This is a genomic window from Vibrio marinisediminis (genome assembly GCF_014050145.1).
GTDB lineage: Bacteria > Pseudomonadota > Gammaproteobacteria > Enterobacterales > Vibrionaceae > Vibrio > Vibrio marinisediminis.
In genome coordinates, this window is record NZ_JACFYF010000010.1 from 57,672 (window position 1) to 115,202 (window position 57,531).

The window sequence follows — 57,531 nt, forward strand, 5'->3', positions numbered from 1 at the left end:
GCGCGATTGGTGCGAGCCTTATCGCTTCAGCACCGAGCTTTGCGAATGCAGAGAACGATTACTTTATTGATGTGTATCAGCAAGCTTACAGCCAGATAAATGAACGCGCTGAAGCGTTACGCCTATTGGCATCAGATGAAAGCAATGTCATCACCGAAGATGGTGTACGCTACATCATGGTTAACGATACTCGCTACCGATTGACCAAAGATAACTATATCTACTTTGACGCATCATTCCCGGATTTTTACGACGAAACGAATTATCGTAATGTGTTTGATTTCTTAGACTCGTCATGGGAATTAACTTGGGCTGATGGCGGTGTGGTCATCGTTAATAAGAACTTCGGTAACTATGACTGGGGGAAAGGCTGTCTATTAGAGTATTTACCACGTGGTTTTGTTGCTCAAAATGGTGAGTTTGAACATGTACAGATGGAGTTGGATAGCTGCTCACTTAACGACTTTGACAAAGAAGTCGCCTTCATTGCTAAGCCGGAAAAGATTGATTTGACGGAGTTCACTCAAAATGGCTTTGAAGTAACAGCAGCAGAAGCTTACCAAAATCGTGTTTACGTGACGCACTCAAAAGGCGGAGAAGGGACCGTTAGCATTTATGACATTGAGACTAAAGCGCTATTAGGCACCATCGATGGCTATGAGAAAGATGGCGTTCACCATGCTTACAATGTTATCACTGAACTGAATGTGCATGATGATAAACTGTATGTGTCATCGCTCTCTTCAAACCGTGTCGATATCTTTGATTTGACCAATGATCACGCCCATATCATGTCTCTGGGAACCGGTTCATGGACTGGTGAGAATGCCATTGTTCATGCTCAAGCTTCAGCAGCAAACCAAGACTATATTTTTGTTTCTGATGCAAAGGGCATTAATGTTTACCGCCAACAAGATGCGACGGCTGACAATCATGGTCAACTAGGTCGCTATGCTTCATTGCGTTTCGGGAATGGCATTGATACGTATCGTAAAGTGCAAATGCATGTAATTGGTGATTACTTGATTGCCAATGTGATGGGCAGAGAATACTACATCTACGATATCACCCAAATTGAACAGAGTGTTGAGACGCCACTTGAACCCCTAAAAGTGGTGAGTTCTGGTATTCAAAAAATCGACTTATTCAATGGCAACTTGATGGTCAGCGAGCGGACGAAGTTACGTTTCCAGACCGTTACGGACTTCGTAGCTAATGATTTTGAGTTAACGGACACCACGCAAACGATTGAGCAAATCAGCGGGATCGCTGTTGGTAATCACCGCGATATCGCATTGACTGAACAGCATATGGTGCTGGCGAACGACGAAGCGTTGACCATTGCTCGTCATCAAAATAAGGCGATTCAGTTTGTTGCAGATACCAGCGTAAAAACGACTAAGATCGCTTTTGACTCTCTGCCAACAATGTCGGTTAATAAAATTCTGCAAAATGATGAAAGCTACGAAACATTAATCAATGAAGATCAGCGTTCAGTAAGGGTTAACTCACTGGTGAAAACAGAGTTGCTCGACAACGAGATGATTAAAATTACCAGCTATGTGGCGCAAGACCTGACTGATATTAATATCGAGATGCGTTTTAATGGTCTGAATAAATGGTTTACCTTGGGTAACTTTGACCGAATTCCTGCCTTTACTCAAATCATCCTACCGCTATCAGCGTTTGGTGAGCAGCAGCAATTTAATAGTGCGAATCGAGATGGTGTGTTTGATTTAAGTGAGTTTGTTGATAGTGGCTTAGATCTGAAAGCGGCACTGACGACCCGTTTTTCATCTGACACCGATAAGTTCGCTCAAGTATTAATGACATTAAAACCTAATTGGAATTTAGTGTTTGCGCCGGATTGGGGCGGCAACTGGCTACCTATTAACGGTCTGTACGCACGTGAGTGGATGGTCATAATGACCAACTTTGCTTACATGATGTCGCAGGAAGAATTTAAGCATCTTTGGTTTAACTTCAACACCGTATTTGGTCATGATATGTCAGGGCCGAGAAGCCAAGAAGATGTGTTCACCGCTGAAGACTATCAGCATTATTACGATGGCATGCTCACGCGCGATAAGATTCAGTTAGGCGTGGTGAACTATGGTGGTTTAGGTGGCTTATCTGGCTACGGCGTATTTACGCCAACATTCTACTCTCACTACTATGGTGAATGGGAAATCGTTCCGCACGAATTTGGTCATGGTTCGGATGGCAAAACATCCTTCCCTGATGGTTCAAGTTTTGCGGCAAGCTGGTTTGGTTGGCAGCCGTTTATGCATGCGCTGGGCAATTACCATATTCGTAAAGGTGATTTGCCGTACATGGATGACAGTATTAACGGTTTCTACAAAACGGAAAATGCAGCAGCGCTTTATGAGCCTATTCAAGACTGGCGTCGTACCCACCGTGCCGATACGCACATGAATACGGTCGATACTTACTTTATGAGCTTCTCTACTATGCCTCAAGGTTGGTTTGCTAATAGCAGTGCATTTGATTTGGCAGAATTAAGCAAACAAGAGCGCTTAATCTTAGCTCGATTCAATGTTGAAGGTAAGAATGAATATGCTTGTCGCTTTGACTTTGTCGATGGTGAGGAAAGCGTATTGCTTTATGGTCATGTCAAACAAGAAGAAAATGGTGATCGCACTTGTATCGGTGGCGATGCGCTTTACTTCCAAAAATCAGATGGCAGCAAAGCGGAGATTGTTTCGCCTGTGAACCAGTTTGATTGGTTATCGCTACATAAACCTGACTCACATGGGGAGCCGGTAGTTGATGCTCAAGGTGCAACGCTGTGCAGCACTTATCACGCAGACTTCTATGGCATGGGTTTCCAGACTGATTTAGGTCAATGTGTTCAAGATGAACGAGTCCGAGTGCAAAATGGTAACCATTGGTTATTAGGCTCACACGTTCGCAGTTACGTCTACAATTAATAGCCTGTAGAATAACAAAAGCCCTCGGAAGAGGGCTTTTTCAATTTGCATGAGTGTTATTGCTCGCTGGGCGATTATTTGTCTAAGTAGTTGCGAATAGAGAGTTCAATCCCTTTCGCATCTAGACCAAGATCAGCATACAACTCTTCTTGTGTACCTTGTGCAATAAAGCGATCGGGTAAACCTAAGTTAAGTACAGGTTTAAGGATCTTCTCTTGCATCATAAACTCAATTACCCCGGCACCTGCACCGCCAGCAATCGCGTTTTCTTCAAGCGTCACCAGTACATCATGGTCAGCGGCAAGCTGTTTGATAAGTTGATGATCAAGTGGTTTAGCAAAACGCATATCTGCAACCGTAGCGTTAAGAGCTTCCGCCGCTTCAAGTGCACTTGGCATAAAGGTGCCGAAGTTTAGAATCGCCACTTTTTCGCCATGGCGGATCATACGACCTTTACCAATTTCTAACGCACTAAACTCTTGTTCAATGGCTGTCCCCATGCCGCTGCCTCGAGGGTAACGCACGGCGCTTGGACCAGAGTGAGTATGACCAGTGTAGAGCATTTGACGACATTCATTTTCGTCACTTGGTGTCATGATCACCATGTTTGGAATACAGCGCATAAAGCTAATATCAAATGCACCTTGGTGAGTTTGACCATCAGCGCCAACCAAACCTGCACGGTCGATGGCGAACATGACAGGCAGATCCATGATTGCGACATCGTGAATCAGTTGATCATAGCCACGCTGAAGGAAGGTCGAATAAATTGCGACGATAGGGCGGTTACCCGCAATTGCCATGCCTGTCGCTAGTGTGACAGCATGCTGCTCTGCAATCGCAACATCAAAATATTGATCAGGGAATTCTTTAGAAAAACGAACCATGCCAGAGCCTTCACGCATCGCTGGCGTAATCGCCATCAGTTTAGGATCTTGCGCTGCCATGTCACAAAGAAAATCACCGAAAATCTTTGAGAAAGTCGGTTTACTGCTGCTGCTCTTTGGTAAGCTTGAATGGCTTGGGTCGAACTTAGGCACACCATGGTAACCAATCGGATCTTTCTCCGCAGGTTCATAGCCTTTGCCTTTCTTCGTCATGATGTGTAAGAACTGCGGACCTTTAAGTTCTCGCATATTTTTGAGCGTTTTTACTAACTCATTAACATCATGGCCATCCACTGGACCAATATAGTTGAAACCAAGTTCTTCAAACAGAGTGCCTGGGATCACCATACCTTTCAGGTGCTCTTCTGTGCGTCTCACCAACTCTTTAATCGGTGGTACACCAGAAAGAACACGCTTGCCACCTTCGCGAATGGAAGTGTAGAAGTTGCCAGATAGCAGTTGTGCTAGGTGGTTATTTAAAGCGCCAACGTTTTCCGAGATAGACATCTCATTGTCGTTAAGAATCACCAACATGTCAGGGTGGATATCACCCGCATGGTTCATCGCTTCAAAAGCCATACCAGCAGTGATTGCGCCATCTCCGATAACACTCACTACTTTACGATTGTTGTTCTCTTTGTGCGCGCTGATCGCCATACCTAACGCGGCACTGATCGACGTTGATGAGTGACCAACGGAAAGCGTGTCGTACTCACTCTCTTCACGCCATGGGAATGGGTGTAAGCCGTCTTTTTGGCGAATGGTCGAGAGTTGTTCACGACGACCAGTCAGAATTTTATGTGGGTAAGCTTGATGACCTACGTCCCAAATGAGCTGGTCAAACGGGGTGTTATAGACGTAGTGAAGCGCCACAGTTAATTCAACTGTGCCCAAGCCAGAAGCCAAGTGACCACTAGATTGGCTAACAGAATTCAATAAGTAAGTGCGTAACTCATCACAGAGTTTTGGCAGTACATCTTTCGGTAGGCTGCGCAGCTCTACTGGTGTGTCTGCCAGTGCTAGTGTTGGGTACTTTGAAATATCAAGAGTCATAATTATGCGCGCTTATAGTGTTAGTTTTTGCGCTCGACGACGTATCGGGCGAACTCTTCCAATAACTCTGTATTGTATGGTATTGCATCGAGTGCTTGAAGTGCTTCTTGTAACAGCTTGTCGGCTTTATCGATTGCGCCTTGTAAACCGAGCAGCGCTGGATAAGTACTTTTATTCAATTCTTGATCGGAACCTTGAGGTTTACCTAAGGTTTCGGTGTCACTAACTATATCAAGAATGTCATCTTGTACTTGAAATGCCAAGCCAATCGCATCTGCGTATTTATCAAGCAATGGCATTACTTCTACACCTTTCTCGCCAGCCGCTAGCGCGCCCAAACGAATAGCACATTTCATTAATGCGCCAGTTTTATTGCGGTGTATTTCTTCCAGCTCTTCAAGGCTTATCAAGCGATTTTCCGCTTGAAGATCCAGAGCTTGTCCCATGCACATACCTGCAGCGCCAGACGCCTCTGCTAATGTCTTTACCATCTTAATACGCAGCGGCTCAGCATTTGGATTCAGTTTGCCGTCGGCAAGAATAGTAAACGCGAGTGTCTGCAGCGCGTCACCAGTTAGAATCGCGGTCGCTTCATCGAACTTGATGTGGCAGGTCATTTGCCCACGACGGAGTTCGTCGTCATCCATTGCCGGTAAATCATCATGAATTAAGGAATAAGCATGAATGCACTCAACGGCTGACGCCGGAGTATCCAGTTCGTCTACCTGACATCCGAGCATTTGTCCGGTGATATAGACAAGAAAAGGACGAGCACGCTTACCACCGAGCAATAGCCCGTAACGCATCGCCTCAACAAGAGGCTGGTTTTGGTAAGGAAGCTGGCTTAGCCATGATTCGAGTTGTTGGTTGTTTCGTTGCTGGAACGAGAGTAATGCCTCAAGCATAGAGCGATCTTCTAACAATATTATTCAGGCTGCTGGGAAAATTCAGAAAGTGGTGCGTTATCATCATTTTGCAATAAGATACTAACACGCTGCTCAGCGTCATTGAGCTTAGTCTGGCCTGCACGAGCTAAAGAGATGCCGCGTTCGAACTTTTTCAGTGCCTCATCGAGAACTAAGTCACCATTTTCAAGGTCTTCAACAATCGAATCCAACTCTTCAATGGTTGCTTCAAAGGTCATATTTTCGGGTTTCTTGCTCGCCATAATTTTTCTAGTTTTGGAAAGATGCACGAAAGTTACCTTAGCGGCTAATGATGGTCAAATTTAACCGATAATATTTGTCATAAAAATCGAGATTGCACGACGAGAATTGACCTCAATTAGATTTTCGTTGGTTGATAGGTGTCCATTTTATAGTGCAACACAATCATTAAGTAACAAGAATGGAAGCTGATTTAGGTATATTGTGAGTGTGGTACCAATAAAAAGCTAAAGATTCACCGAGCCTGCCGATATAATTCCAGAGATAGAGTAATAGGTTAGCATGAGGAGTGCTTTGTGGATTTAGCAACGCTAATAGGGCTCATTGGTGGTTTCGCTTTCGTTATCATGGCGATGTTACTAGGCGGCAGTATTATGATGTTCGTCGACGTTACGTCGATACTTATCGTAATTGGTGGTTCTGCATTCATAGTGTTGATGAAGTTCACGGCTGGGCAATTTTTTGGTGCGGCTAAGATTGCTGGTAAAGCCTTCATGTTTAAAGCGGATGAGCCAGAAGACCTGATTGCTAAAATTGTAGAAATGGCGGATGCAGCGCGTAAAGGTGGCTTCCTAGCATTGGAAGAGATGGAAATTTCTAACAGCTTTATGCAAAAAGGCATCGATTTACTGGTTGATGGTCACGATGCCGATGTGGTGCGCTCTGCATTACAAAAAGATATCTCTCTGACTGATGAGCGCCATGAAAAAGGCACCAGCGTATTTAAAGCATTTGGCGACGTAGCACCAGCGATGGGTATGATCGGTACCTTGGTTGGTTTGGTTGCGATGTTATCCAACATGGATGATCCGAAATCTATCGGTCCCGCAATGGCGGTAGCATTGTTAACAACCTTATACGGTGCCGTGCTATCCAACATGTTGTTTTTCCCTATCGCCGACAAACTGTCTTTACGCCGAGAGCAAGAAAAGCTCAATCGTCGCTTGATCATGGATGGCGTACTCGCTATTCAAGATGGTCAAAACCCACGTGTTATTGATAGTTACCTGAAAAACTACCTTAACGAAGGTAAGCGTGCCCTCGACGTAGATAACCAGTAAGGAAACGCTATGGATGATGATAACGACTGCAAATGTCCGCCGCCTGGCGCCCCATTGTGGATGACGACATTTTCAGACTTAATGACTCTTCTAATGTGTTTTTTCGTACTGCTGCTTTCATTTTCGGAAATGGATGTGCTGAAGTTTAAACAAATCGCTGGTTCGATGAAGTTTGCTTTTGGTGTACAAAACCGCTTAGAAGTTAAAGATATTCCCAAAGGGACCAGCATTATCGCGCAAGAGTTCCGTCCTGGGCGACCAGAGCCGACGCCTATTGATGTTATCATGCAGCAAACAATTGATATCACTCAGCAAACGTTAGAGTTTCATGAAGGTGAGTCGGACAGAGCGGGCGGCACACAAAGAGATAAAGGTAAGTTAACGGGGGGGCAATCACCAGAAACCTCTACTCAGGATAATCAAAACTCAGAAACAGATAAGCAGGAACAACAATCCGCACAAGCGTCTCAAGATATGGAGACATTGACAGAAAGCATTAAGAAAGCACTGGAGCGCGAGATTGACCAAGGAGCGATCGAAGTTGAAAATTTAGGTCAACAGATCGTGATTCGGATTCGAGAGCAAGGCGCTTTCCCTGCAGGTTCTGCTTTCTTACAGCCTAAATTCAGACCGCTCGTTCGCCAAGTGGCGGATTTAGTCAAAGATGTCCCCGGCATTGTTCGTGTATCCGGACATACCGACAATCAAAGACTAGACTCGGAGCTGTATCGCTCGAACTGGGATTTGTCCGCTCAGCGAGCGGTGTCCGTCGCGCAAGAGATGGAGAAAGTTCGTGGATTCTCTCATCAACGATTGCGCGTACGAGGTATGGCAGATACTGAGCCGCTTGGTCCGAATGATACGGAGTTGCAGCGTTCTCGGAACCGTCGAGTCGAAATCAGTGTTATGCAAGGTGAGCCACTTTATAGTGAAACTGTCCCTGCGACGCAGAATTAAGTGCTTAAAAAAGCAACACAAAAAAGACGAGCATCACGCTCGTCTTTTTTATGAACATTTCATCATGTATAATCTTGCGCCCTTAAGGTCCTATGTGCAATGGTAGCCAAATTAACCGGCACATTAGTGATGATTGCGAAAACTGTTAACCAGTGAAGTGAAGTATGAAATTTATTGTAAAGCCCCATCCAGAAATTTTTGTAAAAAGTGAGTCGGTGCGCAAGCGCTTCACAAAGATTCTTGAGTGTAACATTCGCAACATTATCAAGCTTCGTACCGAGTCTGTCGCGGTATTTAACCGTCGTGACCATATCGAAGTGACTTCAGAAAGCGACCAATACCACGCTGAGGTGTTAGAGATCCTAACGCACACGCCGGGTATTCATCATGTATTGGAAGTGAAGCAATCTGATTTTACGGATCTACACAATATTTATGAGCAAGTACTTGAGCTAAGCGGCTCATTGATCGTTGATAAAACGTTCGTAGTACGTGCTAAACGTCGTGGTAAGCATGACTTTACTTCTATTGAGCTAGAACGTTATGTTGGCGGCGGCTTGAACCAAGCGGTTGAAAGCGCACGCGTTAAACTGCATAAGCCTGATATTACAATTAACGTAGAAGTATCAAACGACAAACTAAACCAGGTGCTTGCTCGTCATAAAGGTCTTGGAGGCTTCCCTCTAGGCACTCAAGAAGACGTACTAAGCCTAATTTCTGGTGGTTTCGACTCTGGTGTTTCAAGCTACCTGCACATTAAACGTGGCTCTAAAGTCCATTACTGTTTCTTTAACCTTGGTGGTCCAGCGCACGAGATTGGTGTGAAGCAAGTTTCTCACTACCTATGGAACAAGTACGGCTCTTCAGCAAAAGTACGCTTTATCTCGGTTGATTTTGAGCCAGTTGTGGCAGAAATCTTAGAGAAAGTTGATGACGGCCAAATGGGCGTGGTGCTTAAGCGTATGTTTATGCGTGCGGCGGGTCAGATTGCTGAGAAATTTGGCATTCAAGCGCTTGTTACGGGTGAAGCATTAGGGCAGGTATCAAGCCAAACTCTAACTAACCTACGTCATATCGACAACGTGACAGATACATTGATTCTGCGTCCACTGATCAACTGGGACAAAGAAGACATCATCGATGTAGCGCGCAAGATTGGCACTGAAGATTTCGCGAAGACCATGCCAGAATACTGTGGTGTGATCTCTAAGAAGCCTACTGTTAAAGCGGTAAAAGGCAAACTAGAAGCGGAAGAAGCGAATTTTGACTTCTCTATCCTAGATCGTGTGGTTGAAGAAGCTCGTCAAATGGATATCCGTGATATTGCAAAAGAAACGGAAAAAGCAGCACCAGAAGTTGAGCAAGTTCAAGCGGTTGAAGAGCATGCTATCGTACTGGATATTCGCAGCCCAGATGAAGAAGATGAGAGCCCATTAGAGATTGAAGGCGTTGAAGTTAAACACCTACCTTTCTACAAACTGGCTACTCAATTTGGCGACTTAGACCAAAGCAAAACTTACCTACTGTACTGTGACCGTGGTGTAATGAGCCGTCTGCAAGCTCTTTACCTACAAGAGCAAGGATTTGCTAACGTGAAGGTTTACCGTCCGTAATAAGTAACCCACCTCGCTAAATTGAATAAAAACAGACTCTTCAGAGTCTGTTTTTTTATGTCTGTCATTGGGGAATGGGTGAAATTTTGATATAAAAAAACACCGCCATTAGGCGGTGCTAAAAAATTTGACAGACAGGTCAAAATAAATACAGGAAGTATACATTTTGCTTCTGGGATTGATGAAGCAAAATTATGGTAGAAAACTACCTAACTCGAAATACGAGTTTGCAAACACAACATCGCAACAACAAAGCCAATTGGTTAGAAACCAAGCCGTTCAGGCCTGTGCTGCGGAATGAAATATAGAATTTCTCTGGTCGTCAGGCAATGGACATTTTATAATGTTTCAGATAAAAAAAACTAATCCAATATATTGAGGGCTCCTTATGTCCAGAAGACTACCGCCTTTGAACTCATTAAAGGTGTTTGAAGCGGCCGCTCGACACCTGAGTTTCACCCGAGCAGCAGAAGAGTTATTTGTGACTCAGGCCGCAGTTAGCCATCAAATCAAAGCGTTAGAAGAATTCCTGGGTTTAAAACTGTTTCGTCGTCGCAACCGTTCTTTACTGTTAACAGAAGAAGGGCAAAGCTACTTCCTCGACATAAAAGACATTTTTACCTCTTTAGCTGAGGCGACCGATAAGGTGTTAGAGCGCAGCGAAAAAGGTGCACTAACGATTAGTTTATCGCCAAGTTTTGCTATTCAATGGCTCGTGCCACGTTTAGCTGACTTTAATCAGCAAGAGCCTGATATTGATGTGCGAATCAAAGCGGTGGATATTGAAGAAGGCTCATTGACTGATGATGTCGATGTTGCCATCTACTATGGTCGCGGGAATTGGCCCGGTCTTCGCGCAGATAAGTTATATCAAGAATTTCTAATCCCACTTTGTTCACCTTCATTGCTATTGGGCCCTAAGCCACTTGCTGAGCTTGGTGACTTAAAAAACCACACGCTACTGCACGATACTTCACGTAAAGATTGGAAGCATTTTGCCAAGTTCCATGGTGTGGATGGGGTTAACCTAAATCACGGCCCAATTTTTAGCCACTCAACGATGGTTCTGCAGGCTGCGGCTCATGGACAAGGGGTTGCCCTAGGTAACAATGTACTGGCGCAACCAGAGCTAGAAGCGGGGCGCTTAATCGCTCCTTTTGATGAAGTGCTGGTATCGAAGAATGCTTTTTATGTGGTTTGTCATGAAAAACAAGCTGACATGGGGCGTATTGCCACTTTCCGTGATTGGATGCTAGCCAAAGCGCAAAGTGAGCAAGAGGAATTGCTGGAAGATGACGAGTAGCGTCTTAATTGATGGCGAGAGTAATACGCCATTATTCATATTTGCACATGGTGCTGGTGCGGGCATGGATCATAGCTTCATGCAGCAGATTGCCATCGGTTTAGCCAATAATGGCATCAAAGTCGTACGCTTCAATTTTCCATATATGGTGAAGCGTGCGGAAGATGGCAAAAAACGTCCACCAGATAGAGCACCGAAATTGCTCGAAGCTTTTGAACAGGTGATTGCAGCGCACACCGATGCACCGATAGTAATTGGCGGTAAGTCGATGGGAGGGCGTATGGCAAGCTTATTGGGTGACCATTCATTGGTCTCTGGCATTGCTTGCTTAGGTTTTCCATTTCATCCGCCCGGTAAACCTGAGAAATACAAAGGCGAACAATTAGCGAGCTTGGCAAAGCCTTGCTTAATCTTACAGGGCGAACGAGATACATTTGGAAAACGGGAAGAATTTTCCGAGTTTACGTTTTCAAGTAGTGTACAAACGGTGTTTATACCGGATGGCGACCATAGCTTTAAGCCCCGCAAAAGTTCCGGTCATACTGAAGCGAGTAATATTGCATTAGTGATTGACGTGCTGACAAAGTTTATCTTTGAGGTGAGTAATGAGAGCAAATAATTTGATCGCCTTTGGCGGCGTACTCGCTGGTATTGGTGTGGCTTTGGGGGCGTTTGCCTCTCATGGATTGAAGAAGATGTTATCCCCTTATTTGTTGGATGTTTTTTCCATTGGGGTTCAATATCAGTTCATTCATGCCACTGCTATTATTATCTGTGGTCTGCTGCTGCTAATGAATCTTGGCGCAAAAGCGCAAAAGTATTTTTTCATCGCGGCAATTTGCTTTATCATCGGCATCTTTTGTTTTAGCGGCAGTCTCTACGCCTTAGCGCTGACGGGTGTGAAGTGGTTTGGACCTATCACTCCTCTCGGTGGCATAACCTTCATGTTTGGTTGGGCACTGTTCGTTTTTGCAGCACTACAGATCAAAAGAGGTAAGTAAGTGAAACAACTGATGCTTTATTGCCGTTCGGGCTTTGAAAAAGAGTGTGCGGGTGAAATTCAAGACCGTGCTACGGCGCTGGAAGTGTTTGGTTTTCCACGTTTACAAAAGAACTCTGGTTACGTGCTGTTTGAGTGCTACCAGCAAGGTGATGCACAAAAGCTAGTTAAAGAGCTAGATTTTAAATCGCTCATTTTTGCACGCCAAATGTTTGCCGTGGCAGCTGAAGTGACCGATCTACCACGTGAAGATCGTATTTCTCCAATTCTTTCTCAATTGAGTGAGAGTGAAAACATGCCGATGTGCGGCGATCTGCGTATTGAGACACCAGACACCAACGAAGCGAAAGAGCTATTAAAGTTCTGTCGTAAATTTACCGTACCAATGCGCCAAGCATTGCGTGGTAAAGGTGCTTTGATGCATAAAGAGAACGCGAAGAAGCCAGTTTTGCATATCTGCTTTGTCGCGCCAGGTCATTGTTTTATTGGTTACTCACTACCAAACAATAACTCACAGTTCTTTATGGGTATTCCGCGCCTTAAGTTCCCTGCGGATGCGCCAAGTCGTTCAACGCTGAAGCTTGAAGAAGCTTTTCACGTTTTTGTTCCTCGTCATGAGTGGGACGAACGTTTAGCGTCAGGCATGTGGTGTGTTGACCTCGGTGCTTGTCCAGGTGGTTGGACGTACCAATTGGTCAAGCGTTCAATGTTCGTTCATGCGGTTGATAACGGTATGATGGCACAGAGCCTAATGGATACCGGTCAGGTGAAACACCATCAAAAAGATGGTTTCAAGTTTGAGCCTGAACGTAAGAACGTGACTTGGATTGTGTGCGATATGATTGAGAAACCATCGCGCGTTGCACAGCTTATGGGCGAATGGATCATCAGTGGTTGGGCGAAAGAGGCTATCTTTAACCTTAAACTTCCGATGAAAGGTCGTTACGATGAAGTGCTTCAAGATATTGAAAACCTGAAGATCTTCCTAAAAGATAATAACGTGCATTTTAGGCTTCAAGCAAAACACCTCTATCATGACCGTGAAGAAATTACCGTGCATGTTCAGTGTTTGTCGAACATCTCTCCGCACTAATTTCTGCGCACTTAAACTGAAAAGCTCCCAATGGGAGCTTTTTTCGTGATGAGGATAATTTGAAGCTGAGGGGGCTTATTGATTCGGACCGCTATAGCGCAGATCTTGCAAATTAAAACCAAGTTCAATATCGGTTTTTAATGCAGCGACTTGTTTGCACTTTCTCGCCATTTCAATATGTTGATCAAGCTTCTTGCGGTACTTAGCAGGTAATTCATCACTGAGGTAGGCTTGCTCGATATCCGCAAACTGAGTCAATATTTCTTTCGCCGCTTTTGGTCCCACACCAGCCACTCCAGGCACCTGACTAGAGCTGATGCCGGTTAATCCCCAATAATCCGCCAACTGAGATGGTTTTACGCCAAACTCTTTATCAATAAAGGGTTCATCGAGCCAACGGTGTTGGAAATAGTCGCGGATCTGCAAGGTGGGCGAAAGCAGTTGGCAGTACCCTTTGTCGGTTGAAATGATCGTCGCCTTTTCATTGTGGCTCGCCACTTTTATTGCCAAAGTGGCCACTAAATCATCCGCTTCATCACCTTCTGAGAGTAATGAATCAATGCCCAGTTTCCACCAAGCATCTTGAATCGCATCTAAGCCATGGACCAGTGGCTCAGGCATCGGCTTACGGTTTTGTTTGTATTCCGGCAAGATATCAGCGCGCCAGCCACGATCTTGTAAATGGTGATCAAACACCGCGATGATATGGGTTGGTTCAGATTCGTTGATAATTCGCGTTAATGTGCGGCTCGTCGTGTCTATCGTCCTAGCGATATCATTAGGATCAGGCTGTACAGAATGCACGCGTCGAATCAAGTTTAGAGCATCGATAATGACAAGATGAATAGACATAAAGGTATAAAAAATAAGGGCCACAGGCCCTTATTGTAATGGAACTGAGTTAGAAAGTCTTATTTCGTCGAAGTGGCAATTTTATAACATGGTACATAGTCACTGCCCCCAGGGAGTTTCATCCGGTGCTGCTCAACAAAGTCTTTCAATAGTCGGTCCATTTTTTTCATTAGATCCGCGTCACCGTCTAAAATGAATGGTCCTTTACGCTCGATTTCACGAATGCCTTCTGCTTTCACATTACCCGCGACAATGCCCGAGAATGCTTGTCTAAGCGCTGCTGCCAAGTTTTCAGGGCGTTGGTTCAAGTGTAAGTCTAGGCTCGCCATCGCATCGTGGGTAGGGTCAAATGGCAACTGGAACTCAGGTTCAATTTTTAATGACCAGTTAAAGCTATACGCATCACCCGTATTTTTACGATGTTGACGGACTTGGTCCATGCTTTGCTTCATGATGCGCGCGACTTGCTCTGGATCATCAATGACGATTTGGTAATGCTTTTGCGCCGCTTCACCTAGAGTGTCACCAATAAACTGATCAATCGAACGGAAGTAAGCCTCGCTCTCTTTTGGTCCAGTTAGAACGATAGGCAGTGGCTGATCGGCATTTTCTGGGTGCATCATGATGCCAAGAATATAGAGCAGTTCTTCTGCGGTACCCGGACCTCCAGGGAAAATTACAATGCCGTGCGCCATACGAACAAACGCCTCTAAGCGTTTTTCGATGTCTGGCATGATCACCAGCTCGTTAACGATAGGGTTTGGCGGCTCGGCAGCAATAATTGAAGGTTCGGTTAACCCTAAGTAGCGTTGATCAGTGTAGCGCTGTTTAGCGTGACCGATGGCCGCCCCTTTCATTGGCCCTTCCATTGCACCTGGTCCACAACCCGTACAAATATTAAGTTCGCGTAAGCCAAGCTCGTTACCGACTAAGCGCGTATATTGATATTCGGTTTCATTGATGGAGTGTCCACCCCAGCAGACCACTAGATTCGGTTCAATGCCCGGTGTTAAGGCACTGGCGTTGCGTAGAATACCGAAAACCAAGTTGGTTATGTGGGTGGCATTGGTCAGGTTTAAACGTTGATTATCCGCTAAGTGCATATTGACGTAGACAATGTCGCGTAACACCGCAAATAGATGTTCTTGAATACCTTTGATGATCTGTCCATCGACGAATGCATGTTCAGGTGGATTTGCCAATTCTAGTTTGATACCACGTTCACGGCGCATGACGGTTACATCAAACGATTTATGTTTGTCTAACAGCTCTTTGGAGTTGTCAGTGTGGCTACCGGAATTCAATACTGCGAGGGTACAGTTACGGTAGAGTTGGTAAAGATCACTCGATGCGGTTTTCTTAAGGCGCTCAACTTCAAGTTGAGAGAGTAAATCCATACTACCCGCTGGACTGATGTGGGTGATCATGGTGACCTCCTTGACTATATCGTGGTCGCTTTCGTTGCTACGAAGAACTAACCATTATTGTTTTTATTGTTATAGCGCAGAACCGTTTTGCTATTTGCTTGATCGGTTTGCATTTCCCTATGAGGGGGTATCCTATCAATTGCTCAAATCCGTATTACTAAGCAATTGATATCTTTAAACCTATCACAAAATGGTAAAAATAAAAAAGCCGCTTAGATATTATCCTAAGCGGCTTATAAAATTGTACGGTCTAATTTGGCAAGAGGATGAAATTACTTCCAGAGCGTCTGCTCAGGGCCAATAGACTTCGCTTCTCTTAGCATAGCTCTTAAGCATTCTAAGATTTCTTCAGGAGTATCAGAATCTTTGAAACGAGTGCTGACAGCTGTTGCCGTAATAGAGATGCTTTGCTCACGGAACTTAAATGGCAGTCGTGAGATTTGTCTTTGAATGTTTTTTACCAACTCGAAGCTTTCTGGATCGGCTCTTTCAGGGAGTAGTACAATAAATTCCTCGCCAGTGAAACGGGCGAGGGTATCCATATCACTCAGTTCTGATTTGATATTTCGGGCGATAATCTTTAGTGCTTTATCACCAGCGGTATAACCAAAGCTATCATTGAGGGCTTTGAAGTTATCTATATCGAATTTTACTACTCGCAAGCTATGTTGGTTGCGGATCCAGCGGCGGTACTCTACTTCCAAACGCTCATTAAACGCCGAGCGGTTGTAAACCCGAGTCAATGGATCTTGCTGCATTCGCTCAGCTTGATCATCCAGCCTTCGGCGGTAATCCTGCGTGGTTTCATGTAGCGATTCTAGTTGGCAATGATTGAATTTCATTCGTTTAAGTAGCGCTTTTTCTCGTTCTTCCGCATGTTTCAGCCGCTCATTGAGTGAGTTAAGCTGCTCGAAAAGTGGAGAAAGGTTGTTTTGCACTTCTTCTAACGATTGAGATTGTGACAGAGTAGATTGCCCATTGATAAGCAATGTGCTGAGTTCTTTGCCGTGTTCAATACGTTGTTGGTAGTAGCTTTCGCTTTGATCCGTGAGTTGTGCTGAGCTTTTAAGTGAACCGGAAAGGGTGTCATTTACTTGAGCCAAAAACTGCTGTGATGTTTTACGCTCGTAGTGAGTGCCTTGAATCACTAATTTTAAAATGTGCAGTGTTTCTTCAAGTAAAGATTGGGTGTTCACTCCAAGCAACAGCTTGGCACGAATATCATTGAGTAGCTCACCAGACTCGCCAGTAAAGTCGAGCTCGGTAATGAGATGTTGCAATTCACTATTGAGTTGCTGCAGTAACTCTTTGTCAGCCTCATTCGATAAAATAACGCTAGTAGAATCAGGGTTTGAAATAAGAATTTTGACTGAGCGTTCATATATCGCGAGTAATTTCATCGCTTGCTCAGAACGAGAGCTTTGGTGACTGGCGCAAAAACTCAGCAAATCGCGAAGATCGCGTTTGATCTTTGAAGGTATGCCGGCAACGCGAAGCAGCGTTTCACCCGCATGTTTTACTTGCGAATCTAGCTGTTGTTTGTGCGAATCCATAGCCACTGTATGTTGTTTAATTAAACGTTCTAATACCAATAATTTCGGTATTAATGCACTAATGTCTTTCTGCTTCTCAATTGCAAATTTAAGCTCTTGAAGCTGTGATTGCAAATTTGGATCATCACTAATACACGCATTACTTAATGAAGTTACCACGCGCTGTAATACTTGCAGCTCTCGTTTGAACTTGAAAGATGTATCTCTTTGCGTCAATCGAGCCTGTTCCAATTGAGATTTCAGAGTGTGAAGCTGAGACTGAATATCTTTTTCGAGCACGCCCATGTAACTATATTCTTATTATAATTGGACCAGAATAGTCCTATTAATTAATTTATAGATAATAACAAATTAATTCGATTCGTCACGACATGTTGCCGAGGAATGCGTGTAAATTACTCATCTTTTAATATTTTTTTGAGGCTCTCCTCATTATTGAATGATGAATGAACTTTAATTAGCCCTTGGCTGATGGAGTGCTTACAGGCTTTACGTACATTGCCTGTTGCTAAGCTTGCTGCTGGTGCATTTTCTATTGCTTTCAAATACACCCAATGACTGGTGTGGTCATCTAGGCTTAATGTGCGTGCTGCACTTGTTGCCATCAACAATATATCGATCAGTTCTTTGTCGTTTAGCGCGGTATAGGCTCTAGGCAAAAATGGATAGTCCACCATTCCTATACGAACAATACGGTTTAGTTTTCTCTGTGGTTTGAATTCAGCGACCCATTGCTGAACTTTTTCCACCATCGCATTAGGATCACTATTGCGATCGCTATTGGGTTCAATGTAGAGCAAATTTGCGTCAGAAAAATGATAAATACGCGCAGGAGAGACCACTTTGCTCTTTAGGTATGTACCAAATTCTTTTTCTAAAGAGAGACCTTCTGAATATCCGTGCTGCATATGGAGGTTGCGCAAAAAGGGCACATCCACCATCACAAAGCGTAATCGGTCATTCAACGGTTCGTGGATCAGTTCACCGACCGACCATTTTTCAAATTGATCACTACTTGCTTCTAAAGACGCTGGAAGCTTAGATTTGAGCATTCGTAGGTTGCGTAATCCCGAGCGTGAGTGAGTAAATAAGTTCTTATTGAGTTTATCGATGTCTTCTTTTTGCAAACGCATAATGTGTCCGCGACGCAACAAGAAGATAAACAGCAGTGAGGCAATCAGGAACATCACAAAAGCGATTTTTTGAAACTTTTTATATTCCGTTTGCACATTGGCAAGCTCTTGCTGTTGTCCAGTTAAGTGAATATTTCGCTCAACAAAGTCTTTTTGCTGGCGAAAGGCGTCTTCACTAATCAGATCAAGCTGTTGTTGCTCTATTGTGGCAAGAGCACTGTAATGCTTAAAGTACTCTAGCGCAGTTTTGTAATCTTGTTTTAGCTCATAGCCACGGTTGATCAGACGATAAGCATGTTTTTGTATGCTGATGTCATCTATTTGTTTGGCGAGATCTAGCGCCTTTTTCGCTTCATCAATTGTTTTGTCCGCTAGACGCTTTTCCGCTGATAAGCCTGCGCATAACAGATGGGCATGGGCTCTTAACTTAGGCGCTTCGGCGTATTGCAGTAACTCTTCGGCTCGCTCTAAATACTGCTCGGCAAGTGGGAAGTTTACCAAGTGTAAGTATGTTGCGGAGAGTGCGATGCGAACTTCGATCTCATTGTTGATGTTGTTGATGGTGCGCTCGTGATCCATCGCATTGAAGTATTGAACTAGCGCGAGGTTGTACTTGCCTTGTAGGTAATAACTGTCACCCATGAGTTTCAACACCGCAGGTAGAAGCGGGGAATCGTCATAGTTGTCATAGAAATCGGCAGCTTGAGATAAATGGTTGTTGGCTTTGTCTAATACTTTTCGATCATAGAAGAGCTGCCCTAAGCGATAATTGACTTTACCCAGTAGTGCACGAGAATCCTCTTCAATGGCTTTCCAATAGGCAATAAGAAGTTCAGAGAGTGCTTTATTGAATTGTTTGTGCGCAAGTAAGTGTTCACCAACAATGATGTGATAGCTGATAATAATATAAGAGGATTTTACGTTGTCGATATAAGGCTTTACTTGTGCAAATAGCTGGTTGGCAACCTCTAGTTCACCTTCCTTTGATGCGATTTCAGCCTTCAACATTGTCATTTGGTACTTTAAACCTTGCGCTAACTGCTCAGGGTTCTTTATTTGTTTGTAGGCTTCATCTACTTTGTGTAACTGCTCGCGAGCTAAGATGCCATTACCACTAAATTGCCATTGCAAACGAATTTGATGTAATTGGATGTTTAAACCTAAATAGGGCAATTCATATATCTCAGTCAGCGTTTTTGCTTCTGCGAGATGTTTAAGAGCCGCTTTAGGGTTACCAAGGTTGAATTCTGCATCCGCTAAAATACTCAGAGCATCGATAGTTGCTCCGGGTGTGCGAATGCGACTGTCTGCTTCATCTCGTGATATAGCCGAAGGGCTTTTTTCTGAGCTGTTTGACAACTTGCGCTGAGACAGAAAGTCGCTCGCCAAACGGCGAGCTTGTTTGGGTACAATTTCGACTAGGCTGTTTGCTTCGTTAAGCGTTGGTGAAGTATAAACAGGGCTTGCCATCGAGTGACTCGACAGTAGTAGCACCAGTAAAAAGAGCCAACGCTCCCAGCGCAGTTTTAGCATCCTTAGCTTTTTCCTTATTGACGAGCCATGCGTTGATTGTGATTCGGTTGCACTTGTTCAGTTGAGCGATATGGGTTGATATCCAGTCCACCGCGACGAGTATAACGAGCGTAAACCGTTAAACTACTTGGTTCGCAGTATTTCATGATGTCAGTGAAGATACGTTCAACGCATTGCTCGTGGAACTCATTATGTTCACGGAACGAGACGATATAGCGTAACAGAGCTTCGCGATCGATTTTTTGACCTTGGTATTGAATCTCGACACTGCCCCAGTCTGGTTGGTTAGTTATCAAGCAGTTAGACTTGAGAAGATGGCTATGGAGTGCTTCTTCCACCACTTCATCTGTCGTTGCCCCCGCTAATAAACGGTGGTCAAATTCGTAGCTGGTTATCTCAATATCTTGGTCGTCAATACATTCGCCATGCATAGTCACAATCACTGAGTCGGTATAGTCTACCACCGAGCGTAAGGTCACTGAGACTTCTTCACCAGCACACGCAGATAAGTCTTTTATTAGAGTACGTTCAACCTCATCCCAAGTGGCAAAGCGAGTTTGGTTGAGGCTGTTTAAGTAGAGTTTAAACGACTTAGATTCGATTAAGTTGGCACTGGTCGCAGGGATGCTTACATCACCTACAGCGACTTGCGGTAAACCTTTTTCGTTCAACCAAGACAACTCATACAGTGTCCAAATGTCGCACCCTTTGAATGGTAAGCTGTCACCAAGTTCGAGATCATTGCGGTTTAGGCTGCGAGGCACAGGTTGAAGTAACGATGGTTGATATTGGCTAGCGTACTCAGTCTTTTGACCCAGTGTTAATCCCGCTAGCTCTTTAGCGTCTGAATATTTGCTCATACTTTGGATGGATTTCGATTAGAATATCGGGAATTTTACGCAATCTCACACTCAGTGTCATTAACACAACTACTCTGGAGACTCGAATGGCGGATAATGCCTTGCAAGCCCTACGCATATTTAGCGAAAAATATTGTTCTCAACACCAAGAAAAACATGATTGTTTGCCTGTAAGTGAAGAGTTAGTAGAGCTGATTTCCCCGTGTGTTGAGCAACAACGTGACGAGGGCGTGGAGTGGAAAACGTACCCTCGTGAGCAGTTTGCTGATTTTACCAATGTAGAGAATGGCATTGAATTGACCCTGCATGAAGATATTAAAATATTCTACGGATCACAATACAGTGCAGATATGGACGCAACTTGGAATGGCAACGAACTGTCATTGTTGCAAGTGTGGAATGATGAAGACTTTGTCCGCTTGCAAGAGAACATTCTTGGGCATTTAGTGACTCAGCGTCGATTAAAGCTCAAACCAACGGTATTTATAGCCGCCACGGATGCAGAGCTGGATGTGATCTCCATTTGTAATATCACGGGTAATGTTGTGCTTGAGCGTTTAGGCACCGACAAGCGAGATGTATTGGCTGATAACCTCAGTGAGTTTTTATCAAACCTTGAGCCAGTGGTGTAAGCATGTACGTTGTAGAGTTGCAGTTTGAATGTTTTGATAACACAACAGTAAGTGCGATTGATAAAGCGATAAATGGCTTAATGGATGCACTGCGTTACAACGGTCAAGTGCTCGGGCGTGAGTTTCCTATCGTTATGGGTGAGGGTGAATTCTTTGTCCGTGCAGTTTGTCCTGAAAAGGAAAGCTTGCACCCGAAAAATCATTCTGATTTTGTCAAAGTGTGTATTAACCGCCTTGCTGATGCGTGTTTGTTGACGCCAAAAGTCCGCTTACTCGGGCGTGATTTAAATTCAGAACAAGCGGCGGAAGAAGAAACGCCAAGTTGGCAAGTACTGTATACCACTTATGTGCATACTTGTTCACCATTGCGCAGTGGTGAAACTCTGTTACCGATCCCACTGTACCGTAACCCGCCGACATTAAATGGTGATCATAAAGCGGTAGTAAAGTGGCAAACAGAGTGGCAAGCGTGCGATGAATTGCAAATGGCTGGTGGATGTCGTGCGGAGCACGCGGCGCTGCACGAAATCTGCGATGTAGACAGTGTACTGTTCCGCCGTGGGTGGGACTTACGTGGTCGCATGGAGTACTTAACTAAAATTCCAACCTATTACTATCAGTATCGAGTCGGTGGAAAAAGCTTGGTTGAAGAACAGGCGCGCAAATGCCCTAAGTGTGGTGGCGAATGGCTGCTTGATGAGCCGCTGCATGATGTTTTCTATTTCAAGTGCGATGAGTGCCGCATTGTCTCAAACATCTCGTGGGATCATATTAAGTAACCGATTGAGAAAAATGCTCACTATAGAACAGACCTGCTATTCCGGCGGGTCTTTTTTTTCTGAATCTTGAGTGTTTTGTTCGCTTGGCATTGATGGCGTTCTTTTCTTTGTTTGACCCATCTTCATATTGGCGGTGTACTTCAGTGCAGCGATATTGCCAATAATGACCGCAAGCACGATAGCAATGATCACCCAAGGATTGGTTAGTAAGTCCATTATACTTCTCCGCTAATGTTACTGATAAATTGATTGTAGATCTTATTGAGCTGCTTTAGCACTACTTCATTGCCCATAACAGGTGACAAACGTAGACGTTGTCTAAGCTGTTTTACACTGAGTTGTTTTAAACAATGACTGGCGGTTGAACTGTGACTGATATGCCAAGGCTCTGGAGCGACACCACCTAAATCTTCCGCGTAGGGAAAGAAGAAACCATATTGCGATAAGTTGCTTTTTAGCCACAGGTAAAATTTGGCTTGGTGACCGTCTAAATACTCCCAAGGTTCCAGTTGTAAGCTGGTTTCTTTCGGTAGAGAATTCCGATCAAATACATCAAAATCACAGCCCCAATGGTGTCGGCTTGCGCCTGGCAAAGCAGACCAACGTAAGATGGCATCAATCTTTTGTTCCGTGGAAAGTGTACTGGCATCTAATGGCTGACTGTCGCTATCCAAGATGGCGCTATTACCTGCCATCTTGTTATTCCAAATCATCTTTTGACGTTCAAAATCACGAAAGCCACTAGCAATATTGAGATTAAACCCGGCTTGAGCAGCTGCGTGTTTTAAACTCAGTAAATCTTCTTTCACCTCAGGGTGAACTAAGAATGTCTTTTGACCAAACAGAAGTTCGACCAAATGATCGCTGGTTATGCCACAAAGCTGCTCAGGCGTCATTGTCACGCTAATACATTCTCCAATATGTTTTGATACATATCTGTCAGTTTTTCCAAATCAGCAATACTGACACATTCATTCACCTTATGAATGGTGGCATTGACCGGACCTAACTCAACCACTTGCCCACCCATTTTGGCGATAAAGCGCCCATCTGAAGTACCACCAGTCGTGAGTAGATCTGGCGCTTTATGATTTACGTCAGAAACACCTTTAACCACCGCATCGAGTAGTGCACCTGCATCGGTTAAAAATGGCTGTCCACTCAATGTCCAGTTTAGATCGTAATCCAAACCGTGTGCATCCAGTGTTGAATGCACGCGACGCTTGATTTCGCTGTCGGTGAGCTCGGTGCTAAAACGGAAGTTAAATTGCACATCAAATTCGCCCGGGATCACATTGGATGCTCCAGTGCCAGCCGCAAGGTTAGGTATTTGAAAACTGGTTGGCGGGAAGTAATCGTTGCCGTTATCCCATTTTGTTGTGGCAAGCTCTGATAATGCCGGTAAAGCTTGGTGAACTGGGTTATTAGCAAGGTGAGGGTAGGCGACATGCCCTTGGGTTCCTTTAACGCGCAAATCGCCAGTCATAGAGCCACGACGACCATTTTTAACCACATCACCCACGGCGTGCGTACTTGATGGTTCGCCTACAATACACATCTCAATGTTTTCATCTCGCGCCATCAACGTATCGACAACACGTGTCGTGCCGTTGATGAATGGACCTTCCTCATCTGAAGTGATCAAAAAGGCAAGTGACCCGTTGTGATCAGGATGTTCTGCGATAAAGCGCTCAACCGCGACAATCATACAAGCGAGTGAGCCTTTCATATCGGCAGCACCACGACCGTGTAAATAACCTTCAATCACAGTTGGTTCAAATGGCGCGGTATGCCATTGGTCAAGTGGACCTGCGGGTACAACATCAGTGTGACCAGCAAAAGCAAATAATGGCGCTTGGCTACCACGTCTTGCCCAAAAGTTCGTGGTGTCTTCAAACACCATCACTTCGATTTCGAAACCTAAGGCTTGTAGGCGTTCTATCATCAATTGTTGGCAACCCGCATCTTCAGGGGTTACCGATTGACGACTAATAAGATCTTTTGCCAGAGCCAAAACAGGGCTGTCTGTCATCCTTGAAATCCTTTTCGTTATGCAAAAATAGCGGCGTATTGCTCCGCTTTAAATCCAATATGGTATTGGTTATTCACCAATAAGATAGGGCGTTTAATCATTGCCGGTTGTTCTACCAGTAATGCTAATGCGCTTTGTTCGTTAAGGTTGTCTTTTTGTTCTTGGCTTAATTGACGGTAAGTCGTGCCACGCTTATTGAGTACGTTTTGCCACCCCAACGCTTGGCAAAATTCTGAAATCATTTCTGAATCAATACCTTGTTTTCGGTAGTCGTGAAATTCAAAGGGAATGCTTGCCGTTTCAAGCCATTTTTTTGCTTTTTTTATCGTGTCGCAATTTGCGATACCGTACATTTTGATTGTCATGATGAACCTTTTGAAGTGACTTTTTTATTATTTTTGAATCCTATCAGGAACTTTGCAGTGAGACAAAAATGTGACGCATATATTTTGATGAGTAAAAAATACTCTCAAAAAGGGACTAGCAACGCGAGTTATTGATCAAACGCAACATATTGTTTGGCTAAACAGAAATAATGGCTGCTGAAGTTTATAGGAGGTATCAATGGAACTGAGTCCTGTTTTTGCAAGGCGTTTGTATTTGGCTCTTCTTGTTGAAAGTTTAGAGCGTCCAAATGTTCCTAAATTAATTGAGCAAACTGGCTGGCCACGTCGAACTATTCAAGACGTGATCAAAGCGCTGCCTGGCATCGGAATTGAGCTTGCATTTGTACAAGATGGTAGACGCCATAATGATGGTTATTATCAGCTTTCAGATTGGGGTCCATTCGATAGCCAATGGGTAAGTGAACGAGAATCAGATATTGCTTCCAGTCTAGGCTTTAGAGCTTAGCTGTGTCTTCATCCACACTTATATGCATTCCCTACCACGGTAAATGAGGTGGTAAAATCCTGTGGAGCTATCATATATACGGTATTCGCGCCAAGTTTCTTGGCGCGATTTTTTATGTCGTTCAGTGAGCCTTGCACCATCGCGTCATTGTTAAAAAACAGGTAAGAGTACCAATGTCCCTCGGTGCCAGTGACCTCTCCTAACCAATCGCATTCATCGGCATTGAATCCGCTATCCATTCTCACGTGCACATCGGCTGCCGACGTTTCTAGCGTCGTGAAAGGTGCGCTGCAGCCAGATAACAATACCCCAGTTAGAACTAATAAGACCGTGTTACGCAAACTGTGTGACATAAGTAATAAATCCAATCCAACTGATGATGAGTAAAGACCATGGAAGTATAGCGTTTTTCGCTCGTGTTGTAGTTTTGGCAACCTGCGGCTGCTCGACTTCGTGAGCGCTCTCTTGTTCTTCACGCTTAGCTTTGATGGTTTTCTTTTTGGCTTTATCGGCTTGGCGAGCTTTTTCTTTTTGTTGTTTCTTGTAAAGGGCGATGCCTTTTTCAATACCTTGCGCGATAAGTTTTGTTTGCTCTTTAGATTGCCCTTGCTTTTGAGTTGCCTTGGCAATGCTTGCCGCTTCTTGCTGTGTTTGCTGAGATGGGATAACTTTGTTTTTCATCGTTTTATATGTACTGCTGGATCAAAGATACTCTTATCCTATCACGATATAATCGCTTTTAGATTACGCAATCCGTTAAGAGGCTTATTTGATGAAGAAAGTACTTATCACCAGTATGTTGCTCTCTATACCTGCGTTTTTTGTATTGCGTGGCTCCCCGCCAACGCCCGATGTGTTAAAGCAAGAAGTGTTTACTCACCAACAACAAATGTCTGATATTCAAGCCGCGTTACAACAAGACCCAAATCAAGCCGATTTGTGGTTTCAGTTGGGGCATGGATACTTGAATCAGCAAGAATTCCAATCAGCACTGATCTGTTTTGATTATGCGGTTCGGTTAAATGATGAGCCGAGTGCCAGCCAGATAGCCGCAAAAGCGACGGCAATCTACTATATCGAAAAGCAGCGTATTACAGAGGAAGTAAAAGGTTTGCTTGAGCAGGCTCTTGAGCTTGAACCGGACAATATGACAGCGTTGACGCTAATGGCTAGTGATCACTTTATTAGCCTTCGTTACTCACAAGCGGTGGCATTGTGGACTCAGTTACTCGAGTCTCAAAATCCTGATTTAGATCGAGTCTCCATTATTCAAGCGCTCAATCAAGCAAAGCAGATGCAAGCTTCACAGTAGTGTTTACCCAAATACCCTCAAGCAGCTTAGTTTAGTGATACACATGATAGAACCAAAAAAAGAAGCCAGCTTAATCGCTGGCTTCATCGTTTTGTTTCTTACTTAGCTGTGTTTTCTACTTAAATCTGTTTCTTACTTAAATCTGTTTCTTACTTAATATTGTGCTTCACGTTGCTCTGCTTTTTTATTCCATTCAGGAACAACGGTTTCTAAGAAGTGTTTTTTCTCAGCATTCATGGTTTCCATATCCATGCCTAATGCTTGTTGTGCTTTTGCTTTCGTTGAGATGTCAGGCAGTTTCACTGGGTCGGTGATGCCTTTTTTCGCAAGTAAGCGGATCAACTTAGTACGTGCATCAGCTGCTCTATCAACAGAAGTACCGAGTACCTCTAGTGCCACTTCTGGTGCATGCATATGGACACCATGTGAAGCGATAGCGTAATCCCAGCGCCACTGTGCATGGCGGATATCTTGTAGAATGTCAGCCATCTCTTCTTCTGTCGCACCCGCGTCCCATGCTGCGCCTGCTTCAAAGTGAGCTGCAACGATTTGCTTCTCAGCCGTAAGCTTCATGTTCAGTACTTGTGCTTTACGAGTGTTAACGATTTCAAGCATCTGGTCTTTAGTCTGAGTATGACAATTTGCACAGGTATCTTCAAAGCGGTCAAATGGGTTACCCACTTTGTGATCGGTATAAACCGTGCCATCTTCTTTGGTTACTTTTGGCATGTGGCAATCAACACAGACGACTTTGTTTTTACCATGGATACCGTCACGCCAAGTTTCATAGCCTGGGTGTTGTGCTTTTAGCATAGGGGCTTTAGAGACTTTGTGAGTCCAATCTTTAAACCCAAGCGCATCGTAGTATTTCTCCATGTCTTCTACCGTTGTGCCCATATCCCATGGGAACTTCACTGATTTGTTCTCTCCTGTGAAGTAGTACTCAACGTGACATTGTCCACATACCGAAGCTTGTTGGTCTAAGCGAGACTGTTTTTCAAATGGTTTATCGATCGCTTTGAATGCTCTATCAACGTAAGGCTTGGCTAATGCTAAGGCTGGTTCACCATTTTTGAATTCGTCACTACGGGTGTCGTGGCAGTCTGCACAGCCAATCGGATTGACGATTTGATCACCTAAACGCGCCCATTTACCAGAGAAATAGCCATCTTCGCCTCGTTCATCGATTGTGCGACCAACATCAGGGCTTTTACAGCTCCAACAGGCCATAGGCATAGGACCGGAATTTTCGTCGGTTGGTGCCCCAGTACGCAAGGTTTGGCGCACATCGTCAATGGCGTAAAAGTGCCCACGGGCTTTATTGTAATCTTTGGCAAAGCCATAGCCTGCCCAAAGAATGACCATATTAGGATCGTCAGCCAGTGCATCATCTAAGCTGTTGCTTTCAGACGTGGCTTTCCAAGAATGATACTGGTCGGGGTGTTGTTGCTCGTAAGCGTCGTTACGAGGATCGATTAAGTCTTTATTTTCAGGTGCAGCAACGCTGGTGGCACTTATAACGGTACTTGCCACTATCGCTAATGCTGCAGCGGATGATTTTATCCAGTGCATTTTATTCACAGTGCTATCTCCATATTCTGTTTTTATTAGCAGCGTTGTGTTCTGACTATATTCCAAACTAAGAATCGGAGTTGCTGATACACATTGTAATAAACTGTAAACGTTTGTTTATTACCCATTCTAATTTGATTGTTTAAGATCAATTTTTATAGGTGATCAGCGTCATAAATAATAGGGTATACCCCCAAAGGGTTAGGCTGTTGGTGCGGGTTTGATAATGTGATTTATTATCATTAAGTGGCTGATTTTACGGGATTACAGTCAGTTGGTGATGGTGATCTAGTTTTGAAGATGAGGAGGTGTTGCTGAAAAAATAAGCGAGTAAACTAATTAATAGCGTTGTGGCTTTTCCAAAATAAGAATTGATTTCATTTGACACGTTAAATAGGTGTCGAAGGATTTTAATTTTTAATCCATTTTAATTTCGCTTTGGTTGTATTAAGTGGAAAAAGAATGGTAACGAGGAAAGAATAATATGGGCAATATCAAGTTGGCCATAGTCATGATGCTGAAGTTTATCCTTTCATCATGCCTCTATGGTTATTCTCTTCATGCCGTTGCCGATACGTCAGCAATTGAGGCAAGCCCTCAAACTACACGACATGAAGTCACCCTTACTCGTGATAAAGACTACAAGTGTATTCAATGTCACAAGGACTCCAAAGAAACGCTATTAGGCTCTCATGGCGAGGAAGCGCATAAGTCGTTAGGACGCGATGTTAATTGTGTTGATTGCCATGTCAGTATTGGTCCTGATCACCGTGAAGGTGCCCCACAGGTCACTAAGTTTAGCAGTGCTCAATCTCAGGCTGGTCACGAAAAAGTGCAGCTCGATCCAGAGGCAATTCTTAAAGCAAACAGTCAATGTACCGATTGCCACCAACCACCAGAGTTGCGTGAATATAGCTGGACACATGATGTGCATGCTAAGAATTTGACCTGCTCAAATTGTCACGATGTCCACGCAAGTGATGCCAAGGTATTGGGGCTGGAACGCAAAGGGCGCATCAAATTGTGTGTCGACTGCCACTCTGATATGACTCAGTTGAAGGAGGAGAAGTAGTATGAAATGTTCTAGACGAAACTTCTTAACAGGTACTGGGGCAGTCATTTTTACAACTGGCGGTGTAGGTTTATCGGTGTTGAGCACTCAGACTGTTGCTGCTGATGAGGCGTCACCTGCAAAACGCTATGGGATGGTCCATGATGAAACGGCATGTATCGGCTGTACAGCGTGTACCGATGCGTGTCGTGACGTAAATAACGTTCCAGAAGGCGTGTCGCGCTTAGAGATCCTCCGTAGCGATCCTCAGGGTGAATACCCAGATGTGACTTATCGATTTACTCGAAAGTCATGTCAGCATTGTGAAAACCCACCATGTGTCTACGTTTGTCCAACGGGGGCTGCTTATAAAGATGAGCAAACCGGCATTATCGATGTGCATAAAGAGAAATGTGTCGGCTGTGGTTATTGCTTAGCGGCATGCCCATATCAAGTGCGTTTCTTTAATCCAGACGATCACTCTGCGGATAAATGTAACTTCTGTCGAGATACAAATCTGGCGGAAGGAAAGCAACCGGCTTGTGTTGAATCGTGCCCGACCAAAGCGCTTACCTTTGGTGATTTGAATGATCCAAGCAGTGATGTTAACCAAGTGATTGAGAACAAAGTGGTATATCGCGACAAAGTACAGTTAGGAACCAAACCTAAGTTGTACAAAGTGCCTCATCAAAAAGGGGAGATATCATAATGAGTGGATTTGAGAGTGCGTTTCAATTTGATTCTCTGGTTTGGGACTGGATCATTGCGGTTTATCTCTTTTTAGCAGGTATGTCAGCCGGTGCGGTGATGATTGCGCTGTATCTTAAGCGCCGTGTCATTGAAGGGGATCCTGCGAATAACGGTATCATGAAGGCGATGGCATGGCTTGCGCCATTTGGCATCATATCGGGTCTGACGATTCTTATCTTCCACCTCACTAAACCTTTGTCTTTTTGGAAGATCATGATTTTCTTCAACCCAACCTCCGTGATGTCGATGGGTGTGATTCTCTTCCAAGTCTATATGGTGGTGCTGTTTATTTGGATTGGAATGATCTTTAGAGCGCCGATCATGAACTGGTTTGATGGCAAACTACCGGATGGGTTACTCAATTGGGCTGATGGTCTGTTGATAAAGCTGAAAAATAGTAGCAATGCAATTGAGCTATTTCTTGGTTTCCTTGCCATTATCTTGGCTGCCTATACTGGCTTTTTGTTATCGGCATTGAAAACTTACCCAATGCTCAACAATCCAGTTCTACCTATTTTGTTCCTTTTCTCAAGTATTTCTTCTGGAGTCGCCGCTTGTTTAATGTTTGGTGTTTTGGTGTTTAAAGAGCCAGCGTCAAGCCCGAGTGTGTCTTGGGTTCACTACATTGAGCGCCCGGTGGTGATGTTTGAATTGTTTGTGCTAGTGACTTTTTTTACTGGCTTGATCTTCAGTGGTGGTCAAAATGAAGTGGCGGCTTGGAATGCCATTGGTGGTGGTTTTTGGTCAAACTGGTTCTGGTTTGGTGTGGTACTGATAGGGATGGTTTTACCTTTGGTTCTCAACAGCATCACATCAAAACAAACTCGCCATAGTGGAGGATACATTTTTGTTGTAACGTTATTGAGTTTGGTTGGCGTACTCATGTTACGTACCTTTATCCTCTACGCAGGTCAGATGACGGTGGTATAACAATGGTAGGAGAGTGGGGGCATTTTGCTCTTATTTGGGTTGTTGTTTCAAGTTCAGTGAGTGCGGTTTATTACGCTTGGCAGAAGCAACAAAAATTAGTTCAACCACTCTCTTTATCCAACATCGCAAGGCTGAATGGTTTATTGGCGTCATTAAGCCTTATTTTATTGGCGGTTTTGTTCGTTCAAGACCAGTTTCAATATGACTATGTGGCGTCGCACTCTAACGTTGCATTGCCTATCTATTTTAAAGTCGCCGCCGTGTGGGGGGGGCATCAAGGCTCGATGCTATTTTGGGTCTTTACCTTATCGTTATGGTCGGCGCTTATTTCGTTGAAAAAGGGGCATGAGCGGCGTTTTGTTCAAGACGTATTATGGGTAATGATGCTGTTTGTCGCCGCGTTTGGCTGGTTTACGCTGATTGCTTCCAATCCTTTTGTATTTTCACCATCAATCGTAGAGCAAGGGCGTGATCTTAACCCCATGCTGCAAGATATTGGTTTGATCTTCCATCCACCTCTTCTCTATTTAGGTTATATCGGTTTCTCTACTGTATTTGCTTTTGCTCTAGCCGCATTAATGAACCCGACTGAAAGTGAACAATGGATCCGAATGTGCCTACCATGGGCACTATCAGCATGGTTTTGTCTCACGGTGGGGATTTTGGTGGGCTCTTGGTGGGCATACAACGAATTGGGCTGGGGTGGGTGGTGGTTTTGGGACCCGGTTGAAAATGCCTCATTACTTCCTTGGTTAACAGGGACGGCTCTACTGCATGCAATGGTCGCGGTAAGACGCAATCAACAGATGCAATTGTGGGCGTTGACGCTTGCACTTATTACGTTTTGCTTAAGCATCTTAGGTACCTTTATTGTTCGCTCTGGCATTTTGACTTCAGTTCATGCGTTTGCCGTTGATCCGAATAAGGGCATCGCTCTGCTCTTGATCCTTGCTTGCGCAATGTCGGCAGGTTTTGTATTGCTGATCAGCCGTGCTGACTCAATAAAGAGTCGGGCGATAGAATCACTACTTAGTCGAAGTTATCTGATTTTATTGGCGTTGGGGTTATTGTCAGTTGCAACGTTAACAGTGTTGCTTGGCACGTTTTACCCGATGATTTATCAAATGCTTGGGTTTGGTCAGGTCTCTGTAGGAGCCCCCTATTTCAATACCTTGTTTCTGCCTTTAACGGTGCTTGTTCTCGGGACTATGGGGATGGTGCCGTTTGTAAAAAGCCACTCAGGGGTGAGTGCATCATGGCGCTTTATTGGCGTTTTGTTTGCGCTTAGCACCTTGGTAGGCTGGGGGGTTTATACCTTACAAGTGAATGCTGTCAGTTTTACCACCTTACTAGTGTGGGGAGTGGCAAGTTGGGTGGTAATAGGGCATCTATATTGGGTGGCACGTCATCGAAAAATTACTTTTATGATTTTGGCGCATATCGGTTTAGCAGTAAGCGCCGTGGGTGCCGTGATGAATTCGCAGCACTCTTATGAAATGAATAAAAAAATGTCACCAGGAACCTCAATCCAAGTGGCTGAGTGGCAAGTCGATTATTTAGAAACTAATTGGTATGTAGGCGGTAACTATACCGCTCAGCAAGGCGTCGTGCAGTTTAGCCAAGGTGAACGAACATTTGTTCTAACACCTGAGCGTCGCCATTATCCTGTTCGTGTGATGAACATGAGTGAGCCAGCAATTCACAGTACTTGGTTCGGCGATTATTATCTAACACTTGGACCTAGAGTCAGTGCAGGGGCTTACGCAGTTAAGATTCAATACAAAGCGTATATAAACTGGGTTTGGTTGGGCGTGTTAATTGCGGCTTGCGGAGCCTTGCTCGCTTTACTACCCGGTTATCAAATCAAGGAGTGCGATTATGTGGCTAAGCAAGCATAAAATTGCTGTTTTTATTGTGGGTTTAGCAGCGTTTATTGCTTTGCTATTGCTGGGGGTACAGACACAACAATTTGGACCACAAACACAACCGACAGTAAGGCAATTTCCCACACAACAACTGTCGACCTTAATCAAACAACAGCCGACAACGGCTCAAGATCTTTTCCAGCAAGAGTATCAAATCGTAAATGTCTGGGCTTCATGGTGTGGTATTTGTCGAACTGAACATCAATTCCTTCATCAACTCGCTAAGCAAGGCGTACCTATCGTGGGGTTAAACTACCGAGATCAACGCCCTCAAGCATTACGTTATTTAACCGAGTTGGGAAACCCGTACCAAGCGGTAATCTATGACCCTCAAGGAAATTTGTCGATTGATCTGGGAGTGGTTGGCACGCCAGAAACCTATCTCGTCAATCAAAATGGCGATATCGTTTATAAATACAGCGGCTTGTTAGATGAGAAGAGCTGGAAGGCGTTTTTTGCGCACTATTTTGCGAGTGTGGGGTAATTCAATGCGGTGGTTATGGGGTATTTTGTTATTGATGAGCTCTGTTGTATTGGCAGAGTCTACACAAATATTTGTTGATTCAAGTGATGCTCAAAAAACACAGGTCGAATTGTTTGAGTTTACTTCACCTGAAATGCAGCAACAGGCGATCGCCTTAGCCAAGTCGCTACGCTGCCCACAATGTCAAAACCAAAACCTCATTGAGTCAAATTCGCCGATTGCACTGGATTTACGGTTGATTGTTTTTGAAATGAAAAATCAAGGGCAAAGTGATCAACAGGTGATCGATTACATGACGGCGAGGTATGGTGAATTTGTTCGCTATAAGCCAGAGTTTTCTTTACGTAATGCCATTCTTTGGGGGTTACCTGTGGTCGTTTTGCTGTTGTTTATTTTGCGTAGCGCCCTGCAGATCACCCGTCGAAATTCCAATAGCTAATTCTTCATAACTTAGTTTTCTAAATGGATAGTGAAATAGTGCTTTAGAAAGCAAAGTGAATTGTTATAGAGTGACGGCAATCTTTTCTGCAATTCAATAAGTCCTGTCTCGTGCTTTACTCAATAGAACAATATGACAAAAATGGTTTCCTTCATGCGCCTAAGTGGCTTTGGCTAGGCTGGATGCTGCTCGCCAAAGCATGGGTCGTGTTTGTCGTTGCTGGGGCAAGCCGTGACAGTGGTGCTACGATATTAAGTTATGTTTATCCAGACCACGATATGCTCTACCTTGGATTGGCGATGGGCTTACCGAGTATCGTCTTGATGTGGTTGATCAGTTTGCGTTCGCCTGAACGTCGCTGGGTGGCAAAAATTGTCTCTTGGGGTAAACCGATAACTTTGATGGCGACTGCAAGCCAATTAATTCAAAGTGGTTACCATGTCTATCTGCAAGCTGGGGCTTTTAGCTGGACCAATGGCGTGATCATGTTGGCGTTGCTGTGGTTTGCCATTTATGTATGCAAGAGTAAAACCGTCAGAGATTGTTTTAAAATAAATGAAACTAGTGGCAAGTGATCATAATCAATACTCGGTAAAAAATAATGGCTACACTGAGCAAAATTAAAATAATGAGGAGCAAATAAATGTCATACCCTCAAACGGCTATCCTTCCAGAAGCGGAACCGTTCGCACATTACACGCAACTAAAAGTGCGTCAAAATGCACCACAAGTGTTGGCGCAATTACAAGCCTTGCCAGCACTTGTTGCTGAACTTAATCAACAACAACCAGAAGCAAAATTGACGTTATCAATTGCTTTTACGCATAGTTTCTGGAGCCAGCTAAACCAAACCATGCCAGAGGAATTGATTGAATTTCCTCAATTGGGTGAAGGCGATATCGTTGCGCCAACTACGGATGTTGACGTGTTGGTTCACTTGCATTCTAACCGTCATGATTTGCACTTTTACGTGATGCGTAAGCTGTTGGGCGAGATTGCTGACGACGTCATCGTGGTTGATGAAACTGCAGGATTCCGCTACCTAGATGCGCGTGATATGACGATGTTTATTGACGGTACAGAGAATCCGAAAGAAGCGGTACGCCAAGAAGTTGCGATTATCCCTGAAGGTGAATTTGTTGGCGGCAGCTATGTCATGGTGCAACGCTTCATTCATAATCTACCAGCATGGAATCGCTTGAATGTCGCAGCACAAGAAAAAGTGATTGGGCGTACTAAACCTGACTCTATCGAATTGGACGACGTTCCGGCAGCTTCGCACGTTGGTCGTGTAGATATTAAAGAAGAAGGCAAAGGTCTGAAGATTGTTCGTCATAGCTTGCCTTACGGCACTGTGAGCGGTGAGCATGGTCTACTGTTTATTGCTTACTGTAATAAACTGCATAACTTTAAGACCATGCTTGAAAGCATGTATGGTGAGACAGATGGTAAAACTGACCAACTTCTACGCTTTACGCATGCGGTCACTGGTGCTTATTTCTTTGCTCCAAGTAGTGAGATGCTACAAAAACTCGCACTGAAATAACCTGATTGTTATACCGAAAGCCGAGCACATGGATGCTCGGCTTTTGTTTTTTAAATCAAAATCCTTAAAGTTCTCCTGCAATTGCCGATAAAGAAGTAACCACTTATTAGGCTATCTGTTTTATGACCATTACAGTTAATACCAATGTCTCAGCAATGACTGCGCAGCGCCACTTGAGCAATGCGACACATTTGTTGAACCAATCTATGGAGAGACTTTCTTCAGGGAGCCGTATTAACAGCGCTAAAGATGATGCCGCAGGTTTACAGATTTCCAATCGTCTTGAAAGCCAAATGAGTGGCTTAAATGTTGCGATGCGTAATGCCAATGATGGTATTTCCATAATGCAAACCGCTGAAGGGGCATTAAAAGAAACCACCAATATCATGCAGCGTATGCGTGACTTGTCATTGCAGTCTGCCAATGGTGCAAATAGCGCTTCTGAGCGACAGGCATTGCAAGAAGAAATGGGTGCTTTGAATGATGAATTGAACAGAATTGCTGAAACTACCTCCTTTGGTGGTCGAAAATTACTCAACGGTTCGTTTAAAGACGCTTCTTTTCAGATCGGTGCAAGTTCCGGTGAAGCGGTACAAGTCACCTTAAAAAATATGCGAACAGATACACTCTCGATGGGCGGCTTTAGTTATATCGCAGCAGCAAAGGCGGGCTCTGATTGGGTGGTTGGTAGTGGGCAGCAACAGCTTAATATGAGCTATACCAATGCCATGGGTGAGTTAGAGAATATTCAAATCAAAGCCAAGCAGGGTGATGATGTTGAAGAGCTTGCCACCTACATTAATGGGCAAACCGACAAAGTGTCTGCTTCTGTTAATGAAGAGGGGCAATTGCAAATCTACATGGCGGGGAGCGAGACCGCAGGAACAATCAGCTTTTCTGGCAGTTTAGCTAATCAACTCAATATGAGTGTGAGTGGTTATGAGGCTGTGGACAGCCTTGATATAACCGATGCGGGGGGAGCGCAAACCGCAGTGTCTGTTATTGATACAGCCTTAAAATTTGTCGATAGTCATCGTGCTGAACTAGGGGCAATGCAGAACCGTTTTGGTCATGCAATTAATAACCTAGGCAACATCAATGAGAATTTGGCAGCCTCAAATAGCCGAATTAAAGATACGGATTATGCTAAAGAAACTACTCAACTGGTTAAGCAGCAAATTTTGCAACAAGTGAGTACGTCTATTCTTGCTCAAGCCAAGCAACAACCTAATCTCGCGTTGACTCTACTCGGCTAGATTTTAAAAAAGAAAAATGTATCGACCTTCAACCAACGAACTTTAGTAAAAAAAGTTATTTTTTTCTGCTTTTATCCATTTAGTCACACTATTCCCCCCAAACGTCTTTTTATCAAAAAAAACTTAAATTTTTTCTAAAGGTTTTCGAACTAGCGCCGTTAATAAAAGTAACTTTGAGAGAACTACTTGGTTTTCCGAGACGTCGGAAACCGGAAACATCGGAAAATCAATTGGAGAAACCACCATGGCAGTGAATGTAAATACTAACGTTTCAGCAATGACAGCTCAGCGTTACCTAAACCAAGCAACTAGCTCACAACAGACTTCAATGGAACGTCTATCGTCTGGTTCTAAAATCAACAGTGCAAAAGACGATGCAGCTGGTCTACAAATCTCAAACCGCCTTAATGTACAAAGCCGCGGTCTAGATGTAGCGGTACGTAACGCTAACGACGGTATCTCTATCGCTCAGACCGCTGAAGGCGCAATGAACGAAACAACAAACATTCTGCAACGTATGCGTGACCTATCGCTACAGTCTTCAAACGGCTCTAACTCTAAATCAGAGCGTGTAGCAATCCAGGAAGAAGTAACAGCGCTAAACGACGAACTAAACCGTATTGCAGAAACGACATCATTTGGTGGTAACAAACTGCTAAATGGTACGTTCACTACTAAATCAATGCAGATCGGTGCTGACAACGGTGAAGCAGTAATGCTAACACTAAACGACATGCGCAGTGACAATGCAGGCATGGGCGGTACTAGCTACATTGCAACAAAAGCAAAAGAGCCTTCATGGACAGTTGATTCTGCTGCAAACGCACTAGATATCACGCTAACAGATGTTGATGGCACAGCTCAAACAATTAATATCGTTGCTAAAGAAGGTGATGATATCGAAGAGCTAGCAACTTACATCAATGGTCAAACTGATATGGTAAAAGCATCAGTTGACGAAGAAGGTAAACTTCAAGTTTACGCTGATAACAACAAAGTAGATGGCGCAGTAACATTTGCAGGCTCACTAGCTGGTGAACTAACAATGGGTGCTGGCGTTGCGAAAACAGTTGATAATATCGACGTAACAACAGTAGGTGGTTCTCAAGAATCAGTGGCGGTAATCGATTCAGCACTTAAGTATGTTGATAGCCACCGTGCAGAGCTTGGTGCTTTCCAAAACCGCTTTGAACACGCAATTAACAACCTAGATAACATCAACGAAAACGTTAATGCATCTAAGAGCCGTATCAAAGATACAGACTTTGCGAAAGAAACAACTGCACTGACTAAGTCGCAAATTCTTTCTCAAGCTTCAAGCTCAATTTTGGCTCAAGCAAAACAAGCGCCAAACTCAGCACTAAGCCTACTAGGCTAATTGTTAGAGTGAATGAAAAAATCCAGCTTCGGCTGGATTTTTTGTTTTTGTAACGAGCAAATATTGCACGTGAGATCTGGAGAGGTCTCACGTTTTTTTTACTAAATGGAGAGTTTAGGAAAAAAAGATAAGTTTTCTCTAAAGGTTATATTTTGTTAGCCGTTAAAGGGCTGAGAGAAATGATATGCATTGAAGTGAGGTGAGAGACACGGATATGCATGCCCTAATGCCTAAGGAGATCAATTATGGCAATCAACGTAAACACGAATGTGTCTGCGATGACAGCACAACGCTATGTCAACAATGCTACCGATGGTATGCAGAAGTCGATGGAACGTTTGTCGTCTGGCTACAAAATCAACAGTGCAAAAGATGATGCAGCGGGTCTGCAAATCTCAAACCGTTTGACGTCTCAAAGTCGCGGTTTAGATATGGCAGTAAAAAATGCCAACGATGGCATTTCGATTTCGCAAACAGCAGAAGGTGCAATGAATGAAACCACCAACATTCTGCAACGTATGCGCGACCTTGCATTGCAATCATCAAATGGTTCGAACTCACGTTCAGAGCGTGTTGCAATTCAAGAAGAAGTCACAGCACTTAACGATGAATTAAATCGTATTGCAGAGACAACTTCTTTTGGTGGTAACAAACTCTTGAATGGTCAATTTGGTAGTAAATCTTTCCAAATAGGTTCGAGTTCTGGTGAAGCAGTTCAACTGAGCATGGGTAATATGCGTTCAGATACTGCTGATATGGGTGGTAAATCTTACGTAGCAGCTACGGGTAAAGCCGCTGATTGGCGTGTGGATTCCAGCGCTACTGATATCACACTGGATTACACTGATGTGCATGGTGCGGCTAAATCTTTAACCATCAACGCCAAAGAGGGCGATGACATTGAGCAACTAGCGACCTACATAAACGGTCAAAGTGAAGATGTTAAAGCTTCGGTTGGTGAAGACGGTAAGATGCAAGTGTTCGCCGCAACTAACAAAGTGGATGGTGACGTCACTATCGCTGGTGCTCTAGGGACTGATCTAGGCTTTGCTGCGGCGAAAGAAGTGACGGTTGCTGATGTTGATGTTACGACTGTTGCTGGTTCACAGCTTGCTGTGTCGGTAATTGACGGTGCACTAAAGTCAGTTGATAGCCAACGTGCCTCACTGGGTGCATTCCAAAACCGTTTTGGACATGCAATTAACAACCTAGAAAATATCAACGAGAACGTCAACGCTTCGCGTGGTCGTATTCGTGATACGGACTACGCTAAAGAAACGACCCAAATGACGAAATCGCAGATTCTGCAGCAAGCGAGTACGTCAGTATTGGCGCAAGCGAAGCAGAGTCCAACAGCTGCATTGAGCCTTTTGGGTTAAGGCAAACAATGCCGAGCCGATTAGGTAAATAAGCGTGAAATGTTGTTTACCTATGAGGTGGAAGGGAGATTGTTATGGAAATACCATCCTACGCGTCGAACATCCAGTCTTATGGCTCACAAAGTGGCACTAAAATTGCTTCGGAATATGATAACCCGCAAGGTGTTTCCTTACCTTCGAAGAGAGATGTGGCATCAGAAATAGACCAGTTAACCTCACGTGGGATTGAACAGGCGATGGAAGTTGTGCAAGCAAAGCAGAAACTTTCAGAGCAAGAGCGAGAGAAAGCGGTAGAGCAGATGAACGAGTTTATCTCCTCTATCAAAACTGGTTTATCGTTTCGGATTGATGAACAATCTGGGCGAGATGTTGTAACTATTTACGAAGAGAGTACTGGCGAAATTATTCGGCAGATACCCGATGAAGAAATGCTAGAAGTCTTGCGACGTCTTAGAGAGCAGACTGCCCGGTATTCTTCTGGGCTTTTGATCGATAAGGTGTAATCGTATTTTTTGAGGTGATTGAATGAGTTTAGGCCCGATAGGGATGAATACTGGCATGGATATCAATGCCATGGTAAGCAAAATTGTTGACGCGGAGCGTGCCCCTAAGCAGCAACGTATTAACAATGAGCTTAACCAGATTGATTCCAGTATCAGTGCCTATGGTCGACTCAGAGAGTCGCTGGATACGATGAAAGATTTAATGGCGAGTTTTCGCCAAGAAAAGGCGTTTGCGGCAAGAAAGGTAGAATCAACTGATGATGCCGTTGTGTCTGCAACCGCCACGACTGAAGCGATCGCAGGTCGTTATGCTGTCGATGTATTGCAACTTGCTCAGAGCCATAAAATTGCCTCAGATGTTTTTCCTGAAGATGTAAAATTTGGCGCTGGTGAGTTGCGAATTTCGATGGGCAACAAATCATTTGTTGTGGATGTAAAAGAGCACTCCAAGTTACCTGACATCGTGCGCAGTATTAATGGCGATAAAAGTAATCCCGGAGTGCGCGCTTCCGTTATTAACGATGTAAACGGTCCTCGTTTGATTGTGGCTTCGGAAGTGTCAGGGCAAGACAATTCGGTAAGCATGAGTGTTAAGTCACCGCAGCCAAATAACCCTTTAAAACAACTTGAATACCAAACTCTTGAACAACGTGTTTCCAACTTGGAAAAAGCGCGAGCCAGTGCGCAAGAGTTACTCAGCCCATTAACCCCTCAAGAGCAGTTAGTCGCAGACCGAATTGCGCAGCGAAATGTTGATGCGGCAAGGAGTGTCGACCAAGAAATTGCCGATGCAACCAAACAAGCGGCAACGATTGTCGACCCTAATGCAGCTAAAGACGTTACACCCACCAACCCGATTTCTGATAAAGCGTTAGCTGCCGCAGCAAGTGCGGGGCAAGCGGCGAATAAATACATCAAACCGGAAGACCGCATCCCTGGTTGGACAGAAACGGCGTCAGGTACACTGCTTGACTCTTATTGGGAGCCAGAACCTGAACTCGATGCCAAAGCACTAGAGAAATCAGGTGATGTTCCGGGTTGGACCAATTCTGCATCAGGCACATTGACTGACTCTTATGTCACGCCTAAGGAAGCGCAAGCGGCACTAGATAAAAAGCTAGCAGCAGAGCAAGCGGTGATAGAGTCAGCAAACAAAGATGAAATAGACAAAATTGACGCTGCATTAGCGGCGGGTAATTTAAATGATGCGCAAGCAAAACAGGCAAAGTTGGAATTGTTGCCTGTGGAACAACGAGATTATTTACAACGCATTGAAAAGGCACAGCAAGACCTCAAATTGGCACAGACTTCATTTGATGCCTATGGTGGTATGAGCCAAGTTCAAGCGGCGCAAGACTCGAAAGTGATGCTTGATGGTGTTGCCCAGTTATCGAGCAATAACAACATTATTGAAAACGCGATTGATGGTGTTGATCTGACGTTGAAAGGGCGAACTCAGCCAGGTAAACAAGCCTCTGAAATAGATATTGAGTACAACCGTCAGGGAGTACGTGAAGATATTGAGCAATTTGTCGCCGCATACAATCAGTTCCATCAGCTTTCTAAAGATCTGTCTAGTGTTGACCCAGTTTCAGGTCAAAGAGGTCCGCTCGCAGGGGATAGCGTCGTGCGCAGTGCTGATTCTCGACTTAAGTCTGTCTTCTCGTCGAGCATTGATCCCGCTCCGGAGGAACTAAAGTCACTGACTGAGTTTGGTATCACCACCACTCGTCAGGGCACGCTTGAAATAAACTACAACATGCTCGATAAACAACTGAACAACAACTTCAATAAGCTGGAAGATTTTTTTGGTGGTAACGAAGGTTTTGCTAAAAAAGTCGAAGATGCAATTCACGGTATCACCGGTGTGCAAGGTGCTCTTCGTACACGTGAAAAAAGTTTGGTTGAACGTAACTATCGTATTCAAGATGACCAAGTCACTCTCGATAGACGAATGGAAGGGTTAGAAAAGCGTACGCACGCCAAATTTTCGGCAATGCAAGACTCAACCAGTAAGATGCAGCAACAACTCGCAGGGATGATGAATGCATTTGGCGGATGATTTTTATACCAAAGTGGTCAATTTAAGTGAAATTGATCACATTATTACTAAAGAGCTTTCATCGGTCGACATTAATGCTGAAGAAATTAGCGAGTTGGTCGATAAAAGGGAACAATTATTGCTGAGTCTTTTGGGCTTAATAGACGAGTCGCCACAATTAGCTCAGACTGAGCACTGGCAATCGGCAATTAATCAGACGCAAAAAGTGATCATATTGATGCAAGAGAAAACCCAACTTATAGGTCAATCCTTGTATAAATATCGACACGGCAATAAGTCTGTTCAGCAGTACAAAAAGTTTTTATAAAGAGGAAAGTTATGCGCGGTTCATTACAGGCTTACAAGAAGGTATCGGTAGATAGCCAGCTCAGTGCGGCCTCCCCGCATAAAATCGTACAGATGCTAATGGCGGGTGCCATTGAGCGCTTAATCCAAGGTAAAGCTGCTATGCAGCAAGGCAATATTCCCGTTAAAGGTGAGCGTTTGGGTAAGGCTTTGGACATTATTATCAGCTTGCGCAGCTGCCTATCTATGGATGATGGTGGTGATATAGCGCAAAATCTTGACCAATTATACGAATTTATGGTTACACAAATAACTGCGGCCAACCACAAAAATGACCCTCAGTTGATAGATGACGTAATAGATATTATTCGTGAGATAAAATCAGCGTGGGATCAGATACCAACTGAGTTTCATAACCTTACAGCCAAAGAAGTTGGTGTGTAATTTTTCATTAATGGTTTGTTAATGATATTAGTTATTTAGAACTATCAGCCTTGGGTAAACATCACACCATATAATTGCTTGGTTGCCTTATTTTTTTTATCAAATAGAATAGACGCCACTAATAAGCCTAGTGGCTAATTTCTGTTGCTAAAATTACCGTTTGAAAGTCGATTGAAAATTACTCGAAATAAATATTGAACTTCAAATTTTTTAGCAGATCCAAGTATTAATAAAGGCAATCATTCTCATCTATGCAAGGCTTAGCAAAATTACTGGTCATTGAAGACGACGCTCAAGCACAAACAAATCTAGCTTCAATTTTAGATTTTGTTGGCGAGCAGTGTGAAGTCGTTAGTGCTGGACAACTCGACTCGCTAGATCTTTCCGGTATTTGGTCTGGTTGTATTGTCGGCTCGATTGACAAGGCTGAAGACGCGACCAAACTGAATGAGCGACTTTTAAACGCAAGCCACATACCACTGCTAATCGCCAATTCCCAATTTCCGTTTGTCGAAGATCTCACTAACTACGTGGGTGATCTTGCATACCCATTGAACTACCCTCAGCTCAGTGAAGCACTGCGCCATTGCCGTGATTTCCTTGGACGCAAAGGGGTTAACGTTGTCTCTTCGGCGCGTAAAAATACCTTATTTCGTAGCCTAGTTGGCCAAAGTCATGGCATTAAAGAAGTTCGCCATTTGATTGAGCAAGTTTCATCGACTGAAGCGAACGTGCTGATCTTAGGTGAATCTGGTACGGGTAAAGAAGTCGTCGCACGAAATATTCATTATCATTCAGCTCGCCGTAGCGGTCCTTTTGTTCCCATTAACTGCGGGGCAATTCCACCGGATCTTCTAGAAAGTGAACTGTTCGGTCATGAAAAAGGTGCGTTTACGGGGGCAATTACTGCACGTAAAGGGCGTTTTGAACTGGCTGAAGGCGGCACACTGTTTCTCGATGAAATAGGCGACATGCCGATGCCGATGCAAGTTAAATTGCTGCGCGTGCTGCAAGAGCGTTGCTTTGAACGTGTGGGTGGTAATAACACTATTCGCGCTAATGTACGCGTAATTGCGGCGACTCATCGAAATCTTGAAACAATGATTAGCGATAGCTCATTTAGAGAAGATTTGTACTATCGTCTCAATGTTTTCCCAATTGAAATGCCTGCACTGCGTGATCGCAAAGAAGATATTCCATTACTGTTACAAGAGCTGATGACGCGTATGGAAGCAGAAGGTGCACAACCTATTTGCTTTACGCCTCGCTCGATCAATTCACTGATGGAACATGATTGGCCGGGTAACGTTCGTGAGTTGGCTAACTTGGTCGAACGGATGATCATCTTGTATCCAAACAGCTTGGTGGATGTTAACCATTTGCCAACCAAGTACCGTTACAGTGACATACCAGAGTTTCAGCCGGAATATAACCCGGTTGCTTCTATTGAAGAGCAAGAGCGTGACGTTCTGCAGAACATATTTTCTGATGACTTCAGTGCTGACCATATGGATATTTTCCCTAGTGGTGACAATGCTCCACAAGCTCTACCACCAGAAGGTGTTAACTTGAAAGAGATGCTAGCCGATCTTGAAGTGGCTATGATCAACCAAGCGTTGGATGCGCAAGGTGGTATTGTGGCAAGAGCAGCAGATATGCTAGGCATGCGCCGCACGACACTGGTTGAAAAAATGCGGAAGTACAACTTGCAACGATAGGTTTTAGACCATGTCAAAATAATGACTATGCATTAAGTTGTTGTATTTGAATAAGAAATGGCTTGGCTTGCTTTTTGCATTCCAAGCCATTGTAGTATCTAAGGCAAAATAACGGCGAGTAAGTTGGTCATTGATGGACAATCATTTAGGATCTTTGGAAGAACAAGTAGAGCGTTATAAACAAGTTCTCGATGTAATGCCGGCAGGGGTGATCTTGTTGGACACGCAAGGGGTGGTAAGAGAAGCTAACCCTGAAGCGGAGCGTTTACTCGAAGTCCCATTAGTCGGTCATAAATGGTTTGAAGTGATCCAGTGGGCGTTTGCACCACGTGAAGATGATGGGCATGAAATCTCTTTGCGTAACGGATGCAAGGTTCGCTTGGCAATCTCCGCCTCGACAACGGGCCAGCTTATTTTAATCACCGACCTGACAGAAACACGTTTATTACAATCGCGTATTAGTGACTTGCAGCGTCTGTCTTCTATTGGTCGTATGGTGGCTTCTTTGGCGCATCAAGTTCGCACGCCATTGTCGAGCGCTATGCTGTACGCTGCTAATTTGAGTGCACCAAACTTACCGCCAGCAACGAAAGAACGTTTTCAAAGCAAGTTAGTTGATCGACTACAAGATCTTGAAAAGCAAGTAAATGATATGCTTCTTTTTGCAAAGGGTGGTGACAATAAGGTTGTGAAACCGTTTACCATTGGCGAATTGGTCGCAGAGTTTTCACCTATGGTCGAAAGTGCACTTAAAAATAATGCCATCGATTATTGCTTAGAGGTGGAAGAAGAGTCGGCGCGCTTAATGGGCAATGCGAATGCGATTGCATCGGCGTTAAGCAACTTGGTGATGAATGCCATTCAAATCGCAGGAAAAGAGTCACAACTTGATGTGTTTTTCCGCCCCGTTAACGATGAACTAAAAATCTCGGTACAAGACAGTGGACCGGGTGTGCCAAAAGAACTGCAACAAAAAATTATGGAACCTTTCTTCACCACTCGCTCACAAGGTACGGGTTTAGGCCTTGCGGTGGTGCAAATGGTGTGCCGCGCACATGATGGAAGGCTAGAACTCATTTCGGAAGAAGGTGACGGTGCTTGCTTTACGGTTTGTATACCGTTAGAAGGCAAGTCAGCTCAACCTTCAGACCAATCAGTCACGACTGGAGAATAACATGGCTCAAAGCAAGGTACTTATCGTAGAGGATGACGAAGGTCTACGCGAAGCGCTCGTCGATACCTTAGCTCTAGCTGGCTACGAATGGCTCGAAGCGGATAGTGCTGAAGATGCGCTGGTTAAGTTAAAGTCCAACGCCGTCGATATTGTCGTCTCTGATGTTCAAATGGCAGGGATGGGTGGCTTAGCGTTATTACGCAATATCAAACAGCATTGGCCGAATTTACCCGTGTTGTTGATGACAGCTTACGCCAATATCGAAGATGCAGTTTCAGCAATGAAAGATGGCGCCATTGATTATATGGCAAAGCCATTCGCCCCAGAAGTTTTATTAAATATGGTCAGCCGTTATGCGCCGGTGAAGTCAGATGACAATGGCGATGCGGTGGTAGCTGATGAGAAAAGCTTAAAGCTGCTGGTTTTAGCTGAGAAAGTGGCGAAAACCGATGCCAATGTTATGGTGCTAGGTCCAAGTGGTTCGGGCAAAGAAGTGATGTCTCGCTACATTCACAATGCATCAAATCGTAAAGATGGGCCATTTATCGCCATCAACTGTGCTGCGATTCCCGACAATATGCTGGAAGCAACGTTGTTTGGCTATGAAAAAGGAGCATTCACTGGTGCCGTGCAAGCGTGTCCAGGAAAGTTCGAGCAAGCGCAAGGTGGAACAATCTTACTCGATGAAATCAGCGAGATGGATCTCAGCTTACAAGCTAAATTATTGCGTGTTTTACAAGAGCGCGAAGTGGAGCGCCTTGGTAGCCGTAAGAGCATCAAACTGGATGTGCGAGTATTGGCAACCAGTAACCGTGATCTAAAGCAGTATGTACAAGAAGGTAACTTCCGCGAAGATTTGTACTACCGCTTAAATGTATTCCCAATTGCTTGGCCAGCTTTGTGCGACCGAAAGGGTGATATTGAGCCATTAGCCAAGCATCTAGTTGAGCGTCATTGCCAAAAACAAGGTATGCCAGTACCGACTTTTAACCAAGAAGCGTTGAGTAAGCTGCTTGCTTATCCATGGCCAGGTAATGTGCGTGAGCTTGATAATGTCATTCAACGTGCGTTGATTTTGAGTGAAAGCGGGCATATCAGCGGCGAACATATCTTGTTAGAAGGTTTAGACTGGCAAGATGCAACTAGCTTGCAGCAAGTGGTTGAAAACTGCAGTGTGGTTGTGCCTTCGATCAAACCTGTTGCGCAAGCTGAGCCGTTGAACGTATTGGCAAGCCACTCAGGATTGGGGAATGAACTTAGGGATCAAGAGTATGCTATCATTCTTGAAACTTTAGTTGAGTGCGGTGGTCGCCGCAAAGAAATGGCAGAAAAGCTTGGGATCAGCCCACGCACTTTGCGCTATAAGCTCGCAAAAATGCGCGATTCGGGGATTGATATTCCAAACTAACGTGCTATTTTCGTAGGTTAATAGCTTGATGGCATAGCGCTTGCAGTGTCAGTAATATAACGGAGTTGGCAGTCAAAGAATTGACTTCTGAGGTAATGATGAGAATAGATGGCTTTAATAATGAAATGCAGGTGATGATGCTGGAAGCCGGCAACACCAAACCTGCGGCAACCGGTCAAGCTGTCGGTGCTGATTTTAAAGATCTATTGAACAATGCCATCAATAACGTCAATAGCCTTGCTAAGACTTCTAGTGATCTTCAAACTCGTTTTGACCGTGGTGATGAGAACGTTTCATTGTCCGATGTCATGATTGCGCGTAACAAGTCGAGTGTTGCGTTTGAGGCTACAATTCAAGTACGGAATAAGCTCGTAGAGTCGTACAAAGAATTGATGAATATGCCAGTATAATTTAGGTATCGTCAGTGTCTGAACAAAACCAGTCAACAGATTTAGCCTTATCCGATTCTTCGTCAGACGGTGCGCTTGTCGCGCACCATGATTTAGATGGTGGTGGTCAAAATCCCGATTTAGATGAAAAAAGTAGCTCTAAGTTTGATTTAGCCGTTGGTGACCTTGACCTGATGCGTCAAGTCGTTTTGGTGCTGTCTATTTCAATCTGTGTGGCATTGATTGTGATGCTCTTCTTTTGGGTTAAAGAACCTGAAATGCGTCCACTTGGGGCCTATGAAACCGAAGAGCTTATCCCCATTCTTGATCATCTCGATCAACAAAAAACCGACTATAAACTTGAAGGTAACACCGTTCTAGTTCCCACAAGCGAATACAGTAGTTTGAAGCTGAACCTTGCTCGAGCGGGATTAAACCAAGCGACGGAAGCTGGTGATGATATCTTATTGCAAGATATGGGCTTTGGTGTTTCTCAACGTCTAGAGCTAGAACGTTTGAAGCTCAGTAGAGAGCGCCAACTTTCAAAAGCAATGGAAGAAATGAAGCAGGTGCGTCGTGCACGAGTTCTGCTTGCATTGCCTAAGCAAAGTGTTTTTGTACGTCACAACCAAGAAGCCTCCGCTTCGGTATTCTTAACGCTTAAATCGGGTAACAACCTAAAACAAGAAGAAGTCGATTCTATAGTTGATATGGTGTCGAGCGCGGTTCCGGGGATGAAACCGAACCGAGTCACCGTTACCGATCAACATGGTCGATTACTCAGCTCAGGTTCGCAAGATGAAGCCTCTATGGCTCGTCGTAAAGAGCATGAATTAGAGCGTAAGCAAGAAGCTGCATTGCGTGAAAAAATTGATTCGGTGCTGATCCCTATTCTAGGGTTTGGTAACTATACCGCGCAGGTAGATATTGAACTTGATTTCAGCGCGGTAGAACAAACACGTAAGAGCTTTGATCCCAATACACCGGCTACACGCAGTGAATATACCCTAGAAGATTACAACAATGGCAACGTGGTTGCTGGGGTTCCGGGTGCGTTGAGCAACCAACCTCCCGCGGATGCATCCATTCCTCAGGATGTCGCGCAGATGAAAGATGGCTCAGTACTGGGACAAGGCTCAGTGCATAAAGAAGCCACGCGTAATTTTGAATTAGACACCACCATTAGCCACGAGCGCCGTCAAACCGGTGTAGTGAATCGCCAAACGGTGGCAGTCGCGATTAAGAATCGCGCTATCGTCAACCCAGATACGGGGACAACGACTTACCAACCTCTGTCTGAGGCAGACTTAAATTCAATTCGCCAAGTACTGATTGGCGCTGTGGGCTTTAGTCAAGCTCGCGGAGATTTACTCAATGTACTGAGTATGCAATTTGCGGAACCAGAAATGGACGCGGTTGTTGACGCGCCAATTTGGGAACATCCAAACTTCAATGATTGGGTCCGTTGGCTTGCAAGTGCCTTAGTGATCATTATCGTGATTGTGGTACTGGTTCGCCCGGCAATGAAGAAACTTCTTAACCCAGCAGCGGAAGAAGAAGATCAGATGTACGGTCCTGACGGTTTACCTATTGGTGTGGATGGTGAGACCAGTCTGATAGGTGGTGACCTAGATGGTGGCGAACTATTCGAGTTTGGTTCAAGTATTGATCTACCAAATCTTCATAAAGATGAAGACGTATTGAAAGCTGTACGTGCGCTAGTGGCCAACGAGCCTGAACTAGCAGCGCAAGTTGTTAAGAATTGGATGAAAGATGGCTAACGAAATCGTACCCCAAGCCCAAGGCGGTGAAGTTGTTGAAGCTACCGTAGATATCTCAACCATTCCTGGTGAAGAGCGAGCAGCGATCTTGTTGCTCAGCCTCAATGAGGAAGACGCGGCAGGTATCATTCGCCATTTGGAGCCAAAACAAGTTCAGCGCGTTGGTAGCGCAATGGCGCGCGCCGCTGATCTGAGCCAAGACAAAGTTGGCGCGGTTCACCGTGCTTTCTTGGAAGATATTCAGAAATACACCAACATCGGTATGGGCAGTGAAGACTTCATGCGTAATACCCTTGTTGCCGCATTAGGGCAAGACAAAGCCAACAACCTAGTTGACCAAATTCTATTGGGTACGGGGTCTAAAGGTCTTGATTCATTGAAATGGATGGATCCACGCCAAGTGGCAAGCATCATTATCAATGAACACCCACAGATTCAAACCATTGTATTGTCGTATCTTGAACCGGATCAGTCAGCGGAAATTCTGTCACAGTTTGCTGAACGTGACCGTTTAGACTTGATGATGCGTATCGCTAACCTTGAAGAAGTTCAACCATCAGCATTGGCTGAGTTGAATGAAATCATGGAGAAGCAGTTTGCTGGTCAAGCGGGTGCACAAGCGGCCAAAATTGGCGGCTTGAAAGCAGCAGCCGAGATCATGAACTACATGGACAACAACGTCGAAGGCGTCTTGATGGAGCAAATTCGCGACCAAGACGAAGACATGGCGACCCAAATTCAAGATCTTATGTTTGTCTTCGAGAACCTTATCGAAGTGGACGACCAAGGTATTCAAAAGCTGCTGCGTGACGTTCCACAAGATGTCCTACAGCGTGCACTCAAAGGTGCGGATGATGGCTTGCGTGATAAGATCTTCAAGAACATGTCGAAACGTGCTGCTGAGATGATGCGGGATGATCTCGAAGCGATGCCGCCAATCAAAGTTTCTGATGTTGAAGCGGCGCAAAAAGAAGTACTGGCGATTGCACGTCGTATGGCTGATGCCGGCGAACTTATGCTTTCTGGTGGTGCGGACGAATTCTTATAATTTATTGCTGTTGCAAGGTGAATAATCATGTCGGGTGAGAGAAAACGCGGCTTTTTGCGTCTCGATGACGATCAACAAGTCGAAAAGGCACAAAAATGGGGCTTACCTGACTACACGCCGGAAAAGCATGCTCATGCTCGTGAAACAGCAATGAATTACGATCCTGCGTGGATGCCAAACTTCTCCGAGCCTGAGGAAGAAGCACCGCTAGAACTGACCGAAGAGCAAATTGAACTGATCAAGCAACAAGCGCATCAGGAAGGTTTACTGCAAGGTCAGGAAGCGGGTTTTAAACAAGGTTATGAGAAAGGCAAACAACAAGGCTTTGAACAAGGCCAACAAGAAGGTCTAGAGTCAGGCAAAATTGAAGGCGTTGCCGCAGGGCAAGAGTTTATTCAACAGCAAGTACAAACCTTTGTTGGTTTAGCCAACCAGTTTGCCCAACCACTTGAGTTAATGAACGCCCAAGTGGAGAGACAATTGGTCGACATGGTACTGACCTTAGTCAAAGAGGTGGTCCATGTTGAGGTACAAACCAACCCACAAGTAATATTAGATACTATAAAACAATCGGTTGAAGCGCTGCCTGTTTCTGGGCACGCCATTACTCTTAAACTACACCCTGATGACGTTGAGATTATCCGCTCCTCTTATGGTGAAGAGTCGCTTGAATTCCGTAATTGGACATTGCTTGATGAGCCAGCGCTTAATCGTGGTGATGTTCAGATTGAAGCGGGCGAGTCGAGTGTTAATTACCGCATGGAAGAGCGTATTCGCACCGTGTTGAAAAGCTTCTGTGGTGTTAACCGCTATCAAGGTGGTGAATAGTGCTCGCACTGGCTGACCGCCTTTCCCAATACAAAACACAAGGGCTAACGTGTCGACCTGTTGCGTCGGGTAAGTTGGTTCGTGTGGTTGGTTTAACTCTTGAAGCAACCGGATGTCGCGCGCCAATTGGCAGCTTATGCACAGTAGAAACCATGAAAGGCGAAATGGAAGCCGAAGTGGTGGGTTTTTCTGGTGACAACCTGTTTCTCATGCCTAGTGAACAAATTACCGGTGTCCTACCGGGGGCTAAAGTTACCCCTCTCACCAGTGATGTCGGTTTACCTGTGGGGATGGAGCTGCTTGGGCGAGTTATTGACGGTGTCGGTAACCCATTGGATGGTCTAGGTCCAATTTACACTGAGAAACGCGCTTCATTTAACGCTGAACCCATCAACCCATTATCACGTAAGCCTATTACTGAGCCCCTCGATGTTGGTCTTAAAGCCATTAACGGTCTTCTGACGGTTGGTAAAGGGCAACGTATTGGTCTATTCGCTGGTTCCGGTGTGGGTAAATCGGTCACGCTGGGTATGATGACCCGAGGCACCACTGCGCAAGTGGTTGTGGTTGGTTTGATTGGTGAGCGTGGTCGAGAAGTTAAAGAATTTATTGAAGAAATTTTAGGTGTTGATGGCCGCCAACGTTCAGTGGTTGTCGCCGCGCCTGCCGACTCATCTCCTTTAATGCGTTTAAAAGGCTGTCAAACGGCTTTAACCATTGCTGAATATTTCCGTGACCAAGGTTTGGATGTATTGCTGCTGATGGATTCACTTACCCGTTTTGCGCAAGCGCAGCGTGAGATTGCTCTGTCCGTTGGTGAACCGCCAGCAACCAAAGGTTACCCACCATCAGTTTTTGCCAAACTGCCAGCCTTGGTAGAGCGTGCGGGTAACGGTAGCCCAGAGCAAGGCTCGATCACCGCCTTCTTTACCGTACTGACGGAAGGGGATGACTTACAAGACCCGATAGCTGATGCATCCCGCGCCATTTTGGATGGTCACGTTGTGCTTTCTCGCGAAATGGCGGATGCGGGTCATTACCCAGCGATTGATGTTGAAAAGTCGGTCAGTCGTGTCATGCCGCAAATTACCACGGATGAGCATGTGTTGATGTCCAAAGCGGTACGCCAAGTCCTTTCGATTTGCCGTAAAAACCAAGATTTGGTTTCTATTGGTGCATACAAGCCCGGCACTGATCCTGCGATCGATAGTGCGTTTACGCTTAAGCCGAAGCTGGATATGTTCTTACAGCAGAGCATGAAAGAGAGTGTGCCATATGACATGTGTGTCAATATGCTTGGTCGATTATTGAAAGGGGAGTAATTAGCTTATGGATAATGCCCTTGGCTTTTTACTGGAGCAGGCAAAAGAACGTGAAAACCAAGCTGTGCTTGCGCTGAATAAGGCACGCACTGAGCTTGATGGTTACTACCAGCAATTACAACAGATTGAAAAGTACCGTCTAGATTATTGCCAGCAGTTAGTTGATCGCGGTAAGCAAGGGCTTACTGCCAGTCAATATACCCATTTAAACCGATTTCTTACCACTCTCGACAATACCTTGTCGAAGCAAAAACAAGCTGAATCTCACTTTAAAGATCAAGTTGAAAACTGTGAAATCCACTGGCATGAGTGCCGCAAGCAACGCCGTTCTTATGAATGGTTGATTGAGAAAAAGCAAACCGAGAAGCAACGTTTAGAAAATATCCGCGAGCAAAAACAGATGGATGAGTTTTCTACCTTACAGTTTTCTCGTCGTCATTCGAATCGACTAGGTTAAGACTGTTATTGGCTCGATTATTGCTTCTAATGCAACTAGTTAAGTGTTTCTTTTTTGAACAAGACAATCTGCTCGCCAACTGCAAATGATCGGTGGGTGTGAGTAGAGATACGTCTAGTAAGAACACAGATTGGATTAGTCAGTTTAAAGCGAGTCAGTGACCATGAATGTAAATTTAACATCGGCTACAGAAGCAACCAAGCTCAGCAAAGGGGGAAGCGATAAAGCGACCTCGTTGGATGAGACTTCTGAAGCTGAAGGCTTTTTTGCAAAGTTGACTGCGATGCTCAAAGGAGAGAGCGAAGCTGAGCTTGAAAAGACTGACGTTGTTACTGAGTCAAACGGTGAAGAATCGGTTGAAGAAGGCACGGTTAACGTTGATGCAACTGCGGAAAAAAGCACCGATGCAGTATTAAACGCCTCGGAAAGTGAAGTCAGTTCAGAGCTTAGTGAAGAAGAGCTGATGGTGAAGGCTGACAAGAGTAGCGACGAAAAAGTGGCGGATGGTCAACGTCAAAACGAACAACTCGTTGATGAGCAAGCCGTCACTATCCCTAAAGAACTAGAAAAATTTATCGAAAACGCAGATAAACAGGCGTTTTCGAGTTCAGATGTTGAACAAACTGTCGCTGAAAGCGAAGAGTTGCTTGGTCGATTAGAGCAGTCAAGCAAGGCATTACAACAAGCGGACGGCAACACTTTGCCTCTGCAGCAAGCTGAGCAAGCGCCATTAGCAGCATCACCAACTGAAGAGATGGCGATAACGCCGCAAGCCGTTGCGCTAAGCGACAGCCAACCTGTAGAGGGAGATGTTACACAAGGTCAAACGCCGCAGGCGGTTGAATTGATTGCGGCTGATACGTTGGCTTCTGAGCAAGCGGTTATTGAGACTGAAGATGGAAAAGAGCTGGCAACAACACAAGTTCAAAGCTCGCCAATGCATGCAAACTCACTACAAGTAACGCCTGATCAAGCAAGTGAGACCTTAGCAACGGATACCGATGCGGCAACTGTTGTTCAAAGTGACATTAAAATGGGTGAATTGGCGGAAGAATCGGTTGGTGAGCTAGCAGAAGAAGCGGTTCAACCCGCGGCTATCGCATGGCAAACGTCAACCGCAGCAACTCAAACGGTTGATGGTGAGAAACTCACAGGTGATGAGTTGCTACACAAACAAGCAAGTAAACCTGTGACTAATCAACAATTACAAGCCAGTTTGACGGCAGCTCAAACGCAAAATGCCAATACTAGCCAGGTCACGCCTTCAACCAATGCCAACACCAGTGCATTGACACCAGCCACGCCTATGGATTTGTCGGCGGCAGCGCAACTACAAGCGAATGTTGCTCCAGCCGTTAAGCCTGACAACGCGATGCTACAAGCCAGTTTAGGCGCTAAAGCCGCAGCGACGCTAGGTCAGCTGACACAACAAAATGAAACTGGCAATGGCAGCGAAGCTTCTTTTGCTCAGCAATTGAGCCAAGCCGCGGGGCAAACCGGAGTGAACGGACAAATTCGTGCAGAGCAAACTGCGCAGCCGCAACCGGCTATGCAACTTAACCGTGAAATGGCAAGCGAGCAGGTATCAGAACGCATCCAAATGATGCTTTCAAAAAACTTAAAAAATATTGATATTCGTCTCGACCCACCCGAGTTGGGGCGTATGCAGATCCGCATGAATATGAATGGTGATAATGCGACAGTACACTTTACCGTGGCAAACCAGCAGGCTCGCGATATTGTTGAACAAGCCATGCCTCGATTAAGAGAGATGTTGGCGCAACAGGGACTGCAACTTGGTGATACATCGGTACAACAGCAAGCATCCGGTCAGCAGCAAAGACAATATGCCACCTCAAGTGAAGGTGGATCTGGTCAAGGTAGCAGCAATCAACGCGCAACAGGTGAAGAAAACCTTGAACCGGACGTCAAACTTGATTTGAATGTGGCATCAAAGCGTGATGGAATCAGTTATTACGCTTAGACTATGCCGATAAGCATGGAATTAACGGATTGAATAGCTAGAGAATCTCAGAATATGGCAGCAGAAGAAATTGCAAATGAAGCCCCAAAGGGCAAAGGGAAACTGATCATCATAGTGGTTGCAGTATTAGTACTACTGGTTGGCGGTGGCGCTGCAGCGTTTTTCTTGATGGGTTCTAGCGATAGCGCAGAAGCTGATTCGACAGCACAGGTTTCAGCGGCTGCCGCTGAGCTGCCAGTTTCGTATGTCAATATTCCTCAACCGTTTTTGTTTAATGTAACTGGTGATAAGAAAGATCGCTTAGTGCAAATTAATGTGCAGTTGATGGTTCGTGGTATCGACAATGAAAATTTGGCGCGCTACCACTCTCCGTTGATTGAAAGCTCGCTGTTGGCGACGTTTGCTTCCGCAACGGTAGATCAACTGCGTAGTGCCAATGGGCGTGTAGAATTGCGCCAAAAAGCAACCGAAGATATTAAAGCGAGTTTGACTCGCGCAGTAGGACAGCCAGTGATTGAACGTGTGCTGTTTACTGATTTTGTTATTCAGTAGGAATTAGTGTGACCGATCTATTAAGCCAAGACGAAATTGATGCGCTACTGCATGGCGTAGATGATGTTGATGACGTCGATGATAATGAGGTCGTCAGTGATACAGATGCGGTAGATTTCGACTTCTCTTCACAAGACCGAATTGTTCGTGGTCGAATGCCAACGCTCGAGCTTATTAACGAGCGTTTTGCCCGTCATATGCGTATCAGCTTATTTAACATGCTGCGCAAAACTGCCGAAGTGTCGATTAACGGCGTACAGATGATGAAGTTTGGTGAGTACCAAAACACGTTATATGTACCGACCAGTTTGAACATGGTGCGTTTTAGACCGTTGAAGGGTACATCACTGATCACCATGGAAGCACGTTTAGTGTTTATTTTGGTAGAGAACTTCTTTGGTGGTGATGGTCGTTTCCATGCGCGTATCGAAGGGCGTGAATTTACGCCAACCGAGCGTCGCATCATCCAGCTTCTACTAAAGATTGTTTTTGAAGATTATAAAGAAGCATGGTCTCCAGTAATGGGGGTTGAGTTTGAATACCTCGACTCAGAAGTAAACCCGAGCATGGCAAACATTGTCAGCCCAACGGAAGTGATTGTCGTGAGTTCATTCCACATCGAAGTTGATGGCGGTGGCGGCGACTTCCACATGGTGATGCCTTATTCGATGGTGGAGCCAATCCGTGAATTGCTTGATGCGGGTGTGCAATCGGACAAAATGGAAACCGACGTTCGTTGGAGTTCGGCACTGCGTGAAGAGATCATGGATGTGCCAGTTAACTTCCGTGTTGATTTGCTTGAAAAAGACATTTCATTGCGAGATTTGATGGAGTTACAACCTGGCGACATCATTCCAATTGAGATGCCGAAACATGCGGTTATGTTTGTTGAAGAACTGCCAACTTATCGTGTGAAAATGGGGCGTTCCGGTGAGAAATTAGCGGTTCAAGTTTCTGAAAAAATAAGACGCCCTGATGTGGTGAAAACCGACATCGCTTTTCTTGGTAAAGATGTCATTTCCGAGTTAGAGCAAGATGACGGCGAAATTGAAGATTAAAACGATTAGATAGGTATTTAGGTATGGAACCAAGTGACGACCAAAGACTAGCCGACGAATGGGCGGCAGCATTAGGTGAAGACCCAAGTGCTCCGAGTATTGACGTTGATGAGGTGATGGCGGCTCAGCTTGATGAATTGCAAGACACGTCAGCACCCATCTCAGAAGATGAACGTCGCAAGCTCGATACGATTTTAGATATTCCAGTAACCATTTCGATGGAAGTGGGTCGCTCGCAAATTAGCATTCGTAACCTACTGCAATTGAACCAAGGTTCGGTGGTAGAACTTGAGCGTTTGGCGGGTGAATCTCTTGATGTGTTGGTTAATGGCACACTTATCGCTCACGGCGAAGTGGTTGTAGTCAACGACAAGTTTGGTATTCGTTTGACTGATGTAATTAGCCAAACAGAGCGTATTAAGAAGCTTAGGTAACCTATGAAGCCGAATTATCTCTGGCTACTACTGTTATCTCCTTCGGCAATGGCGGCGCCTTCAGCGCCGTCAAGCCAGTTTGATTGGGCGACCACGTTTGGGTCGCTTTTGTTCGTTATAGCCCTAATTTTATTGATGGCCTGGTTACTTAAGCGTATGCGAGTACCAACGATGGCAAATCAAAAAGGGTTAAGCGTGGTGCGACAAATTGCGGTTGGCACCCGTGAACGAATTGTGATTGTTCAAGCCGGAGAAGAACAGTTTTTGGTTGGCATTACACCTCAATCGATTCAATTGATTTCTAAGCTGGATAAACCTTTGTCTCAGGAGGAGCTGGCAGCCAGTCCATTTGCAAATCAACTGACTCAGCTATTAAAAAAGAATGACAAATAATAATCACGTAGGGGCGAATCGCACCATAGTGAATCAGATAACAACGCTGCTTCTAGCGTTGATGTTGATGATGGTATCGGTATTTGCCCATGCGAGCGAAGAGCTAGATACACCCGTCAATAATTCCGTCGCCTCCGATTCGGTAACGGTGTCGGCAATGGAGCGTGAGCAAGGCGCAGCCAAGACGCTGTCGACCAGCTCTATAATGGGTTCCGGTGGCGGTGGTATACCAGCATTCACGGTTACGACTAATACTGATGGTACGGAAGACTATTCAGTTAACTTACAGATCTTAGCGCTGATGACCATGCTGGGCTTTTTGCCAGCGATGGTTATTTTGATGACCTCTTTCACGCGAATCGTGGTGGTGATGTCAATCTTGCGTCAAGCAATGGGTCTACAACAGACACCATCAAACCAGGTGATTATTGGTATCGCGATATTCTTAACCTTTTTTATCATGTCACCGGTATTAACCAAGGTTAACGAAACCGCAGTCCAACCCTATATTAATGAGCAAGTGACAGCGCGCCAAGCATTCGATTTGGCGCAAATCCCAATGAAAGACTTCATGCTCAAACAGACTCGAGTCAAAGACTTAGAAACCTTTGTCAATATTTCCGGCTCCACTGCTCAGAACCCGGAAGATGTGTCTATGGCTGTACTTATTCCAGCTTTTATTACCTCAGAGCTTAAAACGGCATTCCAAATTGGTTTTATGCTGTTTTTGCCGTTTCTGATTATCGACTTGGTGGTGGCATCGGTCTTGATGGCAATGGGTATGATGATGCTCTCGCCAATGATCGTCTCTTTGCCATTTAAACTGATGCTATTCGTGCTAGTTGATGGGTGGAATTTAATACTCTCCACCTTAGCTGGCAGTTTTGCCTTGTGACGGGAGAAAAATATGACTCCTGAAATGTTTGTTGAGC

General features: G+C 44.7%; 58 protein-coding genes (2 of these 58 running past the window's edge). 43 read left to right on the forward strand and 15 right to left on the reverse strand.

Translation table 11 applies throughout. The annotated features are described in order from the left end of the window. A protein-coding gene (locus H2O73_RS14965; protein ID WP_182109673.1) for a YncE family protein crosses the window boundary here: on the forward strand, positions 1-2,951 show its 3' portion. 22 nt of this gene lie to the left of the window's left edge; 2,951 of the gene's 2,973 nt are visible here — the last part of the coding sequence; the start codon falls outside the window, past its left edge; the stop codon is at positions 2,949-2,951. 74 nt (positions 2,952-3,025) lie between these two features. Here the strand turns inward: H2O73_RS14965 and dxs are convergent, their stop codons facing one another. Genes dxs through xseB form a run of 3 tightly spaced genes read right to left on the reverse strand, consistent with a single transcriptional unit; the run spans position 3,026 to position 6,059 of the window. Next, on the reverse strand, positions 3,026-4,891 hold the full coding sequence (gene dxs, locus H2O73_RS14970; RefSeq protein ID WP_182109674.1) for a 1-deoxy-D-xylulose-5-phosphate synthase: 1,866 nt from the start codon (positions 4,889-4,891) through the stop codon (positions 3,026-3,028). A gap of 20 nt (positions 4,892-4,911) precedes the next feature. Continuing rightward, a complete protein-coding gene (gene ispA / locus H2O73_RS14975; RefSeq protein WP_182109675.1) occupies positions 4,912-5,796 on the reverse strand; it encodes a (2E,6E)-farnesyl diphosphate synthase in 885 nt (294 codons plus the stop codon). Positions 5,797-5,816: 20 nt separating this feature from the next. Further along, positions 5,817-6,059, reverse strand: coding sequence for an exodeoxyribonuclease VII small subunit (gene xseB / locus H2O73_RS14980; RefSeq protein WP_182109676.1), 243 nt, complete (start codon positions 6,057-6,059; stop codon positions 5,817-5,819). 294 nt (positions 6,060-6,353) lie between these two features. On the opposite strand from xseB, the gene pomA reads away from it, so the two are divergent. The 7 genes from pomA (at position 6,354) to rlmM (ending at position 13,084) form a co-directional block, all read left to right on the forward strand. Next, complete coding sequence (gene pomA, locus H2O73_RS14985) at positions 6,354-7,118, forward strand: flagellar motor protein PomA (RefSeq protein WP_182109677.1); 765 nt, start codon at positions 6,354-6,356, stop codon at positions 7,116-7,118. Between the two features lie 9 nt (positions 7,119-7,127). Further along, entirely contained in the window at positions 7,128-8,075 is a 948-nt protein-coding gene (locus H2O73_RS14990) for a flagellar motor protein MotB (RefSeq protein ID WP_182109678.1), read from the forward strand. A gap of 164 nt (positions 8,076-8,239) precedes the next feature. Then, on the forward strand, positions 8,240-9,688 hold the full coding sequence (gene thiI / locus H2O73_RS14995) for a tRNA uracil 4-sulfurtransferase ThiI (RefSeq protein WP_182109679.1): 1,449 nt from the start codon (positions 8,240-8,242) through the stop codon (positions 9,686-9,688). A 388-nt stretch (positions 9,689-10,076) separates the two neighbouring features. After that, positions 10,077-10,991, forward strand: a complete 915-nt coding sequence (locus tag H2O73_RS15000; RefSeq protein WP_182109680.1) for a transcriptional regulator GcvA — start codon at positions 10,077-10,079, stop codon at positions 10,989-10,991. After that, complete coding sequence (locus H2O73_RS15005; RefSeq protein ID WP_182109681.1) at positions 10,981-11,610, forward strand: alpha/beta family hydrolase; 630 nt, start codon at positions 10,981-10,983, stop codon at positions 11,608-11,610. The genes H2O73_RS15000 and H2O73_RS15005 overlap by 11 nt, the downstream gene beginning before the upstream one ends. Further along, positions 11,597-11,992: a DUF423 domain-containing protein gene (locus H2O73_RS15010; RefSeq protein ID WP_182109682.1), complete on the forward strand. Its 396-nt coding sequence runs from the start codon at positions 11,597-11,599 to the stop codon at positions 11,990-11,992. The genes H2O73_RS15005 and H2O73_RS15010 overlap by 14 nt, the downstream gene beginning before the upstream one ends. Further along, positions 11,993-13,084, forward strand: a complete 1,092-nt coding sequence (gene rlmM, locus H2O73_RS15015) for a 23S rRNA (cytidine(2498)-2'-O)-methyltransferase RlmM (protein WP_182109683.1) — start codon at positions 11,993-11,995, stop codon at positions 13,082-13,084. A gap of 75 nt (positions 13,085-13,159) precedes the next feature. Here rlmM and xni read toward each other — a convergent pair whose 3' ends face one another. From xni to queF, 5 genes are all read right to left on the reverse strand, one after another. Beyond that, positions 13,160-13,936, reverse strand: a complete 777-nt coding sequence (gene xni, locus H2O73_RS15020) for a flap endonuclease Xni (RefSeq protein WP_182109684.1) — start codon at positions 13,934-13,936, stop codon at positions 13,160-13,162. A gap of 59 nt (positions 13,937-13,995) precedes the next feature. Further along, a complete protein-coding gene (ppnN, locus tag H2O73_RS15025) occupies positions 13,996-15,363 on the reverse strand; it encodes a nucleotide 5'-monophosphate nucleosidase PpnN (protein ID WP_182109685.1) in 1,368 nt (455 codons plus the stop codon). A gap of 272 nt (positions 15,364-15,635) precedes the next feature. Continuing rightward, entirely contained in the window at positions 15,636-17,201 is a 1,566-nt protein-coding gene (locus H2O73_RS15030; protein ID WP_182109686.1) for a GGDEF domain-containing protein, read from the reverse strand. 110 nt (positions 17,202-17,311) lie between these two features. Further along, complete coding sequence (locus H2O73_RS15035; RefSeq protein ID WP_182109687.1) at positions 17,312-19,582, reverse strand: tetratricopeptide repeat protein; 2,271 nt, start codon at positions 19,580-19,582, stop codon at positions 17,312-17,314. A gap of 14 nt (positions 19,583-19,596) precedes the next feature. Next, on the reverse strand, positions 19,597-20,442 hold the full coding sequence (queF, locus tag H2O73_RS15040) for an NADPH-dependent 7-cyano-7-deazaguanine reductase QueF (RefSeq protein WP_182109688.1): 846 nt from the start codon (positions 20,440-20,442) through the stop codon (positions 19,597-19,599). Between the two features lie 86 nt (positions 20,443-20,528). Here queF and syd point away from each other — a divergent pair, with 86 nt between their 5' ends. Further along, positions 20,529-21,074 carry a SecY-interacting protein gene (syd, locus tag H2O73_RS15045; protein ID WP_182109689.1) on the forward strand — a complete coding sequence of 182 codons (546 nt, stop codon included), beginning with the start codon at positions 20,529-20,531 and terminating at the stop codon, positions 21,072-21,074. A gap of 2 nt (positions 21,075-21,076) precedes the next feature. Further along, complete coding sequence (locus H2O73_RS15050; RefSeq protein ID WP_182109690.1) at positions 21,077-21,853, forward strand: Zn-ribbon-containing protein; 777 nt, start codon at positions 21,077-21,079, stop codon at positions 21,851-21,853. 36 nt (positions 21,854-21,889) lie between these two features. Here the strand turns inward: H2O73_RS15050 and H2O73_RS15055 are convergent, their stop codons facing one another. Genes H2O73_RS15055 through H2O73_RS15070 form a run of 4 tightly spaced genes read right to left on the reverse strand, consistent with a single transcriptional unit; the run spans position 21,890 to position 24,250 of the window. Further along, positions 21,890-22,069, reverse strand: a complete 180-nt coding sequence (locus H2O73_RS15055; protein WP_182109691.1) for a DUF2897 family protein — start codon at positions 22,067-22,069, stop codon at positions 21,890-21,892. After that, on the reverse strand, positions 22,069-22,749 hold the full coding sequence (locus tag H2O73_RS15060) for a M15 family metallopeptidase (RefSeq protein ID WP_182109745.1): 681 nt from the start codon (positions 22,747-22,749) through the stop codon (positions 22,069-22,071). The genes H2O73_RS15055 and H2O73_RS15060 overlap by 1 nt, the downstream gene beginning before the upstream one ends. A 2-nt stretch (positions 22,750-22,751) precedes the next feature. After that, positions 22,752-23,885 carry a succinyl-diaminopimelate desuccinylase gene (gene dapE, locus H2O73_RS15065; RefSeq protein WP_182109692.1) on the reverse strand — a complete coding sequence of 378 codons (1,134 nt, stop codon included), beginning with the start codon at positions 23,883-23,885 and terminating at the stop codon, positions 22,752-22,754. A 17-nt stretch (positions 23,886-23,902) separates the two neighbouring features. Then, positions 23,903-24,250, reverse strand: a complete 348-nt coding sequence (locus H2O73_RS15070; protein ID WP_182109693.1) for an ArsC family reductase — start codon at positions 24,248-24,250, stop codon at positions 23,903-23,905. Positions 24,251-24,449: 199 nt separating this feature from the next. Between H2O73_RS15070 and H2O73_RS15075 the strand changes: the two genes are divergently transcribed. Further along, complete coding sequence (locus H2O73_RS15075; protein ID WP_182109694.1) at positions 24,450-24,737, forward strand: winged helix-turn-helix domain-containing protein; 288 nt, start codon at positions 24,450-24,452, stop codon at positions 24,735-24,737. An 8-nt stretch (positions 24,738-24,745) separates the two neighbouring features. Here the strand turns inward: H2O73_RS15075 and H2O73_RS15080 are convergent, their stop codons facing one another. Both H2O73_RS15080 and H2O73_RS15085 read right to left on the reverse strand, forming a co-directional pair. Then, a complete protein-coding gene (locus tag H2O73_RS15080; protein WP_182109695.1) occupies positions 24,746-25,090 on the reverse strand; it encodes a DUF4156 domain-containing protein in 345 nt (114 codons plus the stop codon). Beyond that, positions 25,071-25,418 (reverse strand): DUF2956 domain-containing protein, encoded by a 348-nt coding sequence (locus tag H2O73_RS15085; protein ID WP_182109696.1) that lies wholly within the window; start codon positions 25,416-25,418, stop codon positions 25,071-25,073. Before H2O73_RS15085 ends, H2O73_RS15080 begins: the two co-directional genes overlap by 20 nt. Before the next feature lie 91 nt (positions 25,419-25,509). Between H2O73_RS15085 and H2O73_RS15090 the strand changes: the two genes are divergently transcribed. Then, a complete protein-coding gene (locus tag H2O73_RS15090; protein ID WP_182109697.1) occupies positions 25,510-26,049 on the forward strand; it encodes a TPR domain-containing protein in 540 nt (179 codons plus the stop codon). 153 nt (positions 26,050-26,202) lie between these two features. On the opposite strand, the gene nrfA is transcribed toward H2O73_RS15090, so the two are convergent. Further along, the gene (gene nrfA, locus H2O73_RS15095) at positions 26,203-27,621 is read right to left on the reverse strand and encodes an ammonia-forming nitrite reductase cytochrome c552 subunit (protein WP_182109746.1); all 1,419 of its coding nucleotides are present in this window, start codon (positions 27,619-27,621) and stop codon (positions 26,203-26,205) included. Positions 27,622-28,105: 484 nt separating this feature from the next. On the opposite strand from nrfA, the gene nrfB reads away from it, so the two are divergent. From nrfB to fliQ, 31 genes are all read left to right on the forward strand, one after another. Further along, complete coding sequence (gene nrfB / locus H2O73_RS15100) at positions 28,106-28,693, forward strand: cytochrome c nitrite reductase pentaheme subunit (RefSeq protein WP_182109698.1); 588 nt, start codon at positions 28,106-28,108, stop codon at positions 28,691-28,693. A 1-nt stretch (position 28,694) separates the two neighbouring features. Beyond that, the gene (gene nrfC / locus H2O73_RS15105; protein ID WP_182109699.1) at positions 28,695-29,381 is read left to right on the forward strand and encodes a cytochrome c nitrite reductase Fe-S protein; all 687 of its coding nucleotides are present in this window, start codon (positions 28,695-28,697) and stop codon (positions 29,379-29,381) included. Then, positions 29,381-30,352, forward strand: coding sequence for a cytochrome c nitrite reductase subunit NrfD (nrfD, locus tag H2O73_RS15110; RefSeq protein ID WP_182109700.1), 972 nt, complete (start codon positions 29,381-29,383; stop codon positions 30,350-30,352). The genes nrfC and nrfD overlap by 1 nt, the downstream gene beginning before the upstream one ends. A 2-nt stretch (positions 30,353-30,354) precedes the next feature. Then, a complete protein-coding gene (locus H2O73_RS15115) occupies positions 30,355-32,250 on the forward strand; it encodes a heme lyase CcmF/NrfE family subunit (RefSeq protein WP_182109701.1) in 1,896 nt (631 codons plus the stop codon). Next, positions 32,231-32,761, forward strand: coding sequence for a DsbE family thiol:disulfide interchange protein (locus H2O73_RS15120; protein ID WP_182109702.1), 531 nt, complete (start codon positions 32,231-32,233; stop codon positions 32,759-32,761). The genes H2O73_RS15115 and H2O73_RS15120 overlap by 20 nt, the downstream gene beginning before the upstream one ends. Positions 32,762-32,765: 4 nt before the next feature. Then, the gene (locus H2O73_RS15125) at positions 32,766-33,200 is read left to right on the forward strand and encodes a cytochrome c-type biogenesis protein (protein ID WP_182109703.1); all 435 of its coding nucleotides are present in this window, start codon (positions 32,766-32,768) and stop codon (positions 33,198-33,200) included. Positions 33,201-33,310: 110 nt separating this feature from the next. Continuing rightward, entirely contained in the window at positions 33,311-33,775 is a 465-nt protein-coding gene (locus tag H2O73_RS15130) for a DUF2919 domain-containing protein (RefSeq protein ID WP_182109704.1), read from the forward strand. Positions 33,776-33,843: 68 nt separating this feature from the next. Continuing rightward, a complete protein-coding gene (locus H2O73_RS15135) occupies positions 33,844-34,746 on the forward strand; it encodes a Dyp-type peroxidase (RefSeq protein ID WP_182109705.1) in 903 nt (300 codons plus the stop codon). Between the two features lie 122 nt (positions 34,747-34,868). Next, entirely contained in the window at positions 34,869-36,002 is a 1,134-nt protein-coding gene (locus H2O73_RS15140; protein WP_182109706.1) for a flagellin, read from the forward strand. A 244-nt stretch (positions 36,003-36,246) separates the two neighbouring features. Next, positions 36,247-37,380: a flagellin gene (locus H2O73_RS15145; RefSeq protein WP_182109707.1), complete on the forward strand. Its 1,134-nt coding sequence runs from the start codon at positions 36,247-36,249 to the stop codon at positions 37,378-37,380. A gap of 245 nt (positions 37,381-37,625) precedes the next feature. After that, positions 37,626-38,759 carry a flagellin gene (locus H2O73_RS15150; RefSeq protein ID WP_182109708.1) on the forward strand — a complete coding sequence of 378 codons (1,134 nt, stop codon included), beginning with the start codon at positions 37,626-37,628 and terminating at the stop codon, positions 38,757-38,759. A gap of 74 nt (positions 38,760-38,833) precedes the next feature. Next, entirely contained in the window at positions 38,834-39,262 is a 429-nt protein-coding gene (gene flaG / locus H2O73_RS15155; RefSeq protein WP_182109709.1) for a flagellar protein FlaG, read from the forward strand. 22 nt (positions 39,263-39,284) lie between these two features. Beyond that, the gene (fliD, locus tag H2O73_RS15160) at positions 39,285-41,324 is read left to right on the forward strand and encodes a flagellar filament capping protein FliD (protein ID WP_182109710.1); all 2,040 of its coding nucleotides are present in this window, start codon (positions 39,285-39,287) and stop codon (positions 41,322-41,324) included. Further along, positions 41,308-41,631, forward strand: coding sequence for a flagellar protein FliT (locus tag H2O73_RS15165; protein WP_182109711.1), 324 nt, complete (start codon positions 41,308-41,310; stop codon positions 41,629-41,631). The genes fliD and H2O73_RS15165 overlap by 17 nt, the downstream gene beginning before the upstream one ends. Positions 41,632-41,642: 11 nt before the next feature. Continuing rightward, positions 41,643-42,053, forward strand: a complete 411-nt coding sequence (gene fliS, locus H2O73_RS15170; protein ID WP_182109712.1) for a flagellar export chaperone FliS — start codon at positions 41,643-41,645, stop codon at positions 42,051-42,053. A 251-nt stretch (positions 42,054-42,304) separates the two neighbouring features. Then, complete coding sequence (locus H2O73_RS15175; RefSeq protein ID WP_182109713.1) at positions 42,305-43,771, forward strand: sigma-54 dependent transcriptional regulator; 1,467 nt, start codon at positions 42,305-42,307, stop codon at positions 43,769-43,771. A 133-nt stretch (positions 43,772-43,904) separates the two neighbouring features. Then, complete coding sequence (locus H2O73_RS15180; RefSeq protein WP_182109714.1) at positions 43,905-44,945, forward strand: sensor histidine kinase; 1,041 nt, start codon at positions 43,905-43,907, stop codon at positions 44,943-44,945. 1 nt (position 44,946) lies between these two features. After that, positions 44,947-46,353 (forward strand): sigma-54-dependent transcriptional regulator, encoded by a 1,407-nt coding sequence (locus H2O73_RS15185; protein WP_182109715.1) that lies wholly within the window; start codon positions 44,947-44,949, stop codon positions 46,351-46,353. Positions 46,354-46,451: 98 nt separating this feature from the next. Then, positions 46,452-46,763: a flagellar hook-basal body complex protein FliE gene (gene fliE / locus H2O73_RS15190; protein WP_182109747.1), complete on the forward strand. Its 312-nt coding sequence runs from the start codon at positions 46,452-46,454 to the stop codon at positions 46,761-46,763. A gap of 14 nt (positions 46,764-46,777) precedes the next feature. Further along, entirely contained in the window at positions 46,778-48,523 is a 1,746-nt protein-coding gene (gene fliF, locus H2O73_RS15195; RefSeq protein ID WP_182109716.1) for a flagellar basal-body MS-ring/collar protein FliF, read from the forward strand. Next, complete coding sequence (fliG, locus tag H2O73_RS15200; protein WP_182109717.1) at positions 48,516-49,571, forward strand: flagellar motor switch protein FliG; 1,056 nt, start codon at positions 48,516-48,518, stop codon at positions 49,569-49,571. Before fliF ends, fliG begins: the two co-directional genes overlap by 8 nt. Before the next feature lie 27 nt (positions 49,572-49,598). Beyond that, positions 49,599-50,399: a flagellar assembly protein FliH gene (fliH, locus tag H2O73_RS15205; protein WP_182109718.1), complete on the forward strand. Its 801-nt coding sequence runs from the start codon at positions 49,599-49,601 to the stop codon at positions 50,397-50,399. After that, complete coding sequence (fliI, locus tag H2O73_RS15210; protein ID WP_182109719.1) at positions 50,399-51,721, forward strand: flagellar protein export ATPase FliI; 1,323 nt, start codon at positions 50,399-50,401, stop codon at positions 51,719-51,721. Before fliH ends, fliI begins: the two co-directional genes overlap by 1 nt. A 7-nt stretch (positions 51,722-51,728) precedes the next feature. Next, positions 51,729-52,178 (forward strand): flagellar export protein FliJ, encoded by a 450-nt coding sequence (fliJ, locus tag H2O73_RS15215; protein ID WP_182109720.1) that lies wholly within the window; start codon positions 51,729-51,731, stop codon positions 52,176-52,178. A 163-nt stretch (positions 52,179-52,341) separates the two neighbouring features. Next, a complete protein-coding gene (locus H2O73_RS15220) occupies positions 52,342-54,162 on the forward strand; it encodes a flagellar hook-length control protein FliK (protein ID WP_182109721.1) in 1,821 nt (606 codons plus the stop codon). Between the two features lie 54 nt (positions 54,163-54,216). Then, on the forward strand, positions 54,217-54,714 hold the full coding sequence (gene fliL / locus H2O73_RS15225; RefSeq protein ID WP_182109722.1) for a flagellar basal body-associated protein FliL: 498 nt from the start codon (positions 54,217-54,219) through the stop codon (positions 54,712-54,714). 8 nt (positions 54,715-54,722) lie between these two features. Next, the gene (gene fliM, locus H2O73_RS15230) at positions 54,723-55,772 is read left to right on the forward strand and encodes a flagellar motor switch protein FliM (RefSeq protein WP_182109723.1); all 1,050 of its coding nucleotides are present in this window, start codon (positions 54,723-54,725) and stop codon (positions 55,770-55,772) included. 23 nt (positions 55,773-55,795) lie between these two features. Then, the gene (gene fliN / locus H2O73_RS15235; protein ID WP_182109724.1) at positions 55,796-56,206 is read left to right on the forward strand and encodes a flagellar motor switch protein FliN; all 411 of its coding nucleotides are present in this window, start codon (positions 55,796-55,798) and stop codon (positions 56,204-56,206) included. Positions 56,207-56,209: 3 nt separating this feature from the next. Further along, positions 56,210-56,599, forward strand: coding sequence for a flagellar biosynthetic protein FliO (fliO, locus tag H2O73_RS15240; protein WP_182109725.1), 390 nt, complete (start codon positions 56,210-56,212; stop codon positions 56,597-56,599). A gap of 70 nt (positions 56,600-56,669) precedes the next feature. Beyond that, positions 56,670-57,494 (forward strand): flagellar type III secretion system pore protein FliP, encoded by an 825-nt coding sequence (gene fliP, locus H2O73_RS15245; protein ID WP_438696074.1) that lies wholly within the window; start codon positions 56,670-56,672, stop codon positions 57,492-57,494. 12 nt (positions 57,495-57,506) lie between these two features. After that, a protein-coding gene (fliQ, locus tag H2O73_RS15250; RefSeq protein WP_182109727.1) for a flagellar biosynthesis protein FliQ crosses the window boundary here: on the forward strand, positions 57,507-57,531 show its 5' end (the start). The gene runs 245 nt beyond the window's last position; the window shows 25 of its 270 coding nt (coding positions 1-25); its start codon is at positions 57,507-57,509; the stop codon falls past the right edge of the window.

What these genes read in the sequence shown, in the direction of transcription:
- nrfA (WP_182109746.1), bottom strand. Translation starts at nt 27,621, where the DNA reads ATGCACTGGATAAAATCATCCGCTGCAGCATTAGCGATAGTGGCAAGT.
- H2O73_RS15220 (WP_182109721.1), top strand. Translation starts at nt 52,342, where the DNA reads ATGAATGTAAATTTAACATCGGCTACAGAAGCAACCAAGCTCAGCAAA.
- fliH (WP_182109718.1), top strand. Translation starts at nt 49,599, where the DNA reads ATGTCGGGTGAGAGAAAACGCGGCTTTTTGCGTCTCGATGACGATCAA.
- H2O73_RS15120 (WP_182109702.1), top strand. Translation starts at nt 32,231, where the DNA reads ATGTGGCTAAGCAAGCATAAAATTGCTGTTTTTATTGTGGGTTTAGCA.
- H2O73_RS15080 (WP_182109695.1), bottom strand. Translation starts at nt 25,090, where the DNA reads ATGTCACACAGTTTGCGTAACACGGTCTTATTAGTTCTAACTGGGGTA.
- H2O73_RS15010 (WP_182109682.1), top strand. Translation starts at nt 11,597, where the DNA reads ATGAGAGCAAATAATTTGATCGCCTTTGGCGGCGTACTCGCTGGTATT.
- ppnN (WP_182109685.1), bottom strand. Translation starts at nt 15,363, where the DNA reads ATGATCACCCACATCAGTCCAGCGGGTAGTATGGATTTACTCTCTCAA.
- fliG (WP_182109717.1), top strand. Translation starts at nt 48,516, where the DNA reads ATGGCTAACGAAATCGTACCCCAAGCCCAAGGCGGTGAAGTTGTTGAA.
- H2O73_RS15180 (WP_182109714.1), top strand. Translation starts at nt 43,905, where the DNA reads ATGGACAATCATTTAGGATCTTTGGAAGAACAAGTAGAGCGTTATAAA.
- fliE (WP_182109747.1), top strand. Translation starts at nt 46,452, where the DNA reads ATGAGAATAGATGGCTTTAATAATGAAATGCAGGTGATGATGCTGGAA.
- dxs (WP_182109674.1), bottom strand. Translation starts at nt 4,891, where the DNA reads ATGACTCTTGATATTTCAAAGTACCCAACACTAGCACTGGCAGACACA.
- H2O73_RS15055 (WP_182109691.1), bottom strand. Translation starts at nt 22,069, where the DNA reads ATGGACTTACTAACCAATCCTTGGGTGATCATTGCTATCGTGCTTGCG.
- H2O73_RS15150 (WP_182109708.1), top strand. Translation starts at nt 37,626, where the DNA reads ATGGCAATCAACGTAAACACGAATGTGTCTGCGATGACAGCACAACGC.
- H2O73_RS15175 (WP_182109713.1), top strand. Translation starts at nt 42,305, where the DNA reads ATGCAAGGCTTAGCAAAATTACTGGTCATTGAAGACGACGCTCAAGCA.
- xni (WP_182109684.1), bottom strand. Translation starts at nt 13,936, where the DNA reads ATGTCTATTCATCTTGTCATTATCGATGCTCTAAACTTGATTCGACGC.
- H2O73_RS15145 (WP_182109707.1), top strand. Translation starts at nt 36,247, where the DNA reads ATGGCAGTGAATGTAAATACTAACGTTTCAGCAATGACAGCTCAGCGT.
- H2O73_RS15030 (WP_182109686.1), bottom strand. Translation starts at nt 17,201, where the DNA reads ATGGGCGTGCTCGAAAAAGATATTCAGTCTCAGCTTCACACTCTGAAA.
- H2O73_RS15185 (WP_182109715.1), top strand. Translation starts at nt 44,947, where the DNA reads ATGGCTCAAAGCAAGGTACTTATCGTAGAGGATGACGAAGGTCTACGC.
- H2O73_RS15135 (WP_182109705.1), top strand. Translation starts at nt 33,844, where the DNA reads ATGTCATACCCTCAAACGGCTATCCTTCCAGAAGCGGAACCGTTCGCA.
- fliO (WP_182109725.1), top strand. Translation starts at nt 56,210, where the DNA reads ATGAAGCCGAATTATCTCTGGCTACTACTGTTATCTCCTTCGGCAATG.
- H2O73_RS15060 (WP_182109745.1), bottom strand. Translation starts at nt 22,749, where the DNA reads ATGACGCCTGAGCAGCTTTGTGGCATAACCAGCGATCATTTGGTCGAA.
- fliP (WP_438696074.1), top strand. Translation starts at nt 56,670, where the DNA reads ATGGTATCGGTATTTGCCCATGCGAGCGAAGAGCTAGATACACCCGTC.
- fliS (WP_182109712.1), top strand. Translation starts at nt 41,643, where the DNA reads ATGCGCGGTTCATTACAGGCTTACAAGAAGGTATCGGTAGATAGCCAG.
- ispA (WP_182109675.1), bottom strand. Translation starts at nt 5,796, where the DNA reads ATGCTTGAGGCATTACTCTCGTTCCAGCAACGAAACAACCAACAACTC.
- H2O73_RS15165 (WP_182109711.1), top strand. Translation starts at nt 41,308, where the DNA reads ATGCATTTGGCGGATGATTTTTATACCAAAGTGGTCAATTTAAGTGAA.
- fliN (WP_182109724.1), top strand. Translation starts at nt 55,796, where the DNA reads ATGGAACCAAGTGACGACCAAAGACTAGCCGACGAATGGGCGGCAGCA.
- H2O73_RS15140 (WP_182109706.1), top strand. Translation starts at nt 34,869, where the DNA reads ATGACCATTACAGTTAATACCAATGTCTCAGCAATGACTGCGCAGCGC.
- H2O73_RS15000 (WP_182109680.1), top strand. Translation starts at nt 10,077, where the DNA reads ATGTCCAGAAGACTACCGCCTTTGAACTCATTAAAGGTGTTTGAAGCG.
- syd (WP_182109689.1), top strand. Translation starts at nt 20,529, where the DNA reads ATGGCGGATAATGCCTTGCAAGCCCTACGCATATTTAGCGAAAAATAT.
- H2O73_RS15035 (WP_182109687.1), bottom strand. Translation starts at nt 19,582, where the DNA reads ATGCTAAAACTGCGCTGGGAGCGTTGGCTCTTTTTACTGGTGCTACTA.
- nrfB (WP_182109698.1), top strand. Translation starts at nt 28,106, where the DNA reads ATGGGCAATATCAAGTTGGCCATAGTCATGATGCTGAAGTTTATCCTT.
- nrfD (WP_182109700.1), top strand. Translation starts at nt 29,381, where the DNA reads ATGAGTGGATTTGAGAGTGCGTTTCAATTTGATTCTCTGGTTTGGGAC.
- thiI (WP_182109679.1), top strand. Translation starts at nt 8,240, where the DNA reads ATGAAATTTATTGTAAAGCCCCATCCAGAAATTTTTGTAAAAAGTGAG.
- H2O73_RS15090 (WP_182109697.1), top strand. Translation starts at nt 25,510, where the DNA reads ATGAAGAAAGTACTTATCACCAGTATGTTGCTCTCTATACCTGCGTTT.
- H2O73_RS15115 (WP_182109701.1), top strand. Translation starts at nt 30,355, where the DNA reads ATGGTAGGAGAGTGGGGGCATTTTGCTCTTATTTGGGTTGTTGTTTCA.
- dapE (WP_182109692.1), bottom strand. Translation starts at nt 23,885, where the DNA reads ATGACAGACAGCCCTGTTTTGGCTCTGGCAAAAGATCTTATTAGTCGT.
- fliD (WP_182109710.1), top strand. Translation starts at nt 39,285, where the DNA reads ATGAGTTTAGGCCCGATAGGGATGAATACTGGCATGGATATCAATGCC.
- xseB (WP_182109676.1), bottom strand. Translation starts at nt 6,059, where the DNA reads ATGGCGAGCAAGAAACCCGAAAATATGACCTTTGAAGCAACCATTGAA.
- nrfC (WP_182109699.1), top strand. Translation starts at nt 28,695, where the DNA reads ATGAAATGTTCTAGACGAAACTTCTTAACAGGTACTGGGGCAGTCATT.
- H2O73_RS14990 (WP_182109678.1), top strand. Translation starts at nt 7,128, where the DNA reads ATGGATGATGATAACGACTGCAAATGTCCGCCGCCTGGCGCCCCATTG.
- fliJ (WP_182109720.1), top strand. Translation starts at nt 51,729, where the DNA reads ATGGATAATGCCCTTGGCTTTTTACTGGAGCAGGCAAAAGAACGTGAA.
- H2O73_RS15070 (WP_182109693.1), bottom strand. Translation starts at nt 24,250, where the DNA reads ATGACAATCAAAATGTACGGTATCGCAAATTGCGACACGATAAAAAAA.
- H2O73_RS15050 (WP_182109690.1), top strand. Translation starts at nt 21,077, where the DNA reads ATGTACGTTGTAGAGTTGCAGTTTGAATGTTTTGATAACACAACAGTA.
- queF (WP_182109688.1), bottom strand. Translation starts at nt 20,442, where the DNA reads ATGAGCAAATATTCAGACGCTAAAGAGCTAGCGGGATTAACACTGGGT.
- H2O73_RS15085 (WP_182109696.1), bottom strand. Translation starts at nt 25,418, where the DNA reads ATGAAAAACAAAGTTATCCCATCTCAGCAAACACAGCAAGAAGCGGCA.
- H2O73_RS15125 (WP_182109703.1), top strand. Translation starts at nt 32,766, where the DNA reads ATGCGGTGGTTATGGGGTATTTTGTTATTGATGAGCTCTGTTGTATTG.
- fliL (WP_182109722.1), top strand. Translation starts at nt 54,217, where the DNA reads ATGGCAGCAGAAGAAATTGCAAATGAAGCCCCAAAGGGCAAAGGGAAA.
- H2O73_RS15005 (WP_182109681.1), top strand. Translation starts at nt 10,981, where the DNA reads ATGACGAGTAGCGTCTTAATTGATGGCGAGAGTAATACGCCATTATTC.
- H2O73_RS15075 (WP_182109694.1), top strand. Translation starts at nt 24,450, where the DNA reads ATGGAACTGAGTCCTGTTTTTGCAAGGCGTTTGTATTTGGCTCTTCTT.
- flaG (WP_182109709.1), top strand. Translation starts at nt 38,834, where the DNA reads ATGGAAATACCATCCTACGCGTCGAACATCCAGTCTTATGGCTCACAA.